The organism is Duncaniella sp. (assembly GCF_029056165.1).
Classification (GTDB): domain Bacteria; phylum Bacteroidota; class Bacteroidia; order Bacteroidales; family Muribaculaceae; genus Duncaniella.
This window is the reverse complement of the sequence record NZ_JAIDBW010000034.1, coordinates 1-48,931: the sequence shown is the minus strand read 5'-3', so window position 1 is coordinate 48,931 and position 48,931 is coordinate 1. Positions and strand designations below refer to the sequence as shown.

Annotated in this window: 40 protein-coding genes; 22 read left to right on the top strand and 18 right to left on the bottom strand. The window is 51.1% G+C overall.

Annotation, left to right across the window (positions count from 1 at the left end; translation table 11 throughout):
• The 3 genes from K2G41_RS07055 to K2G41_RS07045 form a co-directional block, all read right to left on the bottom strand.
• Positions 1-989 (bottom strand): hypothetical protein (locus K2G41_RS07055; RefSeq protein ID WP_300116770.1); only part of this gene is annotated, 989 nt, incomplete at its 3' end.
• A gap of 523 nt (positions 990-1,512) precedes the next feature.
• Positions 1,513-2,781 carry a beta-ketoacyl-ACP synthase II gene (gene fabF / locus K2G41_RS07050; RefSeq protein WP_300116768.1) on the bottom strand — a complete coding sequence of 423 codons (1,269 nt, stop codon included), beginning with the start codon at positions 2,779-2,781 and terminating at the stop codon, positions 1,513-1,515.
• Positions 2,782-2,994: 213 nt separating this feature from the next.
• Positions 2,995-3,234 (bottom strand): acyl carrier protein, encoded by a 240-nt coding sequence (locus tag K2G41_RS07045; RefSeq protein ID WP_123614068.1) that lies wholly within the window; start codon positions 3,232-3,234, stop codon positions 2,995-2,997.
• A 319-nt stretch (positions 3,235-3,553) separates the two neighbouring features.
• Between K2G41_RS07045 and K2G41_RS07040 the strand changes: the two genes are divergently transcribed.
• On the top strand, positions 3,554-4,387 hold the full coding sequence (locus tag K2G41_RS07040; protein ID WP_300116765.1) for a DUF3298 and DUF4163 domain-containing protein: 834 nt from the start codon (positions 3,554-3,556) through the stop codon (positions 4,385-4,387).
• Positions 4,388-4,610: 223 nt separating this feature from the next.
• Positions 4,611-5,909 carry a M18 family aminopeptidase gene (locus K2G41_RS07035; RefSeq protein WP_300116763.1) on the top strand — a complete coding sequence of 433 codons (1,299 nt, stop codon included), beginning with the start codon at positions 4,611-4,613 and terminating at the stop codon, positions 5,907-5,909.
• Between the two features lie 137 nt (positions 5,910-6,046).
• Here the strand turns inward: K2G41_RS07035 and K2G41_RS07030 are convergent, their stop codons facing one another.
• The 3 genes from K2G41_RS07030 to K2G41_RS07020 form a co-directional block, all read right to left on the bottom strand.
• On the bottom strand, positions 6,047-7,171 hold the full coding sequence (locus K2G41_RS07030; RefSeq protein ID WP_300116762.1) for a cytochrome d ubiquinol oxidase subunit II: 1,125 nt from the start codon (positions 7,169-7,171) through the stop codon (positions 6,047-6,049).
• A 59-nt stretch (positions 7,172-7,230) separates the two neighbouring features.
• On the bottom strand, positions 7,231-8,796 hold the full coding sequence (locus tag K2G41_RS07025; protein ID WP_300116760.1) for a cytochrome ubiquinol oxidase subunit I: 1,566 nt from the start codon (positions 8,794-8,796) through the stop codon (positions 7,231-7,233).
• A gap of 71 nt (positions 8,797-8,867) precedes the next feature.
• On the bottom strand, positions 8,868-9,128 hold the full coding sequence (locus K2G41_RS07020; RefSeq protein ID WP_300116758.1) for a DUF4492 domain-containing protein: 261 nt from the start codon (positions 9,126-9,128) through the stop codon (positions 8,868-8,870).
• 272 nt (positions 9,129-9,400) lie between these two features.
• On the opposite strand from K2G41_RS07020, the gene K2G41_RS07015 reads away from it, so the two are divergent.
• Together K2G41_RS07015 and K2G41_RS07010 are read left to right on the top strand one after the other, a co-directional pair.
• Positions 9,401-10,435: a TlpA disulfide reductase family protein gene (locus K2G41_RS07015; RefSeq protein ID WP_300116756.1), complete on the top strand. Its 1,035-nt coding sequence runs from the start codon at positions 9,401-9,403 to the stop codon at positions 10,433-10,435.
• A gap of 381 nt (positions 10,436-10,816) precedes the next feature.
• Positions 10,817-12,568 carry a phospho-sugar mutase gene (locus tag K2G41_RS07010; protein WP_300116754.1) on the top strand — a complete coding sequence of 584 codons (1,752 nt, stop codon included), beginning with the start codon at positions 10,817-10,819 and terminating at the stop codon, positions 12,566-12,568.
• A 605-nt stretch (positions 12,569-13,173) separates the two neighbouring features.
• Here the strand turns inward: K2G41_RS07010 and K2G41_RS07005 are convergent.
• Positions 13,174-13,677, bottom strand: a complete 504-nt coding sequence (locus tag K2G41_RS07005; protein ID WP_300116752.1) for an RNA polymerase sigma factor — start codon at positions 13,675-13,677, stop codon at positions 13,174-13,176.
• Positions 13,678-14,249: 572 nt separating this feature from the next.
• Positions 14,250-15,773 (bottom strand): glutamine-hydrolyzing GMP synthase, encoded by a 1,524-nt coding sequence (gene guaA / locus K2G41_RS07000; RefSeq protein ID WP_300116750.1) that lies wholly within the window; start codon positions 15,771-15,773, stop codon positions 14,250-14,252.
• Between the two features lie 202 nt (positions 15,774-15,975).
• Between guaA and K2G41_RS06995 the strand changes: the two genes are divergently transcribed.
• The 17 genes from K2G41_RS06995 (at position 15,976) to K2G41_RS06915 (ending at position 34,286) form a co-directional block, all read left to right on the top strand.
• Entirely contained in the window at positions 15,976-16,461 is a 486-nt protein-coding gene (locus tag K2G41_RS06995) for an HAD family hydrolase (protein WP_300116748.1), read from the top strand.
• Entirely contained in the window at positions 16,458-17,144 is a 687-nt protein-coding gene (locus K2G41_RS06990) for a queuosine precursor transporter (RefSeq protein WP_300116746.1), read from the top strand. The genes K2G41_RS06995 and K2G41_RS06990 overlap by 4 nt, the downstream gene beginning before the upstream one ends.
• A 62-nt stretch (positions 17,145-17,206) precedes the next feature.
• Positions 17,207-17,926 (top strand): YjjG family noncanonical pyrimidine nucleotidase, encoded by a 720-nt coding sequence (locus tag K2G41_RS06985; RefSeq protein WP_300116744.1) that lies wholly within the window; start codon positions 17,207-17,209, stop codon positions 17,924-17,926.
• A gap of 175 nt (positions 17,927-18,101) precedes the next feature.
• On the top strand, positions 18,102-18,383 hold the full coding sequence (locus K2G41_RS06980) for an HU family DNA-binding protein (protein ID WP_107032403.1): 282 nt from the start codon (positions 18,102-18,104) through the stop codon (positions 18,381-18,383).
• 353 nt (positions 18,384-18,736) lie between these two features.
• On the top strand, positions 18,737-20,359 hold the full coding sequence (locus tag K2G41_RS06975) for an Rne/Rng family ribonuclease (protein ID WP_300116742.1): 1,623 nt from the start codon (positions 18,737-18,739) through the stop codon (positions 20,357-20,359).
• Positions 20,360-20,664: 305 nt separating this feature from the next.
• Positions 20,665-21,777, top strand: a complete 1,113-nt coding sequence (locus K2G41_RS06970; protein WP_300116896.1) for an aldose epimerase family protein — start codon at positions 20,665-20,667, stop codon at positions 21,775-21,777.
• 69 nt (positions 21,778-21,846) lie between these two features.
• Complete coding sequence (locus tag K2G41_RS06965) at positions 21,847-23,550, top strand: sodium:solute symporter (protein WP_300116740.1); 1,704 nt, start codon at positions 21,847-21,849, stop codon at positions 23,548-23,550.
• A 213-nt stretch (positions 23,551-23,763) separates the two neighbouring features.
• The gene (locus K2G41_RS06960) at positions 23,764-24,435 is read left to right on the top strand and encodes an NUDIX domain-containing protein (protein ID WP_300116738.1); all 672 of its coding nucleotides are present in this window, start codon (positions 23,764-23,766) and stop codon (positions 24,433-24,435) included.
• Positions 24,436-24,480: 45 nt separating this feature from the next.
• The gene (araA, locus tag K2G41_RS06955; protein ID WP_300116736.1) at positions 24,481-26,016 is read left to right on the top strand and encodes an L-arabinose isomerase; all 1,536 of its coding nucleotides are present in this window, start codon (positions 24,481-24,483) and stop codon (positions 26,014-26,016) included.
• Between the two features lie 18 nt (positions 26,017-26,034).
• Positions 26,035-27,633 (top strand): FGGY-family carbohydrate kinase, encoded by a 1,599-nt coding sequence (locus tag K2G41_RS06950; RefSeq protein WP_300116734.1) that lies wholly within the window; start codon positions 26,035-26,037, stop codon positions 27,631-27,633.
• Positions 27,634-27,896: 263 nt separating this feature from the next.
• Positions 27,897-28,316, top strand: coding sequence for a methylmalonyl-CoA epimerase (gene mce / locus K2G41_RS06945; protein ID WP_300116732.1), 420 nt, complete (start codon positions 27,897-27,899; stop codon positions 28,314-28,316).
• A gap of 70 nt (positions 28,317-28,386) precedes the next feature.
• Positions 28,387-29,940, top strand: coding sequence for an acyl-CoA carboxylase subunit beta (locus K2G41_RS06940; RefSeq protein WP_300116730.1), 1,554 nt, complete (start codon positions 28,387-28,389; stop codon positions 29,938-29,940).
• Between the two features lie 94 nt (positions 29,941-30,034).
• A complete protein-coding gene (locus K2G41_RS06935) occupies positions 30,035-30,958 on the top strand; it encodes an OadG family transporter subunit (protein WP_300116728.1) in 924 nt (307 codons plus the stop codon).
• Positions 30,959-31,019: 61 nt separating this feature from the next.
• A complete protein-coding gene (locus K2G41_RS06930) occupies positions 31,020-31,454 on the top strand; it encodes a biotin/lipoyl-containing protein (RefSeq protein WP_300116726.1) in 435 nt (144 codons plus the stop codon).
• Between the two features lie 66 nt (positions 31,455-31,520).
• On the top strand, positions 31,521-32,675 hold the full coding sequence (locus tag K2G41_RS06925; RefSeq protein ID WP_300116724.1) for a sodium ion-translocating decarboxylase subunit beta: 1,155 nt from the start codon (positions 31,521-31,523) through the stop codon (positions 32,673-32,675).
• Positions 32,676-33,081: 406 nt separating this feature from the next.
• Entirely contained in the window at positions 33,082-33,444 is a 363-nt protein-coding gene (locus tag K2G41_RS06920; RefSeq protein WP_300116722.1) for a hypothetical protein, read from the top strand.
• A gap of 65 nt (positions 33,445-33,509) precedes the next feature.
• The gene (locus K2G41_RS06915) at positions 33,510-34,286 is read left to right on the top strand and encodes a tRNA threonylcarbamoyladenosine dehydratase (RefSeq protein WP_300116720.1); all 777 of its coding nucleotides are present in this window, start codon (positions 33,510-33,512) and stop codon (positions 34,284-34,286) included.
• A gap of 45 nt (positions 34,287-34,331) precedes the next feature.
• Here K2G41_RS06915 and K2G41_RS06910 read toward each other — a convergent pair whose 3' ends face one another.
• Positions 34,332-34,676, bottom strand: a complete 345-nt coding sequence (locus tag K2G41_RS06910) for a DUF3037 domain-containing protein (RefSeq protein ID WP_300116718.1) — start codon at positions 34,674-34,676, stop codon at positions 34,332-34,334.
• Between the two features lie 10 nt (positions 34,677-34,686).
• A complete protein-coding gene (locus K2G41_RS06905; RefSeq protein ID WP_300116717.1) occupies positions 34,687-35,475 on the bottom strand; it encodes a HipA family kinase in 789 nt (262 codons plus the stop codon).
• 296 nt (positions 35,476-35,771) lie between these two features.
• Here K2G41_RS06905 and nhaD point away from each other — a divergent pair, with 296 nt between their 5' ends.
• Positions 35,772-37,064: a sodium:proton antiporter NhaD gene (gene nhaD, locus K2G41_RS06900; RefSeq protein ID WP_300116716.1), complete on the top strand. Its 1,293-nt coding sequence runs from the start codon at positions 35,772-35,774 to the stop codon at positions 37,062-37,064.
• A gap of 108 nt (positions 37,065-37,172) precedes the next feature.
• Here the strand turns inward: nhaD and K2G41_RS06895 are convergent, their stop codons facing one another.
• The 8 genes from K2G41_RS06895 to K2G41_RS06860 form a co-directional block, all read right to left on the bottom strand.
• Positions 37,173-38,057: a serine hydrolase gene (locus tag K2G41_RS06895; RefSeq protein WP_300116715.1), complete on the bottom strand. Its 885-nt coding sequence runs from the start codon at positions 38,055-38,057 to the stop codon at positions 37,173-37,175.
• Between the two features lie 251 nt (positions 38,058-38,308).
• Positions 38,309-38,890: an electron transport complex protein RnfA gene (locus K2G41_RS06890; RefSeq protein ID WP_300116714.1), complete on the bottom strand. Its 582-nt coding sequence runs from the start codon at positions 38,888-38,890 to the stop codon at positions 38,309-38,311.
• A gap of 52 nt (positions 38,891-38,942) precedes the next feature.
• Positions 38,943-39,536, bottom strand: a complete 594-nt coding sequence (locus tag K2G41_RS06885; RefSeq protein WP_300116713.1) for an electron transport complex subunit E — start codon at positions 39,534-39,536, stop codon at positions 38,943-38,945.
• Between the two features lie 12 nt (positions 39,537-39,548).
• Complete coding sequence (locus K2G41_RS06880; RefSeq protein ID WP_300116712.1) at positions 39,549-40,127, bottom strand: RnfABCDGE type electron transport complex subunit G; 579 nt, start codon at positions 40,125-40,127, stop codon at positions 39,549-39,551.
• Entirely contained in the window at positions 40,124-41,080 is a 957-nt protein-coding gene (locus tag K2G41_RS06875; RefSeq protein WP_300116711.1) for an RnfABCDGE type electron transport complex subunit D, read from the bottom strand. The genes K2G41_RS06880 and K2G41_RS06875 overlap by 4 nt, the downstream gene beginning before the upstream one ends.
• A 321-nt stretch (positions 41,081-41,401) precedes the next feature.
• A complete protein-coding gene (locus K2G41_RS06870) occupies positions 41,402-43,687 on the bottom strand; it encodes a hypothetical protein (protein WP_300116710.1) in 2,286 nt (761 codons plus the stop codon).
• A 29-nt stretch (positions 43,688-43,716) separates the two neighbouring features.
• Complete coding sequence (locus tag K2G41_RS06865) at positions 43,717-45,792, bottom strand: RagB/SusD family nutrient uptake outer membrane protein (protein ID WP_300116709.1); 2,076 nt, start codon at positions 45,790-45,792, stop codon at positions 43,717-43,719.
• Positions 45,793-45,826: 34 nt separating this feature from the next.
• A partial coding sequence (locus K2G41_RS06860; protein WP_300116708.1) for a TonB-dependent receptor occupies positions 45,827-48,931 on the bottom strand: 3,105 nt, incomplete at its 5' end.

Sequence of the window (48,931 nt, the reverse complement as noted above, 5' to 3'; positions counted from 1 at the left end):
GATTGCTCCTCAAGCTCACCTGCCTGATCGCTACCCTCTGATCCGCCATCAACGGCTGTGAAGGCGATGTTGCGGATGTTGGCAGTGAATGTATCCCAGAGAATGCCCTGATGCATTGTGATACGGAGGGTATATTGACCCTTCTCCATCACGGGAGTAGCGGGAAGAGTTGAGTTGACAACATAATTGCCCCAGTCACCGCCTGACTCACCTGTCTTTTCGATGATGGCGTTCTGCTTGTAGATGGAAGCACCTGCTGCATTGAGGATCTCGAAGTCAGCATTGCTCATCTCCTGCGGAGTAGCAGTCTCGAATGTGATCGCATACGCGCTGTTGAGAGTATTGTTGAGTGCAAACACAGCCACATCACCTTCGCCGAAGTAATCGAGGTTACTGAAATCCCCGTTGTCCTTGACGTTGGGTGAGAATGAGCTGTTATTTTCGATCTTCACCTTGCTGAGATCAAACGATGCAGTGGGGATATCGATAGCGTCAGCACCGGTTGATTCATTGGCAGTGAAGGCGATGTTGCGGATATTGGCAGTGTAAGTCTCCCACGTAATACCCTGATGCATTGTGATCTTGAGGGTGTATTGACCCTTTTCCATCACGGGAGTGGCGGGAAGAGTGGAGTTAACGACATAGTTACCCCAGTCACCGCCTGACTCACCTGTCTTTTCGATGAGGGCATTCTGCTTGTAGATGGAAGTACCGTCAGCATTGAGGATCTCGAAATCAGCATTGCTGAGTTCCTGCGGTGTAGCGGTCTCGAATGTGATGGTGTAAGAAGCAGTAAGAGTGTTGTTGATTGCAAACACAGCCACATCGCCTTCGCCGAAGTAATCGAGGTTGCTGAAATCACCGTTGTCCTTGACGTTGGGTGAGAATGAGCTGTTGTTTTCAATGGTTGCGGCTTTAAGATCAAAAGGATTCTCCGCATTGGTCGGAATGTTCACAGAGCCGGCGGCACTGACAGAGAAGGTTGTCATCAACGCACAAACGGCCATACTTAATGTAGAAAACTTCATAAAATTTAATGGTTTTAGATTGGTAAATGCTTGACAAATATAAATATATGCCAATAGCCCCGCAACCCATTAATCATTTTTAACAATTCAAGAATTAGCCTTTCGGCCGCCATTCCCAAGTTGAATCTACAATAAGGCAAATATCGTTCAATCTTAATTTACTAAGATCCACAGCCTAAAGCCAAGATCCAAGCAGGTCATGATCCTACAATATCAGATTTCACTTCCATTCTTCCCTTGACAGCCTGAATAATAGATATTTTCTTGCCTGAAAATGCTCGATCCGACACAAAACCCTCCTTTCCCAAAGCGCCTGAAAAGGGGTAGTAATTGTATCGGACCACTGATGGCCACCAGTCAAAAAAATCAGAGGTGCACATGACTTTCGGTCATATACACCTCTGCTGGCTATGGCTTTTTTATTGAGAAATCCAAGGGGGATTTGTTCTCCTTCCACCGGATCGCAGACCCGGCCGCAAAGAGATTATTCCTCGTACTTCTTGACGATTACAGTCGCGTTATGACCGCCGAATCCGAATGAATTCGAGAGTGCGGCACGGACAGGACGGTTCTCGGCCTTGTTGAATGTGAAGTTGAGGGTGTAGTCGATATTCTCATCCTCGTCGCCTTCCTCGTGGTTGATGGTCGGGGGAACGACGTCGTTCTTGCAGGCGAGGACAGAGAACATGGCTTCGAGCGCGCCGGTAGCACCGAGAAGGTGACCGGTCATCGACTTGGTGGAGCTGATATTGAGCTTATGAGCCTGATCACCGAAGAGCTCTACGATAGCCTTGACCTCAGAGATATCACCAACGGGGGTCGATGTACCGTGTACGTTGATATAGTCAATGTCGGCAGGAGTCATGCCTGCATCCTCAAGAGCATTGCTCATGGCGAGCTTCGCACCGAGGCCGTCGGGGTGAGTGGCTGTGAGGTGATAAGCGTCAGCACTCATGCCGCCGCCGGCAACCTCAGCATAGATCTTCGCGCCGCGGGCTTTGGCGTGTTCGAGTTCCTCAAGGATGAGGACAACTGAACCCTCGCCCATCACGAAACCGTCGCGTGACTTGCTGAACGGACGCGATGCAGTCTCAGGCGAATCGTTGCGGGTTGAAAGCGCGTGCATCGAGTTGAAACCGCCCACACCTGCAGGATAGATTGCGGCTTCTGCACCACCGGTCACGATAGCGTCGGCCTTTCCGAGACGGATGAGGTTGAAGGCATCGATGATGGCGTTGTTGGACGAAGCACATGCCGAAACCACACCGAAGTTAGGACCGTGGAAGTTGTATTCCATTGAGATGTGACCCGAAGCGATGTCGGCGATCATCTTGGGGATGAAGAAGGGATTGTATTTGGGACCCTGCTCAGCGCCGTTGACAGCATAGTAGCCGGCCTCTTCCTCGAAAGTGTGGAGACCACCGATACCTGCGGCGACGATCACGCCTACGCGGTTACGGTCGAGGTTGGGAGCTTCTTCAAGACCTGAATCGGCAACAGCCTGACGGGCTGCGACGATACCATACTGGGCATAGAGGTCGAGCTGACGGAGTTTCTTGCGGTCAAAGTGGTCATTGGCATTGTAACCCTTGACTTCGCAGGCAAACTGAGTCTTGAATTTAGAGGCGTCGAAATGGGTGATGGGAGCGGCACCGCTCTTGCCGGCTACGGCGTTGAGCCATGTGGTCTCAACATCGTTGCCTATGGGGGTGATGGCACCGAGGCCGGTCACCACTACTCTTTTTAATTCCATTGGCAATTAATAGTAGATTCTTGAAAGGAAAATAATGAAAAGAAGCGGGAAAGTCCTTTGACATTCATCGGAGGGATCTTACCCGTAAGGCCCCGACGTAAGAGCATGGGCCTAAAGCGAGAAGAAGGCTCCACCGCGCTGCTGTTTTTCACTGGCGTGGGGAGCCTTTTGTGGCGCGGTCAAAGCGCAGTCGTGCCGACTGCAGGACCGGTTTTACTTCTGAGTGTTAGCCTCGATGTACTCGATAGCGTTCTGTACAGTGCTGATCTTTTCAGCCTGATCATCGGGGATGGTGATGCCAAATTCCTTCTCAAATTCCATGATGAGTTCAACGGTGTCGAGGCTGTCAGCGCCAAGATCCTTAGTGAATTCTGCGGTTTCGGTTACTTCGTTTTCGTCAACACCGAGCTTATCAACGATGATAGCTTTAACTCGAGATGCAATTTCAGACATAGCTTTAGTTGATTGTAAGTTTTTAATGATTAATTTTCGTTTTTAGGGGCAAACGATGAATAATTTCACATTTGCGGTGCAAAGTTAAGTATTTTTTTGACAACTTTCAACCATCCAAACGCATAATTATGTTAATTGGGCTGTTTTTTGGCGCATTTTTAGCCTTTTATACCATCTGAATGTCCTGTTTCACCGATAAAAAATGAATTTCGATTGTTACAAACCTGTTACGTTGATGATTTTTCCCTCTTATATTTGAATTTTTTTACCCAATTTTGCATAAGATATTTTCAAATCAAAACACATCAGCTGAATCATTATGAAATCTAAATATTATCTCCTTGGTCTGCCACTCGTTGCACTTCTCGCTGCGTCATGCGGACAGAGATCATCTTCTCCCGAAAGCATTGATGGAATCGACGAGTTTGAAATCTGTCAGAAACTCATGTCAGGGCAGAAAGATTATAAAGTCGAGACCGACTACGGGACTGTCTATCTCGAACTCATGACCTCTATACAGTGGCCTGAAAAAATGGGATCGGCGAACCTTTCGGTCCTTCAGGACTCGATTAAACGTATAGCGTTCCGTGACCGTACATCGGACGGAATCCGTGAAGTCCTGAAAAACTTTATCGCAAACACCTCCATAGTGGATGGAGCAACTTCCGTCGAGCCTGTCGATTCACTTCCGGCCGACTCAATGACCTATTTCTATAGCGTCACCGCCGACATCACCGATCTTACTGAAGATCTTGTCACCTATCAGGTGATTGCTTCAAGCTTCCTCGGTGGAGCCCACCCGATGACTGCCACACGCCCCTTCACCTATAATCTGAATGAAGGTGTAGTTCTGACCAATGACAATATATATCTCCCCGGTGTGACCAACGACTCGATCATGCCTGTGATCAAGGAAGCACTTGCGCGTCAGTTGTCAGTCCCGGTCCGTTCGCTCGATCGCACCGGAATTTTCGTCAGTCAGTTCACCTATCCCGGCCGTCCCTACATAGTCAACAACACACTCTATTTCCACTATGACCCATACGAGATCGGCCCTTACGCCCTCGGCAACATTGACGTGGCGGTCCACCCCTACTCCATCGACCATTTCCTCAAACCGGAAGTCCGCAAACTTTTCGATCAGGAATTCTAATTCAACGACAGTATCGTATTAAACACCATAAATACGAAATCATTAAAAATATCACGGCGACGGATGTGCCGTGATATTTTTTTACTATCTTTGCGGATGATGCTGTGTCAGGATCAGCTCGGTGATGCTGTGGTAAAATCGGCCCTACAACACGGAATCTATACATTCTGACACGACCATCCGCGAAATCCGATACCAAAAACATAAGCCCACAAAATATATTATGGAAGATGTAAAGATCACAGCCCGCTCCCTAATGGAGTTTCTCGACAAAAGTCCGGTCAATTTTTTGGCGGTTAAAACCGTCAGCACTCAGCTCGATGCAGCCGGTTTCACACGTCTGGATCCGCGCGACGCATGGACTCTCCAACCGGGAGGCAAGTACTATATCACCAAAAATTCAAGCGCGATCTTCGCTTTCGTCACATCGACCGAAGGCCCTGCATCGGGATTCCGCATCATATCCGCCCACTCCGACTCACCCTGTATGCGCGTCAAACCAAACGCCGAGATGATCAGTGACGGTGGAGTTGTCAAACTCAACGTCGAGGTCTATGGCGGCCCGATCCTCTACACATGGTTCGACCGTCCCCTCTCGCTTGCCGGACGCGTAGTGCTCCGTGGCGACGATCCCCTCCGTCCCCGCACGGAGATTGTCAAATTTGACCGTCCGCTGCTCACCATCCCTCATCTCGCCATCCATTTCAACCGCGCAGTCAACGAGGGCAATCCCCTCTCCAAACAGAAAGATATGCTCCCGGTGATAGCCATCGTGAAGGAAGCCGCCGAGAAGGACAATCTGCTCCTGCGCACTATCGCCGATGCTCTGTCGTGCCGCATCGAGGACATCCTCGACTTTGACCTCTCGCTCTATGACACCACTCCAGCCTGTCTCGTCGGTCTAAACGAGGAATTCCTTACCTCCGGACGCCTCGATGACCTCAGCATGGTTCACGGCGCAATGACCGCACTGCTCGAAACCTCATCCACGACCCAGACTCGCGTCATGGCCATCTTCGACAATGAGGAGACCGGCTCAGGCACAAAGCAGGGTGCAGCCTCGCCGGTGCTGATGCAGCTGCTGCGCCGTATAGTCGGCTGTCTCGGTGGAAACGAGGAGGATTATCTGCGTAGTATCGACGCTTCGTTCATGGTATCGGCCGACAATGCACATGCCTTCCATCCAAACTATGCCGAGAAGTATGACCCGACAAACCATCCCGTCGTAGGCGGAGGCCCAGCCATAAAGATCAATGCCAACTGTAAATACATGACCGATGCCGAATCAGCCGCCATTTTCAAGAGCATCTGCGAGAAAGCCGGCGTTCCCTGCCAGTACTTCGTGAACCACAGCGATGTGGCAGGCGGTTCCACACTCGGCAACATCCTCACCTCGCAGATCGACCTGCGCGGAGTCGATATGGGCGAAGCCATCTGGGGCATGCATTCCGTCCGCGAAACAATGGCCACCAAGGATCACGCCTACACCATACGCGCCTTCAAGACATTCTTCGATCTCTAAAGGATCGTAATCGAACAAGCGATAAATTTAGGCGGGTCAAAATTTCTTTTGACCCGCCTAAATCTATTAAACCTGTGCTGTCGCATTAAAATGCGACCCTACAATTTCATGAATTATTATTTTCATGAACTAACAAATCAATGTTTCTTATCCATCGAATACCATGCATACGCGATGTAGGCAAGGACGAATGGAATGATTACCGATACCCAGCTCATGCAGGTAAGCGTGAAAAGGCTCGACGAGCTGTTGAAAATGGTCAGCGACGATGACGGGTCGGTGAGCGACGGATAGTAAGGTGTGTTGTTGTAACCGGCGATCCAGAAAAGTGAGAGCACCACGAGCACCGTGCCGATTCCGCTCCACCATATACCGCAGGTCCAGTGATCAGCGAAAGCCGAGCGGATAATAGCATAGAGAACCATCACCACACCGATCAGGAAAGCGACCAAAGCCCACGGCATATCAAGGAAGTTGAAGAAGTATTTGAACTCGCGCACTGTGAACTGGCTCGCACGTCCGTCGATACTTCCGTCGTAGGCGGTCTCAAGACCCTCAGCAGTAAGGAGAAGCCCGACGAAAAGGAGGAAGAACACGAGGAAGAGCACTGCATTGAAAAGCACCCTGCGGCGATTGGTCCAGAAAAATTTATCGCTCTGCGGATTATTGTTCATAAGGTAGAGCGCAGCCTGTGTACGCGCGAGGAAGAGCACGGCAAAACCGAGCACAAGGTTTTTCCAATAGAAAATCGCCTCAAAGCCATGTGACGGTGCCCACGTCGAGATCACCGGAGCGGATGCATCGAGAAGATTGCCTTTGGCAACCGTGAACTCCGCACCGAAGAAGAACATGGCAACGGCAACTCCGAGCAGCACACATCCCACGCTTCCGTTGATGAAAAGGAATGTATCGTAAGTGCGTGTACCGAATACATTTCCCTTCTTTGAACGAAATTCATAGCTAACAGCCTGAAGGACGAAACTGATGAGTATAAGCATCCACAGCCAGTAAGCTCCGCCGAAACTGGTTGAATAGAACAAGGGGAATGAGGCGAAAAACGCACCGCCGAAAACGACAAGAGTCGTGAACGACAACTCCCATTTATGACCGAAAGAACTTATCATGCGGCGGGATGCCTCCGAATTGTCGCTGACACCTAAAAGGAATGTCTGGCCACCCTGCACGAACAGGAGGAAAACAAGTATGGCACCAAGCACAGAGATCAGGAGCCACCAATATATCTGTAAGGATTCAAGTTCCATAAAATAGTCTTGTTATAGGTATATTATTTAATGTGTATCACGAATATAAGTTACGATGATCAATAATCCTGCTTCTCGTCCGAACCACCATTGCGGATCTGGTTGATCATGATGGTGATTTCAGCCACAAGAAGGGCGGTGAACACAGCAGCAAACATCCAGAATGTCAGCTGCACGGTCGATGCAGAGATGGCCGAGATAGCGGCCTTCGCAGGCATGAGGTTTTCGATAATCCACGGCTGGCGGCCAACCTCGGCAGTAACCCAACCCGCCTCGGAACAGATCCATACGACAGGGATGGTAAGCATGGCCACCCACTGCCACCAGCGTTGCTGCCACAGGCGCGAACGGCGTCCGCCCATAGTGCAGACAGCCACGATAAAGAAGATCAGCAGATAACCGCCTGCCATGACCATGATACGGAACGAATAGAACGTAACCGCCACAGGAGGCACAGCCTCATCGGGACTGTTGAGATAGCCGTAGCCGAAGTAACGGTAATCATCCTTCAGGCGTGAGCGTGCGGCAGCCATAGCAGCCTCGTCGCCATTGGCCATAGCCGCGTCAAAATCGCGCAGAGCCTCGTGGGCACGCTTGCCGATGGCTATACGCTCGGCGTAGGAATCTGTACGGATGGTGTCGCCCTCCGGAGTCAGACGGATACCGTCGATCAGGTCGTTGATGCCGGGGACGAAGGTGTTCGGATCATGATTGGCGAGCACCGACAGCCCGTAAGGTATGGAAATATCAAACAGATAAGGATCGGAATCATCCGTGCGTTCCTTTGAAGGATTGAGCAGGGCCACTCCTATAAGTTCCTGACCGACCTTACCGTTATAGAGACCTTCCATTGCAGCGAGTTTCATTGGCTGCACCTTTGCCACCTGAACGGCCGAGCCGTCACCGGTCCATAAAGTCAGCAATATGCCGACGAGACCGAACCATCCGGCTATACGGATGGAGTCCATCGCAAACTCCCTGCGGCGGTCTTTGAGAAGATACCATGCGCTGACTCCGCAGACAAACACCGCACCGACAACCCAACCGTCAAACACGGCGTGGAAGAACTTGTTGACAGCAACCGGCGAGAGCACTACGTCCCAGAAATTGTCCATGATATTACGCATCTGACCGGGATCAAACTCCATGCCGACAGGATACTGCATCCATGCGTTGGCTATGAGGATCCAAAGGGCTGAAATCGATGCGCCTATGGCAGTCAGCCATGTGGAAGCGAGGTGGAAACCGGGACTGACCTTTTTCCAACCGAAGAACATGACGGCTATGAACGTTGCCTCCATGAAGAAGGCAAGCAGACCCTCGATGGCAAGCGGTGCACCGAAGATGTCGCCGACAAACCAACTATAGTTTGACCAGTTGGTGCCGAACTCAAATTCAAGAATAATACCTGTGGCCACACCCATAGCGAAATTGATTCCGAACAGTGTCATCCAGAATTTAGTGGTGCGAAGCCACTTCTCGCTGCGTGTACGGTAATAGATTGTCTCCATAATCCCGACGATCACGCTCAGTCCGAGCGTCAGGGGTACGAAGAGCCAGTGATACATGGCGGTTAGGGCAAACTGCCAACGCGACCAATCGACTACAGTCATCAAGTCATCCATAAATATAATAAGTAAAAGCGTGAATAATTTATGTTATTATATATATTAATCAGTTATAATCAGTCAAAGGTTCACCGACGGTTGAGCATCGAAGACCTGACCGCTTCCGCCCGTTCGCTGTCCGTGTCATAGTCACGGCTGAGAAGATCCGGAAAGAAAAAGAGCTTGAACACGAAAAACAACACGAAAAGTTTGATCAGTATCAGTATCCACAGTTTCCTCCCGACTGTCATGGAACGGAAACCATCGACATAGAACCTCACCACCTTGCCGGGCCATGCCGGAAAGGCTCTCTGGAATGCTGAAATGTATTTTCCACTCGTTTTATTCATTGTATCTATTTCGGGCCGTGATCACCCATTCAGGGCAGCGCAAGCCGGTGTAGTCGGCAAATATAAGCATTATTTTTTCTCGCTCATTAAAAAATTATGGTGTTCTTTAACACTTATGATAATTTTAAGGTGTGAGGATAAAATGCTATCTTTGCATATCTAAATCAGCTCTTAAAACTATTATAATTATCCTTAACTGTTGAGTACCAACAGCATGACAATAGTTAAGGGTAAATTTATCAATCATCATTATCACAAATTTCTCAACATCGATGAAACAATCATTGTTCTACGCGGCCGGACTTCTCCTGCTCGCTGCATGTTCTCAAACTCCTAAGCAAAACTACGTCGTGACCTTTAATGCCGATCCTCAACTCAACGATCAGACGGCATACATTGTAGATTTCGACACCGAGGATAAGATCGACAGCGCAGTCATCACTGACGGTATCGCAGTGTTCCAAGGCGAACTCACCGCACCCCGCTATGTGACCATCTCCGTTGACGGACGTGGCGCAGGCCGACTCATTCTCGAAGGTGATTCAATCACTGTCAATACCGACGGTTCTGTAATCGGTGGTGAACTCAACGCCAAGAACAGCGAATTCATGGAGAGCTACATGGCTACCATCAAGGAATTCCGCGCACTCCCCGATTCTCTTCAGGAAGCACGTTATCCTGAATATAACGAACGCATAACCAATGCCGAAAACAAACTCATGGAGGAAAACATCGACAATCCCCTCGGTTATGCTGTATTCCTCTCAGGCCCCGGCAGCTCCTACACCCTTACCGAACTTGATTCCGTACTTGCTGCTCATCCCTCACTCGGTGAATACAACCGCGTGCAGAAGCTCCGTCAGTCACTCGTGAACCTCGACGAGACATCTGAAGGAAAGATGTTCAAGGATTTCGAAGTGACCTACAATGATTCCACCTTCCGTCTCAGCGACTATGTAGGCAAGGGCAAATATGTCCTCGTTGACTTCTGGGCAAGCTGGTGTGGTCCCTGCATCCGCCAGACTGCCGTCATCAAGGATCTCTACAAGGAGTACGGCCCCAAGGGTCTCGAAGTGATCGGCGTGGCCGTATGGGACAAACCTGAGGACACCCTCAAAGGCATCGAGGCTCATGAGCTTCCTTGGATGAACGTCATCAATGCTCAGAGCATCCCCACCGATCTCTACGGCATCAAGGGTATCCCCTGCATCATCCTCTTCGGTCCTGACGGTACCATCCTCAGCCGTGGTAAGCAGAGCGATGAACTTCGCGCCGATGTCAGCAAAGCTATGGCTGATGCGAAGTAAACCCTATTTCTTCCACAGAAGATTCCTCCATTAATCACAACGATCTCAGCGCGTTTCCGCCTTGTGTCCACACGGACTGCTTGCGGAAACGCGCTCGATTTTTATACCGTGATTTACCATAGATGAGCCATCCTTCGGAAAGCATATTCTGAATTAACCAAATTTAGGCTCGGATTTAACATTTTTCTTTCGATTTCTTTGTTATTTCCCACAAAAGGCTGTAAATTTGCCTTAATCACAATTCTAAAATCTTGAACTGCTCCGATATCTATTCTCTAAGTCAAATATCGGCAGTCCGCCACCAAATTTCCGACATCATCCTGTCGGCCATTGAAAAACTGAAATCACCTACCTCTAAAATATATTAACCCCCTAAAATATATGGAAAACGAACAGTTATTGAAAGAAGTCACCGAGAAAGCTCAGGTATGGCTCGGCGACGGTTATGACGAAGAAACACGTGTTGAAGTCAAGCGTATGCTCGACGCTGATGACAAGACCGAACTTATCGAAAGTTTCTACAAGGATCTCGAATTCGGAACAGGTGGCCTGCGCGGCATCATGGGAGCAGGTTCAAACCGCATGAACATCTACACAGTCGGCGCAGCTACTCAGGGTCTCGCCAACTACCTCAAGGAAGCGTTCAAGGATCTCCCCGAAATCAGTGTGGCCGTCGGTCATGACGTGCGCAACAATTCGCGCAAATTTGCCGAGATCGTTGCCGACATCTTCTCGGCCAACGGTATCAAGGTCTATCTTTTCGACAGCTTCCGCCCCACTCCCGAACTCTCATTCGCCATCCGCCACTTCGGTTGCCAGAGCGGTGTGAACATTACTGCATCTCACAACCCCAAGATCTATAACGGCTACAAGGCATACTGGGAGGACGGCGCACAGATCATCGCTCCCCACGATGTCAACATCATCGACCATGTCAACCGCATCAAGAGCGTGAAGGATATCAAATTCGAGGGTGACAAGTCAAAGATCCAGATCATCGGTGCAGACGTCGATAAAGTATATCTCGAAAAGATCAAGGGTCTCTCGCTCAGCCCCGAAGCCATCGAGCGCAACAAGGATCTGAAGATCGTCTATACTCCTATCCACGGCACAGGCGTCGAACTGATTCCGGAATCACTCAAGAACTTCGGTTTCGCCAACATCATCCATGTTCCTGAGCAGGATGTCCCCAGCGGCGATTTCCCCACTGTAGAGTCACCCAACCCCGAAGTACCCTCCGCAATGGCTATGGCCATCGCCAAGGCCAAGGAAGTCAATGCTGACATCGTAATGGCATCTGACCCCGACGCTGACCGCGTAGGCTGTGTGATCCGAGACAATAACGGTGAATACGTGCTTCTCAACGGTAACCAGATCGTGATGATCCTCCTCAACTACATCATCACCCGTAACAAGGAACTCGGTCTGCTCAAGGGCAACGAGTTTGCCGTAAAGACCATCGTGACCACCGAGACCATCAAGGCTATCTGCGACGCTATGAACGTGCGTCTCTATGACTGCTACACCGGTTTCAAATGGATCGCAGCCGTGATGCGCGACAATGAGGACGTGCTCCGCTACCTCGGTGGTGGCGAAGAAAGCTACGGCTTCCTCGCCGAGACTTTCGTACGCGACAAGGATGCTGTCTCTGCCTGCTCACTCCTCGCCGAAGCTTGCGCATGGGCCAAGGATAAGGGCATGGACTTCCAAGCAATGCTCGCCGACATCTATCTCAAATATGGTTTCAGCCACGAGGTAGGCGTATCTGTTGTTCGTCCCGGCAAGACCGGTGCAGAAGAAATTCAGGCACTTATGAAGCAGTTCCGCGAGAATCCTCCCAAGTCACTCGCAGGCAGCCCCGTGACCGTCATCAAGGACTACGCTTCGCTCAACCTCACCCACACTGACACCAATACTGTCGAGAAGCTTGACTTCCCCTGCACCTCAAACGTGCTCCAGTACTTCACAGCCGACGGTTCGAAAGTTTCTGTACGTCCTTCAGGCACAGAGCCCAAGATCAAGTTCTACATGGAAGTGAAAGTGCCCATGGAAAAGGTCGAGGACTACGATAAGTGCGGCAAACTCGCCGAAGAGAAAATCGAAGCCCTCAAGAAGGATCTCGGTATCGCATAAGATCACTGAATCTTAATCGCGACAAACACGCTAAAGCATACACATATAGCTCTATACCCGCAGGGATCACGGACAGCCTCCGTGATCCCTGATTTTGTATCACATACTCCAAACTATTTCTACCCATATAATCCTTTGATAACAGAATCTATTGTAGGGACGCGGCGTGCCGCGTATGCCGAATAAAATAGTTGTAGCCTATATTTCAGGCCAATGTATTCTATCCGGCATACGCGGCACGCCGCGTCCCTACAAAAACGGTGTTCAATTATGATTTGATGTTTTAAGATTGTCCCATATATCAGATTGATAGCCATTTTTGCAATAAGAAAAACCGCCGGCGAAATCACATCGCTGGCGGTTTTTATGAGTTATGTGTGCCTTTTATAGAGATAGATCAATACCTTAACATGAAAAATCTTATATCTCTTTCTTATCTTAGAATCAATACCTTGAATGAAAACTTATACCTAAAAAATCAATCTTTTTTTTACCATTAGAACGATACCCGTGGAAACTTTGAAGATCTATAATCAAGGGGAAGAAATTTCCGTTTCAAGCTTATATGGGATCGTGTGTCTTTCCTTTGTATTATGTCTTTTAAATTAGCGGTAGTCGGCAAAGCGCACCTGAAGTTTCTTGCGGGCGAAGAAGATGCGGCTCTTTACAGTACCGAGGGGAAGATTCATCTTCTCAGCGATTTCGTTGTACTTGTAACCGGCAACGTGCATTGAGAAGGGAATGCGGTATTCATCGGGGAATTCGTCGATTGCAGCAGAGATCTCGTTTGCGCCGAAAGAACCTTCGGGAGTCTCAAGACCTGAGTCCTGTGAGAGGTTGAGGTGATAGAGATCCTCGGTCTGATCGATGACGGTAGCCGAGCGGGCAACGCGACGATAGTTGTTGATGAAGATGTTGCGCATGATGGTGAAAACCCAACCCTTGAAGTTGGTGTTGTCAACATACTTGCTTTCGTTATCGAGGGCTTTCAGGGTAGTATCCTGAAGAAGATCGTAAGCGTTATCGCGGTTTGAAGTGAGCATGAACGCGAAGTTGAGGAGGTTGCCCTGAAGGCTCATAAGCTTGTTCTGAAATTCCTGAGTTCCCATAATTGTATATTTTTATGTGTTGAACTTATTATTTTTAGTCTCTCGTAAGATCGACTGTGATGAGTTATTATTTTTGTTTGACACTTCAAAATTACAACCAAAATCGTTGGCGGAGACAAATCTTTTGTAAAAATATGTTAATTTCATGGCAATCTTGTTACAATCTTTATAATATATTGATTTTTAGATTGTTACGCACTATTACAATAATTACAAAAATGTTACAATGTAACGACTATTACAATATTCCCGTTACAAATCTGTTTAAATTCTCTTCGCCATGAATTATTTTTATGACAAAAAACGGCTTTCTGGCACCCTCAGTTGGCGATTTCCCCCATTTTAACTAAACATTCCTTACACAAATGTTACAAATGTTACAGGCATGTTTACAATCATCCTGCAACCACATAAACAAATGTTACAAATCCGTTAAAACAGCAGTCAGCCCCGATCCTTTTATCAGGACCGGGGCTGACTGTTTATATGACATATCATATATACTTATATATGCATATTCTCCACATTACCTCTATATAATATTAGTATATAATATTAGGTACAAAGGGTCACTATTCCCACTCAATTGTGGCCGGTGGTTTTGAGGAGATGTCATAGCATACGCGGTTCACGCCACGCACTTTGTTGATGATATCGTTGCTGACCTTAGCCATGAAGTCGTAAGGCAGATGAGCCCAGTCGGCGGTCATGGCATCGGTGGAGGTTACAGCACGGAGTGCGATGGCACGCTCGTAAGTACGCTCATCACCCATCACGCCTACGCTCTGCACGGGAAGCAGGATAGCACCTGCCTGCCATACCTTGTCGTAGAGATCCCAATCGCGGAGACCTTGGATGAAGATATCATCGGCATCCTGAAGTATGCGTACCTTCTCAGGTGTGATATCACCGAGGATACGGACTGCAAGACCCGGTCCGGGGAAGGGATGACGCTTGATGAGGTGTTCGGGCATACCGAGCTGACGACCTACGGCACGTACCTCGTCCTTGAAAAGGAGACGGAGGGGCTCGCAGAGTTTAAGGTTCATCTTTTCGGGAAGACCACCGACGTTGTGGTGGCTCTTTATTGTTGTGCCGGTGATTGAAAGACTCTCGATGCAGTCAGGATAGATGGTGCCTTGTGCAAGCCATTTCACATCCTTGATCTTATGAGCCTCCTCATCAAAAACATCGATGAAACCCTTGCCGATAATCTTACGCTTACGCTCCGGCTCAGTCACACCTGCGAGTTCGCTGAAGAATTTATCTGAAGCATCCACACCGACCACGTTGAGTCCGAGACATTCGTAATCGTTGAGCACGTTGCGGAACTCATTCTTGCGGAGCATACCATGATCGACGAAGATACATGTAAGATTCTTGCCGATGGCACGGTTGAGAAGCACGGCAGCCACCGACGAATCGACACCGCCGCTCAAGCCAAGCACCACCTTGTCGTCGCCGAGCTGCTCACGAAGCTGCTTGACGGTGCTCTCGATAAACGATTCGGCTGTCCAGTCCTGCTTGCCGCCGCAGATGTCAACGACGAAGTTGCGCAGGAGCTGCGTGCCATGTTCCGAATGATACACTTCCGGATGGAACTGCACACCCCAAGTCTGCTCGCCTTCCACATGGTAGGCAGCGATAGCAACCTTGTCGGTCGAAGCGATGGTCTTGAAACCGTCGGGGATAGAGGTGATGGTGTCGCCGTGGCTCATCCACACCTGCGAACCGACAGGGATATTCTTGAAAAGCGGGCTTGAGGTATCAATCTTTGTCAGGTGCGCACGGCCATATTCGCGTGACGGTGCGGGCTCTACGCTTCCGCCTGAAGTGTAGGCTATGAACTGTGCGCCGTAGCAGATACCGAGCACTGGCAGATGACCACGCAGACGGTCAAGTTCGGTCTTGAAAGCCTTCTCGTCATAGACCGAGAAGGGTGAACCCGACAGGATCACACCGATGACCGAAGGATCATCATAAGGAAACTTGTTGTAAGGCAAAATCTCGCAATACTCTCCGAGCTCGCGGACACGACGGCCGATCAGCTGTGTGGTCTGCGATCCGAAATCGAGAATAATAATCTTTTCCTGCATAATGTGTGGGAAGAGGTATATTAATTGATAATGATTTATTCTGACTGCAAAGTTACGCAGAATTAACCGATTTTTAGAATCGCAATCGAATTTTTTTGAGTAATTTTGCACCCTAAAACCAAGGACGCGACCGCCAGTTCATTTCAGGCCGTCAGCACCGGAGTCCGTCCGGGCTTCCAAGACAATCACACGTATCCGAGCAATGAAAAATATACGCCTTTTCCTCACCGATGTCGATGGCACCCTCACGGACGGAGGTATGTACTACAGTGCCGATGGCGACGTGATGAAAAAATTCAACGCCCGCGATGGCATGGGACTGCAACTTCTGCAGAAAGCAGGCATAAAGGTGGGTATAATCACCAGCGAGACCACTGCCATAGTGAGCCGCCGTGCCGCTAAACTCGGTGTGGATTTCCTCGTTCAGGGCAAGCGCGACGGTGGCAAGCTTGCAGCCTGTACCGAAATCTGTGCGGAAATGGAGATCGGCCTCGAAGATGTGGCCTATATCGGTGACGATGTCAACTGCATCGAAATCCTCCGGGCAGCGGGTCACCGCGCCTGTCCAGCCGATGCCGTGAGCGCGGTCAAAGCTCTCCCCGGTATCCGTGTCATGAACCTGAAGGGTGGCGAAGGATGCGTCCGCGAATTTGCAGAACTTATCCTCAACCAAAAGCAACAACCATGAGCAAAGTCAAGATATCAGTAACATTCATGCTCCTTGCGGTGACATTCTGTGTCTGCCTCATCGTGAGCAACCTCATGGAGATCAAGACGGTCGATCTCGGCCCGCTCACCATCACGGCAGGCGTGATCGTGTTTCCCATCTCCTACATCCTCAATGACTGCATCGTCGAAGTCTATGGCTTCAATAAAGCACGCCTTGTCATCTGGCTCGGCTTCGGCATGAACCTCCTCGTCTCCCTCCTGCTTCAGCTGGGCATCTGGCTTCCCGGATCAGAGTCATGGACAGGACAGGAAGCCATGACCACAATCTTCGGAGCAGTACCACGCATATTCGCTGCAAGCTTCATCGCCTTCCTGTGCGGATCGATGGTCAACGCCTACGTGATGTCGCGGATGAAAGTCGCGTCAGGCGGTCGCCGCTTCTCACTGCGCGCCATAGTCTCCTCGCTTTGGGGCGAAGGAGTCGATTCAGTAATCTTCTTCCCGATAGCCTTCGGCGGCATTCTCGCGTGGAGGGAGATCGGGCTGCTCATCATCACCCAGACCATTCTAAAGACTGCGTATGAGATACTGATCCTCCCTGTCACACTCAGGGCTGTAAAATTCCTGCGTGACCACGAGGGAGGCGATGTGACCGACGCTCCCGGAATGTCCTACAAATGGTGGCGCATAACCGAAATCTGAACATCGGCCATCGAATCGCACACTGATCACCACCCCTGAAAAATCTCCATTCACTCACGGCTATGGCACAGACTAATGACTGGATATGGTTTGACCTCGACGACACTCTCATCGACTTTCATGCCAATTCGCATCTCGCGCTCGCAATCATCTATGACGAGTGTGGACTCGACCGTTTCTACCCTTCCCCCGAAGAGTGGACAAAGGTCTATGAGACTCACAACAAACACCTGTGGGATGCCTACAGCCGTGCGGAGATAACGCAGGACTTTCTGCGCCTCGACCGTTTCGCCACTCCGCTCCGGCCGCACTGGAAAGGATCAGAAAGTGAGCTTGAAGACTTCTCGCGCCGCCTCGACCCTCTCTATCTGACGCGACTGGCCGAGCAGACCCGCATGGTCGATGGAGCGACCGACCTTCTCGCGCACCTGCGCGCACGTAATTATAATATAGGTGTGCTCAGCAATGGTTTCAAGGATGTCCAGCATCGCAAACTCGTCAACACCGGCCTTGACCGCATGGTAGATCTCATGGTGCTCAGCGACGATATCGGCGTCAACAAACCCGACCCGCGCCTCTACTCCCATGCCATGGGACGGGCCGGGATCACCGATCCATCCCGCCACACCATGATCGGAGATAATCCCGCCACCGACATCGCCGGAGCTGTGGCCTCAGGATGGCGCGCCATACTCCTCGACCCGGCTGCCGACGGGCTCTCCGAAGGTCCTGACGGCACTCTCACTACCCCACGTCTCTCCCTGCTAAACGACTTGTTTTAGGTATCTTTAGCCTATTGTTACCGCTAACGTGGTGAAAAAGTGAATTTTAAGTAATTTTTTAAGCCAAACATAGCTGAAAATTCAAAAAAAGTTCCGATATTTGCACTTGCAAAAAAATTGCGTCCCCTCAGGATGCAACATCAAAGATATTAACCAATTATAAATTAATATTGTAATGACTAAAGCTGACATTGTCAACGAGATTTCGAAATCAACCGGCATCGACAAGGCTAACGTACTCGAAACTATCGAAAAGTTCATGGAAACAGTGAAAGAGTCACTCTCTCACGGCGAGAACGTCTATCTCCGTGGCTTCGGTAGCTTCATCACTAAGGTTCGTTCTGAAAAAACAGCACGCAACATCTCTAAGAACACCACCATCATCATCCCCGAACACCGCATCCCCGCTTTCAAGCCTGCAAAGGTGTTCATGGAAGAAGTGAAGGACCTCAAATAATTTAGAACTAACTATTGTCAAACAATAATATAAACCCTTCCTACTATGCCCAGCGGAAAGAAAAGAAAGGGCCACAAGATGGCCACACACAAGCGTAAAAAACGCCTTCGCAAAAACCGTCACAAGAAGAAATAATCAATGCCGGTTTCCGGCAGCTTCTTGCGTAGATGCGTAAATAACACAAAGAACAAACTCTTTAACGGCGCACCACATGAAAGCTCCATAAAGGTTTGTTCTTTGCGTTGTTTGTCACCGCAGCCCTCACGGACTTCACTGTCCGTCACTCCCTCTGCCTCCTCGTCCCCCCAACAATCCCTCCACCAAGAATCTTTCAAAGATCCATCAACCGACTAATGAAAAGTGAACTAATTGTAGATGTACAGCCCGGCGAGGTGTCCATAGCCCTGCTTGAGGACTCGCGCCTCGTCTCCCTTCAGAAGGAGTCGCGCAACATCGCCTACGCGGTCGGTGACATTTACTTGGCAAAGGTCAAAAAACTGATGCCCGGCCTCAACGCCGCCTTCGTCAACGTAGGCTACGAGAAGGACGCTTTTCTTCACTATTTGGATCTCGGTTCACAGTTCTCTACTTACTCGGCTTTCCTCAAAGCCGCCGTCATCGAAAAGAAATCCGACATTTCTGTCCCTAAAATCAAACGTCTCCCCGACATCGACAAGCATGGCTCGATCACCAATGTGCTTGAACCGGGTCAGGAGCTGATGGTACAGATCGTCAAGGAGCCCATATCGTCAAAAGGCCCGCGACTGACCACAGAAATCACCTTCACTGGACGCTACATGGTGCTGATACCTTTCGGTGACAAAATCTCCATCTCGCAGAAAATCAAGACTACGGAGGAAAAACTCCGCCTGCGACAGCTCATCGAGAGCATCAAACCGAAGAACTTCGGAGTAATCATCCGCACCTCAGCCGAAGGCAAGAGTGTCCGCGAGCTCCATCATGAGCTCAAGACCCTCCTCCACTGCTGGGAAGAGACAGTCGCAAAAGCCCGCTCAGCCACTGCGCCGGCCCTCATTTTCGAGGAAGAAAGCCGCATAGTCGGGATGCTGCGCGATGTCTTCAGTCCCAATTTCGAGAGCATCCATGTCAATGACAAGGAAATCTTCAGCCAGATCTCAAAATATGTAAGCCTGATAGCCCCGGAGAGCAAGGATATCGTCAAGCTCTACGAGGACAACGTGCCCATATTTGACCACTTCAACATCACCCGCCAGATCAAGTCATCGTTCGGAAAGACGGTGTCGTTCAAATCGGGTGCCTATGTAATCATCGAACATACTGAAGCCCTCCATGTCATCGATGTCAATTCCGGCAACCGTTCGAAAGCCGCTCCGGATCAGGAAAGCAACGCGCTTGAGGTCAACCTCCGTGCTGCCGACGAGATAGCCCGGCAGTTGCGCCTGCGCGACATGGGTGGCATCATCGTCATCGACTTTATCGACATGAATAAGGCTGAACATCGTCAGAAGCTCTTCGAACACATGCGCGAAGTGATGGCAAATGACCGTGCGCGTCACAACATCCTCCCGCTCAGCAAGTTCGGACTCATGCAGATCACGCGTCAGCGCGTCCGCCCGGCACTTGACATCGACACGACGGAAGAATGTCCCTCATGTCACGGCAAAGGCAAGGTACGTCCGTCGCTCCTTCTGCCCGACACTCTGCACGAAAAACTTGACTATCTTGTGAATACGCTGAAAGTCAAGAATTTCATCCTTTACGTTCATCCTTTCGTGTCTGCCTATCTCAAAAAAGGATTTCCGTCGCTCTACCGTCGCTGGCAGCTTGAATTTGGCTTCAACTTCCGCATCGTCCCCGACGAGTCACTTGCTTACCTTCAGTATAAGGTCGTCGATCGTGAGCATAACGAAATCGACCTTCAGGAAGAGAAGGACATGGATTCCTCCGCAACAAAATCAAAATCCAAAACAAAGAACCGAACCAAAGAAGATTAGCATCCTGTCAACGCTAAAAATCATCTGAAAACATCGGCCTCCGCTACTTTTTGATATGGTAGCGGAGGTTTTTATGTTATACAACATAGATATTTATTTTGCCACATTGTCAATTGATTGTATTTTTGCAATTACAAATAAGTGTAGTTTTTACACTTATTCTGATTTCGTCAATTCTTCAGGCAAACCACACAACCTACCTCTGACAGACTAAGACAAAAAAACAACTTCAACTTAACCAATAACTAACCATGATCACCAAACGGATCTTACCCAATGCAGCTTTCCTCGCCGGAGGAGTCGCCATGATCTTATGTGCATGCAGCCATAGCTCATCTCCGACCCTCACAAAATCAGGAATTGATCCTGCAAACTTCGTCGGCGAATATAACGGCAAACCGACCACACTTTACACTCTCGAAAACGCTAACGGCATGGAAGCTTGCATCACCAACTTCGGTGGCCGCATCGTATCCCTCATGGTCCCTGACCGTGACGGAAAGCTTCAGGATGTCGTCCTCGGCTTTGACAGTATAGCCGCTTACTTTCCTGAAAACAACCAGACAGACTTCAGCGCAGCCATCGGACGCTATGCCAACCGCATCAACCAAGGCCGCTTCGTCATTGACGGTGACACCATCCAGCTTCCAACAAATAACTTCGGACACTGCCTCCACGGTGGGCCTACCGGATGGCAGTATCAGGTCTATGACGGCGAACAGCCCAACGATTCGACCGTGGTTCTCACCATCCAGTCACCCGACGGCGACAACAACTTCCCCGGAAATGTGACAGCCAAAGTCACCTATACCCTCACTTCCGACAACCGTCTCGACATCGCCTATGAGGCCGTTACTGACAAGCCCACGGTCATCAATATGACCAACCACGCCTATTTCAACCTCAACGGCGATCCCTCACAGCCTATCACTGACAATCAGCTCCTCGTCAACGCAGCCACTTACACTCCGGTCGATTCAACCTTCATGACCACCGGCGAGATCCTCCCCGTCAGCGGTACACCGATGGACTTCACCACACTCCGCGTGATCGGCGAACGCATCAACGAGACAGATTTCGAGCAGATCCGCAACGGTAACGGCTATGACCACAACTGGGTGCTCGACACTAAGGGCGACATCACCGTTCCCGCAGCTACCCTCCAGTCACCCTCGACCGGAATCGTACTCGATGTCTATACCGACGAGCCGGGCATACAGGTTTATTCAGGCAACTTCCTCGACGGTACTGTAACCGGTAAGAAAGGCAAAATCTACAACCAGCGTGCCGCTATCTGCCTTGAGACTCAGCACTACCCCGACAGCCCCAACAAACCAGAATGGCCCTCGACAGTCCTCCGCCCCGGCGACACTTACAAGAGCCACACTGTCTTCGCATTCTCTACGGACAAAAACTGACCTGTCATCCAAATCAAACACACCGAGAATCTTCAACTTTAAATTCACAAAATAACACAACAAAACACTATGGCATTACTTGACTGGATTGTCATCGGTATTTTCGCTCTCGCACTCATCGGAGTAATCGTATGGGTGATGCGACAGAAGCAGAACAATGCCGCTGACTACTTCCTCGGAGGCAAAGACGCGACATGGATTGCGATCGGTGCCTCGATTTTCGCTTCAAATATCGGTTCTGAGCACCTCATCGGCCTCGCAGGTTCAGGTGCATCGTCAGGCATGGCGATGGCCCACTGGGAAATCCAAGGCTGGATGATCCTTCTCCTCGGCTGGGTATTCGTACCCTTCTACACCCGCTCTATGGTCTATACCATGCCTGAGTTCCTTGAACGTCGCTTCAATCCTCAGTCGCGCACGATCCTCGCCACCATCTCACTCATCAGCTACGTGCTCACCAAAGTAGCCGTGACTGTCTATGCCGGCGGTCTCGTGTTCCAGCAGGTGTTCGGTATCGAGGAACTCTGGGGCATCGACTTCTTCTGGATCGCCGCTATCGGCCTCGTGCTCATCACCGCACTCTACACCGTGTTCGGCGGTATGAAATCCGTACTCTACACATCTGTGCTCCAGACCCCCATCCTGCTCCTCGGTTCGCTCATCATCCTCGTGCTCGGTCTTAAAGAGCTCGGTGGTTGGGACGAAATGATGCGCATCTGCTCAAGCGTCAAGGTCAACGAGCATGGCGATTCCATGGTAAACCTCATCCGTAGCAACAACGATGCCCAGTATCCTTGGCTCGGCGCACTCATCGGTTCAGCCGTCATCGGTTTCTGGTACTGGTGTACCGACCAGTTCATCGTGCAGCGCGTCCTCTCCGGTAAGGACGAGAAAGAAGCACGCCGAGGCACCATCTTCGGTGCTTATCTCAAGCTCCTCCCCGTGTTCCTCTTCCTTATCCCCGGCATGATCGCGTTTGCCATCCATCAGCAGCAGATCGCAGGTGGCGGTGAAGGCTTCCTCCCCATGCTGGCCAACGGCAACGTCAACTCTGACGCAGCCTTCCCCACCCTCGTGGCTAAACTCCTCCCGGCCGGTGTCAAGGGTCTTATCGTCTGCGGTATCCTCGCAGCCCTTATGTCATCCCTCGCATCACTCTTCAACTCTTCTGCCGCCCTCTTTACCATTGATTTCTATCAGCGTTTCCGTCCCAACACCGACCCGAAGAAACTCGTGCGCATCGGTCAGGCTGCTACCGTGGTCATCGTGATCCTCGGTATCCTCTGGATTCCCGTCATGCGTTCGGTAGGTGATGTCCTCTATCTCTATCTGCAGGATGTGCAGTCAGTCCTCGCCCCCGGTATCGCAGCCGCCTTCCTCATCGGTATCCTCTGGAAGCGCGCATCGGCTCTCGGTGGCATGTGGGCACTCCTCTCAGGTCTCATCATCGGCCTCACCCGTCTCGGTGCAAAGGTATATTACAGCAATGCCGATATCATTCCCGGCAGCGAAGGCTCTTGGTTCCAGTATCTGTTCTATGACTGCAACTGGCTCTTCTTCTGCGGCTGGATGCTCGTGTTCTGTCTCGCAGTGGGTGTCATCGTATCGCTCTGCACCCCCGCACCCGATCCCTCGAAGATTCAGGGTCTGGTGTTCGGAACTTCGACTGCCGAACAGCGTGCGGCAACCCGTGCGAGCTGGAATGCTTGGGATGTGATCAACTCTATCATCATCCTCGGCATCACAGTAGCCTTCTACATATATTTCTGGTAATTACCCCTTACACGGCGGAATTTCCTTGAGTATATGTCTTAAGAGAACTTAAATCGGTTGCAGGGTCTGCGCTCGCGCCGTCCCTGCAACCTGAATTTAAACATCACGGCATATCATTCAGGGTCTTATCTCCGATAAATCCGCCATCCTCAAAGTTTTAAGAGTTATTTAAGCATCTATAACTCTGCTTAAACAACCACAAACTACTCCACGATGTTTTATTCTGAAAATCCGCAGTTTTTCGTCGCGGTTGACTGTATCATCTTCGGTCTGGTCGAAGGAAAACTCTGTCTCCTCCTCTCCAAACGCCTTTTCGAGCCTGAAAAGGGAAAATGGTCGGTCATGGGAGGCTTCGTGCAGACCGATGAGAGCGTCGATGACGCCGCACGCCGCGTTCTCCGCGACCTTACGGGTCTTGAAGATATATACATGGAGCAGGTCCATACTTTCGGAGCCCTACACCGTGATCCCGGCGAACGAGTGATCTCCGTGGCCTACTATGCCCTTCTCGGTCCTGACGAATACAACCTTGAGCTCCTTGAAAAGCATAATGCCGTGTGGATCGATCTGAACGCGCTTCCTCAACTCGGCTTCGATCATCCTGACATGATCAGGAAAGCCCTTGAACTCCTGCGGGCCAAATGCTCGCATGAACCTATCGGCTTCAATCTCCTTCCGGCCATGTTCACACTGTCACAGCTACAGTCACTCTATGAAACGATACTCGGAGAGTCGCTTGACAAACGCAACTTCCGCAAGCGTGTGGCCGAGACGGACTGTATCGAAAAGACCGAGTTCATCGACAAGACCGGATCGCGTCGCGGTGCTTCGCTCTACCGCTTCAATGACCGCGCCTACATGTCGCACCCGAAATTTAAAATCTGAATCAATCCAACCAATAAAACAATTACTTAAAACAATCTAAAGCCTATGTACTCAAACTATGAAATATGGTGGGTAACCGGCGCACAGCTCCTCTACGGAGGTGACGCCGTCGTTAGTGTCGATGCTCATTCAAAAGAGATGGTCGATGGCCTCAATAACTCAGGAATCCTTCCCGTTAAGGTCGTCTATAAAGGCACTGCAAACTCCTCTGCTGAAGTCGAGGATATCATGAAGGCCGCCAACAATGATCCCCGCTGCGCAGGTATCATCACTTGGATGCACACCTTCTCCCCCGCCAAGATGTGGATTCACGGTCTGAAGATTCTCTCCAAGCCCCTCCTCCACTTCCACACCCAGTACAACGCCGAAATTCCTTGGGACACCATGGACATGGACTTCATGAACCTCAACCAGAGTGCCCACGGCGACCGCGAGTTCGGTCACATCTGCGCCCGTATGCGTGTGCGCCGCAAGGTGGTCACCGGCTACTGGAAAGATCCCAAGACTCTCGAACGCATCGCCGTATGGCAGCGCGTCTGCGTGGGTTGGGCCGATTCTCAGGACATGCTCATCATCCGTCTCGGTGACCAGATGAACAACGTCGCCGTTACCGACGGTGATAAGGTAGAAGCTGAAATCCGCCTCGGCTACCACGTTGACTACATGCCCTTCAGCCAGCTCATGAAATACTTCGATCAGGTTCAGGACTCTGAAGTGGATGATCTCGTGCAGGAATACTTCCGCCTCTACGCTCACGATGCCGCTCTTGAGGACAAGAACAACGAAGGCTATACCAAAGTCTGGAACGCAGCCAAGGCTGAGCTTACCCTCCGCCGTATGCTCAAGGACAAGGGCGCGAAGGGATTCACAACCAACTTCGACGATCTCGGCGATTTCAATGTAGATGTAACCGGTCGTGGTTTCGACCAGATCCCCGGTCTCGCATCGCAGCGACTCATGGCCGAAGGCTACGGCTTCGGTGCTGAAGGCGACTGGAAATCCGCTGCCCTCTACCGCACACTTTGGGTGATGACCCGCGGCATGGAAGGTGGCTGCTCATTCCTTGAGGACTACACTCTCAACTTCAACGGCAAGGAAAGCTCCATCCTTCAGGCCCACATGCTTGAAGTATGTCCCCTCATCGCCGAAGAGCGTCCCCGCCTTGAAGTTCACTTCCTCGGTATCGGTGTCCGCAAGACACAGACCGCACGTCTGGTGTTCACATCCAAGCCCGGCGCAGGCGTGACAGCTACAGTTGTCGATATGGGCAACCGTTTCCGCCTCATCGTCAACGATGTTGACTGCATCAAGTCCAAGCCTCTGCCCAAGCTCCCCGTCGCATCGGCCCTCTGGATTCCCCAGCCCGATTTCGAGACCGGAGCTACAGCATGGATTCTCGCCGGTGGAACTCACCACTCCTGCTTCTCATACGACATCACTCCCGAATTCTGGGAAGACTATGCCGAGATCGCAGGCATCGAGATGGTACACATCGACAAAGACACCACCATCGAGAACTTCAAGAACTCTCTCCGTCTCGGTGAGGTCTATTACATGCTCAACAAGTCACTCTATCTCTAAGCCCCGGCAACCTGACCTATGAAACTCGACCCCAAATCAACCATCGAGCAGGGTAAGGCCATCCTCGGTATAGAGTTCGGTTCGACCCGTATCAAGGCTGTCCTGATCGACGAGGAGAACAAACCCATCGCACAAGGCTCGCACGAATGGGAGAACCAGCTTGCCGACGGACTTTGGACTTACAGCACCGAGGCCATCTGGTATGGTCTTCAGGACTGCTACGCCAATCTCCGTGCCAATGTGCGCAAGGAGTTCGACACAGAGATCGAGAGCCTCGCTGCAATCGGTATCAGTGCCATGATGCACGGCTATATGCCATTCGGAAGCAATGAGGAGATCCTCGTGCCCTTCCGCACATGGCGCAATACCAATACCGGTAAGGCTGCAGCCGAACTGTCGGAGCTTTTCGTCTATAACATCCCTCTCCGCTGGAGCATCTCACATCTCTATCAGGCCATCCTCAACGGTGAGCCTCACGTGAAGGACATCAACTATCTCACCACGCTTGCCGGATATATCCACTGGCAGCTCACAGGCGAGAAGGTGCTCGGCATAGGCGATGCCTCCGGCATGATCCCCGTCGATCCTTCAACCAAGGATTACTCCAAAGAGATGGTCGAGAAGTTCGACAAACTCATCGAACCCAACGGCTATCCTTGGAAGTTGCTCGACATCATGCCTAAGGTGCTTGTCGCAGGCCAGAACGCCGGAACACTCACCGCCGAGGGTGCTATGCGTCTCGACGTCTCCGGTCATCTCAAGCCCGGCATTCCCTTCTGTCCTCCTGAAGGTGATGCAGGCACAGGAATGGTGGCCACCAATGCCGTCCTCCAGCGCACGGGCAATGTCTCGGCCGGTACCTCATCCTTCTCGATGATCGTTCTTGAAAAGGAACTCTCCAAGCCTTACGAGATGATCGACATGGTGACCACACCTGACGGCAGCCTCGTAGCGATGGTCCACTGCAACAACTGCACTTCCGACCTCAATGCGTGGGTCAACCTTTTCAAGGAATATCAGCAGCTGCTCGGCATACCTGTCAATATGGATCAGGTGTTCGGACTCCTCTACAACAATGCCCTCAAAGGCGACGCCGACTGCGGCGGACTCATTTCCTACAACTACTATTCCGGCGAACCTATCACCGGACTGGAGGAAGGACGTCCACTCTTCGTGCGTTCGGCCAATGACAAGTTCAACCTCGCCAACTTCATGCGCGCCAACCTCTATGCATCGGTATGCGTGTTGAAAATCGGCAATGACATCCTCTTCAATGAGGAAAAAGTCGAGGTGGATCGCATCACAGGACACGGAGGTCTCTTCAAGACACCCGGCGTAGGTCAGCGCGTCCTTGCCGCTGCCCTCAACTCGCCCATCTCCGTAATGGAGACAGCCGGCGAAGGCGGAGCATGGGGCATAGCACTCCTCGCCGCATATCTTACCCACAACACCAAGGATCAGTCTCTCGCAGGCTTCCTGAACGACAACGTGTTCCTCGGTGATGCCGGAAGTGAGATCGTAGCAACCCCTGAAGAAGTAGAGGGCTTCAACGCCTATCTTGAGAACTACAAGCGCGGCCTCGCCATCGAGCGTGCCGCCACTGAGGCCAAAGCCTAAACCGTCTCGGACGGACATATAAAACCCAATAGAAAAGGCGTGGAAAATACAAGTTTTCCACGCCTTTTCTATTTACGGAGATATTTTCGGCTATAAAATCTCCGTCCGACTGTAATTATTGGGTAATTATAAGTTTGTTATCACCGATTTTTATACTTAAATTTGCATCGTTGAAAGGTCTGTGCCTCATACAAGACATCACACGGACACCTGAAACATACCAATCACTGAAATTAACAACTAACCAAAATCAATCACTTATCATGGATATCTCACACATTGAACATGTGGGCATCGCAGTGCCCGATCTCAAGGCTGCAATCGCTTTTTATGAAAATACTCTCGGTCTCAAGTGCTTCGCTATCGAAGAAGTTGAGGATCAGAAAGTGCGTACCGCTTTCTTCAAGGTAGGTCAGACCAAAATCGAGCTTCTCGAAGGCACATCACCTGACAGCGCGATCTCAAAGTTCATCGAGAAGAACGGTGGCCGTGGCGGCATCCAGCACATCGCTTTCGCTATCGAGGACGGTGTTGCCAACGCTCTCGCTGAAGTATCTGAAAAGGGTTGCGCCCTCATCGACAAAGCTCCCCGCAAGGGTGCCGAAGGTCTCAACATCGCCTTCCTCCACCCCAAATCGACCTGCGGCACGCTCATCGAACTCTGCGAGGATCCCAACAAGTAAGGAGAATCATCCCATAAAGCTACAACAGCATCTAAAAAATACAATCCCAACTCTTACATAATCTCCACAGATGAGTAATCAGCTTGAAAAAGTAAAAGAGCTTATCGCCCTCCGCGAAGAAGCTCGTCTGGGCGGCGGCGAAAAGGCCATCCAGAAACAGCACGAAAGAGGCAAATACACTGCTCGTGAGCGCATTGCCCAGCTTCTCGACGAAGGTTCTTTTGAGGAAATAGACATGTTTGTCCGTCACCGCTGCCACAACTTCGGTCAGGAAAAGAAGAGCTACCTCGGCGACGGTGTGGTTACCGGTTACGGTACGATCGACGGACGTCTCGTATATGTATTCGCTCAGGATTTCACCGTGTTCGGTGGATCACTCAGCGAGACCATGGCCCTCAAGATCTGCAAGATCATGGACATGGCCATGAAGATGGGTGCTCCCGTCATCGGTCTCAACGACTCAGGCGGCGCACGTATTCAGGAAGGCATCAACGCTCTCGCAGGATATGCTGAAATCTTCCAGCGCAACATCCTCGCTTCAGGCGTGATCCCCCAGATCTCCGCGATCCTCGGCCCGTGTGCCGGCGGTGCGGTCTATTCACCCGCCCTCACCGACTTCACCATCATGACCAAGGGCATCAGCTACATGTTCCTCACAGGTCCTAAGGTTGTAAAGACAGTTACCGGCGAGGATGTGAGTCAGGAAGCACTCGGTGGAGCTACAGTTCACTCTCAGAAGAGCGGTGTGGCTCATTTCGCAGCAGAGGACGGAGAGGAGACACTCCGCATCATCCGCAAGCTTTTCGGCTACATTCCCCAGAACAATCTCGAAGAACCCCCGTTGGTTGAATGCACCGATCCCATCGACCGTCTTGAGGACTCGCTCAATGAGATCATCCCTGACTCGGCCAACCGTCCCTACGACATGTATGAGGTCATCAACGCCATCGTCGATAACGGTGAATTCCTTGAGATCCAGCGTGACTATGCAAAGAATATCATCATCGGCTTCGCCCGTTTCAACGGTCAGTCAGTAGGCGTTGTCGCCAACCAGCCCAAATATCTCGCCGGTGTGCTTGACAGCAACGCATCGCGTAAGGGCGCACGTTTCGTCCGCTTCTGCGACGCCTTCAACATTCCTCTGGTGACACTCGTTGATGTCCCCGGCTTCCTTCCCGGCACAGGTCAGGAATACAACGGTGTGATCCTTCACGGTGCCAAGCTCCTCTACGCCTACGGTGAGGCTACGGTGCCCAAGGTGACCGTGACACTCCGCAAGAGCTACGGTGGCTCACACATCGTTATGTCATGCAAGCAGCTCCGCGGCGACATGAACTACGCTTGGCCTACCGCCGAGATCGCAGTTATGGGTGGCGCAGGTGCTGTCGAGGTTCTCTACGCCAAGGAAGCCAAGGCTGCCGAAGATCCCGCCAAGGTGCTCCGCGAGAAGGAGGAAGAGTACAACAAGCTCTTCTGCAATCCTTACAATGCAGCACGCTACGGCTACATCGACGACGTGATCGAACCCCGCAACACCCGTTTCCGCGTAATCCGTGCCCTCCAGCAGCTTGCCACCAAGAAAGTGGTCAACCCTGCCAAGAAACACGGCAACATACCTCTCTAAGAGCGTCACTTCCTCGCCGGAGATCCCGCCAACCAGCGGGAGTCTCCAGCGCGGACAGCATCAAAATCTCATCAATCAATCTCAACACAGATTTATGAAAAAAAGACTTCTAACGCTGCTGATGGTGACTCTCGCATGCGTGATGGCCGTTTCCGCCCAAGGGCGCAGAGGTCTCCGCATCAATGAGGTGATGATCGTCAATGACTCCACAAGTGTGGTTGACGATTTCGGACAGTATCAGGCTTGGATCGAGCTCTTCAACTCGACCTTCGCCCCGCTTGAAATCTCAAGCGTCTATCTCACCAACGATCCCAGCAACAATACGCTTTATCCCGTTCCCTTAGGCGATGTAAACACCGAGATCCCCTCGCGTCAGCACATCATCTTCTGGGCCGACGGAGAGCCCAACAAGGGCACGTTCCACACCAACTTCACCTTCACTCCCGGCGAGGACAACTACATTGCCATCTACGATGCCAACGGTCTTAGCCTCATCGACGAGATCGTGATCCCCGGTTCTCTGCTTCCGGGTCAGTCATACGCCCGCAAGGCTGACGGCGAAGGCGGCATCAACAATCCCGATGACTGGGAAGTGCGCGACGGTTCAGACGCCAAATACATCACACCGTCAAGCAATAACATCATCAAGAGCACAAACAACAAGGTCGATAGCTTCGCCGAACATGATCCTCACGGATTCGCAATGGCCGTCATGGCTATGTGTATCGTGTTCCTCGCACTGCTTGTCCTCTCGATCTGCTTCTACATCATCAACTCAATCGGTGCAAACGTTTCGCGCAAACGCAAGGCAAAAGCACTCGCCGGTGACGAAGAGACCGCAGAGCATCACGATGAGCATGATTCAGGTGAGGTCATCGCTGCAATCGCTGCCGCACTCGCCGAGCATCTCGACGCTCATGACCGCGAAAATACCGTACTCACCATCAACAAGGTACGTCGTGCTTACTCTCCTTGGAGCTCAAAGATCTACAGTCTCCGTGAACTCCCCCGCCACTAAGCACGCATTTCCCCCTCACATTAATTTCCCCCGCTTCAACCATTGAAACACTAAAAAAGAAATGAAAGAGTATAAATATAGAATCAACGGTAACCTCTACACGGTGAAAATCGGTGATATCGACAACAATCTCGCCAAGGTGGAAGTCAACGGCGTGCCTTACAAAGTTGAGCTCCAGAAGACCGAAAAGCCCGTCACCATCGTTTCAGCTCCCCGTCCTTCAGCAGCTCCCCGCACCGAGACCGGAGCAAAGGTTATCAACAAACCTCAAGTCTCTACCGGCGGCTACACAGTCGAGGCTCCCCTGCCCGGCGTGGTCGTATCAGTCAACGTGAAGGTCGGTGACACAGTCAAGGCATCGGACACCGTGGTTGTCCTCGAAGCCATGAAGATGGAAAACGCCATCCATGCCGGCCGCGACGGAAAGGTAGCCGCTATCAACGTAGGCAACGGTGACTCTGTACTTCAGGGCACAGCACTCATAGTTCTCGAATAACCGGAGTGAGCGTCTCCAAAACATTCATTTTTGAAAACCCTCACGTCTAAGTAAACCCAGAGAATTATGTTCAAAGAATTCTTACTGCAAAACCTTCAGGAGTTCTGGCATCTGACAGGTTTTTACAACGCCACATGGGAGCATCTCGTGATGCTGCTTGTCGGCCTGTTCTTCATCTGGCTCGCCATCAAGAAGAATTTCGAACCGATGCTCCTCGTGCCCATCGGCTTCGGTATCCTCATCGGCAACGTCCCCTTCAACACCACCGCCGGTCTTGAGATCGGCATCTATGAGGAGGGCTCTGTGCTCAACATCCTCTACAACGGTGTGAGTGCCGGATGGTATCCCCCGCTCATCTTCCTCGGCATCGGTGCGATGACCGACTTCTCGGCCCTCATCGCCAATCCTAAGCTCATGCTCATCGGTGCAGCCGCCCAGTTCGGTATCTTCGGTGCCTACATGGTGGCCCTCCTGCTCGGCTTCGCGCCTGATCAGGCCGGTGCGATCGCCATCATCGGTGGTGCCGACGGCCCGACTGCAATCTTCCTTTCATCGAAGCTCGCTCCCAACCTCATGGGTGCCATCGCCGTGTCGGCATACTCCTACATGGCTCTCGTCCCCGTGATCCAGCCGCCGCTGATGCGTCTGCTTACCACTAAGAATGAACGCGTCATCAAGATGAAACCCGCACGTGCCGTGTCGCAGAACGAGAAGATCATCTTCCCCATCGTGGGTATGATCCTTACCTGCTTCGTCGTTCCTTCAGGTCTTCCCCTGCTCGGCATGCTCTTCTTCGGTAACCTCCTCCGTGAATGCGGTGTGACTAACCGTCTCGCCAAGACTGCGAGCAACGCACTCACCGACATCGTCACCATCCTCCTCGGTATGACTGTCGGCGCATCCACTCAGGCATCGGAGTTCCTCACCTCAGAGACCATCCGCATCTTCCTTCTCGGATTCATGGCCTTCGTCATCGCATCGGCCAGTGGTGTGCTCTTCGTGAAACTCTTCAACCTCTTCCTTCCGAAGTCCAAGAAGATCAATCCGCTTATCGGTAACGCCGGTGTTTCGGCCGTCCCGATGTCGGCACGTATCTCCAACAACCTCGGCCTTGAGTACGATCCGAGCAACTACCTGCTGATGCACGCCATGGGTCCCAACGTAGCCGGTGTGATCGGTTCAGCCGTAGCGGCCGGTGTGCTCCTCGGCTTCCTTGCCTGATAGTTCCAGCAGCTCCTGCAGGAGCGCGAACATACTGAATCCGTTACGCAGGGACATGAAAAACAATTTTCTCAGAATTGAATTTCTGTCCCTGCGTAATTTTTTTGCCAAAGGACAACGGACCTGAATAAATACCTTCTACAGCCTAAACAACGGGTAATCAGCCCTATAAATCGTTATTATCCGATCCCTGCGTCCTATAGCATCCGATTTTTGCATTTTAACTTAACATAAGGGTCATTTTTTAACAGAAAACTATAAACCCAACGAAAGAAACGATTGTTGTAATAGCAAAGACATACCACACAGTCCGAAATTCATCACCCGTTTTTCCAAACTCGACAGTGTAATAGTCTATCACGCATTTATTCCCATTGTTCTATCGGCACTAAAATCTTTTGAGAATATGGTAACACGCCAGATCATCGATAAGATGTATAAGCAGTACAAGCGTCCGCCGGCCTCGCCTGACGAACTCAATTTCGGTTTACTCTTCGCATACGCCATAGAGAATCATGGTATCGTAATCGATGAGAATGACCTGTACATCGGCAGTATAGATCCCCGTTCACCTTTCGCAACCATCCCCTTGCGTCATATTCACGAAATCGTAGAATTTGAGAATTATCTCGCTATCATCCTCCGGAATTCAATCATCTTCCTTCATAAGACCACATCTGATGTCAACGTCCATCTGCGCATGGATGAACCCTCCGTATGGTCACGTCTGAAAGATTCTCTTTCAAGCAAACGCGTAGCTGCAAACTGAAGCTTCCACGCATCGATCATATCTATACCTTCACCGCACTTGCATCCACATCTCTGCGCTAACAGATGAACCGCGAAGAAGTATTCAACCGCACAGCCCGTCTCACCGGCCGGGCCACCCTCTCCGCTTTCGGCGAAACGAAAGTAATCATATTCGGCATGGGAGGCGTAGGCAGCTGGGCTGCCGAGACTCTCGTCAGAAGCGGATTCACTCAACTTACCATTGTCGATGCCGACTGCATCGCACTCTCCAATATAAACCGCCAACTCCCCGCCACATCCACTACTGTCGGGCAAATAAAGGTCGAGGCCATGAAGGCTCGCCTGCTCGACATAAACCCCGACGCAAACATCGAGGCCATACATGCATTCTACACAGCATCGACACAAGCGGACTATGATCTCCGCAACTATGACATCATTATCGATGCCATCGACTCCCTTTCAGACAAAGCACTCCTGATCCTCAACGCTACCCGTGCGGTCGCCGAGACCGCACACAGCGACCGTCCCTCACGATTCTATTCATCCATGGGAGCAGCCCTTAAATTAGATCCGTCACGCGTGAGCGTGGCCGAGTTCTGGAAAGTGAAGGGCTGTCCGCTTGCGGCGGCACTCCGACGCAAATTCAAGAAAAGCGGTGAGTTTCCTGCCCGGAAATTCAAATGCGTTTATTCCGATGAACTTGTATCCAATCATCCCGATGCGGATGTCATGGCCGACAATTCAGGAGCAATGTCTTTTAACAAAGTTGCGACAAACGGAGCAATGATGCACATCACAGCCATCTTCGGGATTACCCTTGCCTCACTCGCCATACGCGACGTAATGTCGGCCTCTTAGCTTCAGGCTCTGAATAATTTCCCGGTTTTATTTTCATTCATAATTTTACTCCACCAGATCGGTATAGAGACGGGCAAACGTTCCGTCAAGATCATCCGTAAGTCCCGGATGCGGTCGAGAGGTGGATAGACATGCGCTCCTGACAGCCGTGAGCCATCTGAATCTCTCGTGCGGCTCAAGTTCTCCGATAGCTCCACGACAACCGGCAGCTACTCGGCAGAATGCGTCAAGCTGACTGCGGAGTGCTTCAAGATCGGCACACGGGGCGAACGCATGCAATCGCGGTGAATCAACATCGACCTTGACGCGAATCCATCGCCGACGCTTACACATCATGACAAGCCCGATGTTGATAAACTCCTCCCTCTCCACGCGAGGCAGGAAGCGCACAACTGCGTACTCAAATAAGTTTCTGTCGGGATTCGATGGCATGGCGCACAAAAATTTGAGAGTTCGACAATCGAGTTTTAAGAAAATTCCTATAGACCTCACGCTGTTCATCGGCCGTAGCATCTGTGCCGGAAGCCTCTAACCAATCCACTGGAATGGCATCCACCACCGCATCTATGATCTCAGGGGTGATTCTGCGGTGCATAGCCTCATCGGCTTCATCGAGTTTTGTGGCGTGACGGATCACGGCATGATCCTTGACGTATGGGAAGGGACTTAAAGCCGCCTTCTGCCAGTCGGACCACGAATGATGGAAATAGAGCGAAGCACCCTGATCTATTAGCCATAGTTCACGATTCCAGTAGAGCATATTGGTGTTGCGTGCCGTGCGGTCAATATTTGTCAGGAACGCGTCGAGCCAGACGAGACGCGATGCAGTCATTTCATCCATGCGGTTGGCAAGTACATCCCATGTCATGGCTCCGGACAGGAAATGCACACCGAGATTCATTCCCTCGCTACCTTTTAATAAGTCCTGCACCTCCTCGTCAGGCTCAGTCCGTCCGAAATCCTCGGAAAGATCAAGAAATATGAGTTCCGGAACGCGGAAACCGGCAGCCCGTGCAATTTCCGAACCAATGAATTCCGCTATCAGAGCCTTTGTCCCATGACCTGCACCACGGAATTTGGCCACATAACGGAAGCCATCGGAAGCTTCGACCAGTCCCGGAAGCGAACCGCCCTCACGCAACGGCTGCATGTAGAGCGTGGTCTGTTCGTGTCGGATATCGAGTTTCATAATTTATTCTGTCTGTTTTACAAATTTACAACAATTTTTCATAGCGATTTGCAGCTAAGTGGATTAAAGAAATATTTCCTTAATTATTTCCACTCCGATAATTTTGAAGTCAGCGAGATAATTGCGACCTTTGCGCGGAAAGTGCAGTCTATACGGGTCAATCAGCCAACTCTACGATCCACCAAGGGGGCATGGCACTTATACAAGCCCTATGAACAGAATCTAAACCTCCCTCCACCACGTCATTTCGCAATTATCAGAATCTTTAACTATAATCCATGAAATCATTTTAAAAAATGGTAACTGCAATCGTCACATTCTTTATTCTCGGTTATCTGTGCATTGCTCTGGAGAGCGTGCTCAAGATCAACAAGGCAGTACCCGCACTGCTCATGTGTGTGGTCTGCTGGACTCTTTATGCCTGTGGTGTCGGAGGTGAGGCCGAAACATCAAGCCGTTTGCTCCACCACCTCGGTGAAACCTGTGAAATCTTATTCTTCCTCATGGGCGCAATGACCATCGTGGAGATCGTCGATGCTAACGGAGGTTTCTACTTCGTTCACGATGCTCTCGCCACCAAGAGCAAAAAAGCCCTTCTATGGCGTATCACCGCGATGACTTTCATTCTTTCTGCCATCCTTGACAACCTTACAACCTCGATTGTAATGATCATGGTGCTCCGTAAGCTCATCGAGGACCACAAGGATCGCATGATCTACGGCGGTATCATCATCATCGCCGCAAACGCAGGCGGTGCGTTCTCACCCATCGGCGATGTAACCACCATCATGCTTTGGATCAAGGGTATGATCTCCACCGGCGGTGTTATTTCTCAGCTTATCCTTCCGTCCATTATCTCGGTTGTTGTCTCGGCACTGTGCGTATCGCTCTACCTGAAGGGCGAGGTCGTAGCACCCTCCGGTGCAGCAGAATCACTTCCGGCCAACTCTCCGACCGATCGTAAGATCATTCTCTTCTTCGGTGTTGGCGGTCTGATCTTCGTACCGATCTTCCGTATGCTCACCGGCCTCCCTCCCTTTATGGGAATCCTTCTTGCTCTCGGAGTACTTTGGCTCGTCAGTGAATGGCGCACTTCCCGTCTCTCCATTGCAGCTGAGACCAGCCATCTCAAGGTAACGACCCTCCTCTCACGTATCGATCTCGCAACCATCCTCTTCTTCCTCGGTATCCTCCTCGCCGTGGCAACCCTTCAGGAAACAGGTGTTCTCACCGCTTTCGGCCAGTGGCTCAACGAGGTTTCCAACGGCAACCACTATCTCGTGACCGGTGTGATCGGTGTCGTTTCAAGTATTGTCGATAACGTTCCTCTCGTGGCAGGCTGTATGGACATGTATCCCATCGCAGCTACAGGCGACTTCGCATGCGACGGCCTCTTCTGGCAGCTACTCGCCTACTGTGCCGGTGTCGGCGGTTCAATGCTCATCATCGGATCTGCAGCCGGCGTTGTGGTCATGGGACTAGAGAAAATCAGCTTCGGATGGTACCTCAAGAAATTCACATGGATCGCTTTCGTGGGCTACATAGCCGGTATAGCCGTCTATGCTCTCGAAACCCTCTTTATGGGCTAAGCTCCATCTGAAATAAAATTATTAGCGGGAACGCTTTTCCGGATTTCTTTTACCGGAATAGCGTTCCCGCTTGCTTTTTTCGTGCAGGATCGGGTATGCCCGATCAGTTTAACGCTGATCCTCAATATAGGCATAGACCTCTGAGGATATTCGGGCTATCAACCTCTCGGCATCCTCCTGCGTTCCGGAATAATCCTTGACGAGAACAGCAAGCGTGTAGTTCCGGCCATCGGGAAGGATGATATGAGCCACGTCATTGACAGCTACTATCTCATTGTGTTCATTGATGTAGCCACTGCCTGTGCGATGTGCTATCGTCACGCTATCATTATGGGTAAAGGCTGCTGGGATGCGTTCACGGCCCGTCTCGCAACGTTTCAGTGCAGAAATGATAAACTGCTGCTTCGGAGCTGAAAGCAGGCTGTCGGTGAAAAGAGAGGCCATCAGAGCTGCACACGCCTTAGGAGAACTCCAGTTACGATAGGCTTTCGCATGGTCAAGCTGCATCTCGTGTTCAGTGTATGTAAGCTTGAAATCATTGTCGCCCGTCATATTGCGGATTATGCTGTCGGTCATCGCTACGTGGCAGAAGCGGTCAAAAAGTATGTTACTCACATTGTTGTCACTCTGCAGCAGGAGGTAGTCCAGCAGATCTGTCAGCGGTAGGCTTACGTCTCCTTCGGGATGATCGACCAACAGCGGACTCCATGTATCAGGATTAAGCTCTCTACGCGCGATCGTAACGATTGTGTCAAGCCCCACACCGGACTCGTCGAGTACGCGGCCGAGAGCGATGGACTGATGAAGCTTGAAAACGCTCATTAGCGGATAACGGACACTGTCACAACCGATGGTGACAGTATCTCCCATCGGCAGGATCACTGCGATCCCGACTTGTCCGGGGGCACTATCCGTTATCTCACCGAGGCGGGAGGCAAGATCAGGGCTGTTATGCCGTGAACATGCTGTGAACATCACTATGATTAATGACAAGAGCGGGAACAGTCGGAAGGTGGACATCATATTACAAATATAAAATATTAGATATAAAAATTTAAAGCTGCATATATAGAAGCAAATAAATGCTATTGATAAGCGACTGAGAGCCTTCCGTCCCTATATGGAATGGAAGGCTCTCATTATTTCGTCTTTATAGTTTCAGGCGAATATTTATGCGGTGAGGTGGAATGACTCACGCATATCCACCGTCACGGAACATTGACAGATGTAGGGGAATGTTAGGATCAACCGATCTTGATACCGGAGAAACCCATGAAGGCCATGGCGAGAAGACCGGCGCAGATCATTGCGATAGGCACACCACGCATTGCCTTGGGGACGGATGTCCATGCGAGCTGCTCGCGGATACCGGCAAAGATGGCGATAGCCATAGTGAAACCGATCGCGGTTGCGAAAGCATAGACGATGCTCTGGCCGAGATCCATGTTCTTCTGCACAACCGTGATAGCCACACCGAGGACGGCACAGTTAGTGGTGATGAGCGGGAGGAATACACCGAGCGCGCTGTAGAGCACGGGAGCGATCTTCTTGAGGATGATCTCAAGCATCTGCACGAGGGCGGCGATCACGAGGATAAAGACGATGGTCTGCATGAACTCCAGCCCGAAGGGTGTGAGTACGAGATCCTGAAGCAGCCACGTAATGGCGGTGGCGATGATCATTACGAAAGTCACGGCCGCACCCATGCCGACTGCGCTCGAAAGCTTGCGCGACACTCCGATGAACGGACAGATGCCGAGGAACTGGGCGAAGACGATGTTATTGACAAAGATCGCCGTTATGATGATGGAAATATATTCAAGCATGATCTTAATTCTGGTATTAAATGTGACGTATTAAGTATCAGTCAGCTGTTCATCAGCATGATTTTGCGCGGAGCTTAGTGAAAAGAGCGATAAGCAGGCCGAGGGCGATGAACGCGCCGGGGGCGAGGACGAACACGAGCGAACCAAACTGTTCGGGATAGATGGTGAGATCAAAGATCTTGCCAGTTCCAAGGAATTCGCGCACAGCTCCGAGGAGGGTGAGGGCGATGGTGAAGCCGAGACCTATACCGATGCCGTCAAGACAGCTGTCGATAACATTGTGGCGCGAAGCGAAAGCCTCGGCACGTCCGAGCACGATACAGTTGACCACAATAAGGGGGATGAAGATGCCGAGCGTAGCGTAGAGCGAGGGCACGTAGGCCTCCATGACGAGCTGAAGCACGGAAACGAAGGCTGCGATGACCACGATATAGGCGGGGATACGGACCTTCGAAGGCACGAAGTTCTTGATAAGTGAGATAACCACGTTGGAGCAGATAAGCACTGCCATTGTGGCGAGACCCATACTCATACCGTTGAGTGCGCTACCGGTAGTTCCGAGTGTAGGACACATACCGAGCATCAGCACGAATGTCGGGTTTTCGGCTATGATGCCGTTGAAAAGTATCTTGAGTTTATCATTCATGGCGCGGTAAGATTATTGCTGTGCAGCGAATTGTTGTGAGGCTTGGTTAGCAAGGGTGAGCGCGCGGAGGAATGCGCGTGACGAGATGGTGGCTGCTGTGATGGCATCGACATCGCCACCGTCCTTGCTGACGGTGAGGTTGGAAGTAGCGGCATTCAGGCCGATGATGCTGTGGGCGGGATTGCAGAACCATTCGCCCATCTTCGATCCGAGGCCGGGAGTCTCGGCGTGCTGCATCACGGCATAACCGGTGATATCGCCTGCGGGGTTGAAGCCATACATGACGGTGATGAGACCGGAGAAACCGTTGGTGTCGTGGCTCTCTACTGCAAGACCCACGATCTCGCCGTCCTGACGGGCGGGAAAGACGGTGACCGTCTCGCCATCGACGGTCACTTCAGTGGCCTCCTCGGCGGGATTATTGTTGAATTGAATGTCGGGAAGCACCTGACCGATAGCGGCTTTCTGCTTCTCGGCCTTGGCCTGTGCGATAGGCTCTTTTGTGGCTGTATAGACTCCTGCGAGTGCAGCAGCGGCCACGATGGTGATGATGCCAAGCGAGAGCACCATGTTTACGAGTGTCGATTTCATGCGGCTACCCTCCCTTCTCCGAATTTGCGGGGTTTGACATAGCGGTTGATGAGCGGAGTGACACCGTTCATGATAAGGATGGCGAAGGAAACGCCTTCGGGGTATGCGCCCCACTGACGGATGATGACAGTAATTATACCGATCATAACGCCGTAGATGATCATGCCCGCATGGCTCATAGGTGATGTCACATAGTCAGTTGCCATGAAGATCGCGCCGAGCATGAGACCACCTGTGAGGAGCTGCACGCCGACGTTAGCTCCGATGCAGAGCGAGAAAAGGGCTACAGTGCCAAGGATGGCGACAGGAATGTGCCATGTGATCACACGGGTGCAGAGCAGATAGATGAAGCCGATCAGAAGGGCTATAGCACCGATCTCACCCATCGAACCGCCGGTGAAACCGAGAGCCTGATTGAGAAGATCGACGTCCTCACCGTTGATCTGAGCCATCTTGAGCTGACCGAGAGTGGTCGCTCCGGTGGTGGCATCGAGATAGTTGAGACGGTTTTCCATCGGGAGAGGCCATGTGGTCATCTGCACGGGGAATGAGAGGAGAAGGAACACGCGGCCTACGAGTGCGGGATTGAAGATGTTGCATCCGAGACCGCCGAAAGTCATCTTGCCGATGCCTATTGCGATGACGCAACCGATAAGGACTGTCCACACGGGGAGGTTGGACGGGAGGTTGAGAGCAAGGAGAAGTCCGGTAAGGACGGCCGACATATTGCCGATGGAGGGTTGTTCTCCGAGCATGTAACGTGAGATAAGGTATTCAACAGCCACACAACCGACTATGGATGTGACTATTACGATTGCTGCACCGAGACCGAAGCAGTAAAGTGCCAATGCGACAGCCGGAAGAAGGGCAATGATGACATGGGTCATCAGCTTCTTCACCGTGACTGATGTCTGCGCATGAGGCGAAGGTGAAATGGTGATAAGCTGGCTCATTACTAAGTTTTGAAATTGGTATTAGTCGGTGCAAAATTAAGAAAAAATCTTTAAATAATGCATAAAAGAACTTACATAAAGTTTAATTCGGCCTAAAAACAATCATTTTGAATCGGAAACCACACGAGGAGTCAAGGGCGATCAGTGAATCTTAAAAAATGTAATGAATCATACATTGATCTGATCTATTTATGAATTACACTAATAAAAAATGTCAGGCCGATCCATAATGGACCGGCCTGACGGCTATCTGAAGCCTAATGATGTTAAAGACTATCGGTAGAGTTGAACTCTGTGATTAGGACGGATCCTGCACGCAGATCAATACCAACGGGGGTCACCGATCTTCTTCTGATAGATCTCGTGAGACTGAACCTTGGCGTCGTTCTTGACCTTGAGAGCCTCGAAGATGTTGTCGGGAGCGGCATGGTCGTCCTTGTTGGGAGCAGCCTTGTCAAATGCCTTGTTCTTCGGGTTGGGGTTCTGGAAGAATTCATCGGCACGGAGAGCGGGAGTACCGGTCTTCACGATAAGGTCGGAAGAATTGCCTGATACGAGACCCGGCGTCCAGTCCCACTTGTCGCCGATGGCATTCTTATTGGCCGAGAAAGCAGCAGAAGTGAAGATACCGTCATCAACCATGTGGGCATCGCGGCTACCGAGAGAGTAGTTGTCTTTGAGATCCCATGTCACGTTACCGCTACCGGATATATTACGGAAGTCACATGCAGACTGGTTGAGGTCACGGTTGTCGGAAGGATCAGAAGCAAGAACGATAAGGTTGTTCTTGAAGGCGATGTATGAGTTGTCCGGGAGGTAACGGAACTCGAAGAATAGACGGCCTGACGAGCGGGTAGAGAAGTTGATGAACGTACAGTTCTCAATAGTGATATTGAACTTCACGTCGCTACCCCACAGAAGATCCTTGTTATTGTCAGAAAGGAGAGCATGGCGGGGAGAATCGTAGAACGTACAACGGCGCATCTGGAAGTCATTGTAGAGGTTTGACTTCACATGATTACCGTCGCCTGCAAACCATGAGTAACCACGACCGTTGTTGTCATAATAACCCTGATTGTAGAACAGACAGTCTTCGACAAGAATCTTCTTGAAAATCTTGTAGCGCGGACCCTGAACTCGGAAGAAGCCACGGATGAATCCTTGGAACGTACAATTCTTCAGCTGGAATGATTCGAAAGTCACCGCAAGACCACCTGAGTACATATTGGCAAAATAGTTACCGGTTGCACTACCCTGACCAAAGTTGCGGGCGAGAGGACACTGGAAGTCGATGCCCTCGAAGATCACGTCCTCGATCTGGATGGGAGCGTCAACATCGCCAGCCTCCTTGTTCTTACCGAAAACCCAGTTACCTGTCACGGGGCTGCCGCCCTTTTCAGAGATACCGCCGAGGAAGACAACGGCACGCTTGCCCTGCGCAAGGTCATCGGGATGGGTTGCAAGAGTGAAACCCTTCTGTACTAAGGGATTGCCTACGGTGTAATAGTTATGGCCTCCACGGAGATAATACACCTGACCTTCGGCAAGCACATTAGAGTTGACAAAGTTGGTGATGATGGTGTCAATACGGGTAGCATTGTACTCAACCGCACCGGGAATGGTGTCATTGGGATCAACTATAGGCTCGATGATGATCGGAGCTCCGGGATCACCCTTGGTACGGACAAACACTTGATTGTACTCAGCGTCGATGTCGCAAGTCACGGTCTGCCCTGAAAGATTGGTATATGTGAACATACGGGCATCATTACGGATGGTAACGTAGTAACCTGAGTTTTCTGACAGACCAGTGAGACGAATTTCGCCGGCAGCGATTTCTTCGGGAGTGAGGACACGCGTACCGTTCACGAATCCGTCGGGCATACTTGCCTCCGGATTGAATGGAGCAGGCTTGACAACGACAGTTGTAGCGACGAAGTTTCCGTCAGCATCCACTTCAAAATTCTTCTTGATGTAGTCGGGGTTAGGAGAGCCATCATCAAGAGTTTCGCGGAGGTCATTCTTGGAATAGTCAGCCTCGTTGAATGCGAGAGCGTAGGTGAATGTCACCTCGTGGTAGTCCTTATCCTTCGAACCGCAGATATTGGGGGTCGGATAGCGGTCACCGGTCTGGATTCCGAGATAGTCCTCCCATTCGCGTCCACCACCGATACCATACCACTCCGAATGATATTCCTCACCCTTGGGTGAAAGCACGCGGATGATGAAGCGGTAGTCAGTCTTGTAGTTGAGGTTGGAAATCTCGATGTGAGTCACTTCGGGGCCCACGATGAAAGACTCGACAATCTTATCCGGATTATTCCAGTCATCGAGAAGACCGCTGTTGAGATTCTCCGCATAGCGGATCTCATAACCGGCCGCACCTTCCACACCATACCAGTAGAGCTGCACTGTGTTGATCGAGTTGGGAACGACCTTAGATGCATAGTCGTCGTTCTCAGGCTTCACGTTGGTTGAATTTTCGCTGCGGAACATGGTTCGGGGCATACGGTCCAGATCCGCCGGCGAGTAGCTTGTATCGTCGTCCTTACAAGAGGTTGCTCCGACAGCGACGAGAAGCGTAAGGGCATATAGGAATTTTTTCATTTCTGTTTTGTTAGATAATCAGGTTAAAATTACTTGTAGCCGTAATAATTCTGGTAGCGGCCCTCCGAGCGGCTGAGGACAGCGCGGGGGATGGGGAGGATGTAACGGATGACAGGGAGATTCGTACGGTCAGGCTTATTGGCCAGATCCCTTACATCCATAGAATACTTGCCGTTGTTGTTGATCACGACAACACCTCCAGCACCATTCTCGTCACCTTCTTCGGGAGTCATATAGATGTAGCCGCGGAGTGAGAAGCGGATCTCGTTACGGATATTACCCTCCTTTGACCACTCGACAATGTCCTGACGGACGTTGCTGAGACCGAGGCCGTTGACTTCAGCCGACGACATGGTGCGGTAGGGATTGAGGACACGGCACACCTTGACATTCTGGTTGGGGAATACGCTTTCGGGATAGATGGGCATCTCGACACCATCAACGGTCATCTTGTTATCGACGCTACGGATGTTGTGATAAGTGAAGGGGAATTTGTCGTAAGCCTCATCGTCACCGTCGAAATCGTATGCGGCAACATGACCGAGATTGGTCGAAGAACTCTCGGATGCCTCGGCAAGCGAGAGATAGCGGTAGAATGTCCAATAAACATTCTCGGCGAGGAGATCGTGACGCACGAGGTCGCGCCAGCGCATATTTTCACCGGCAAACTCAAACTTACGCTCGTCAAGGACTGCCTTACGGAAATCTTCCTCAGAAGTGCGGGCTGCTATGTAGGGCTCAACGAGCTCAGGATTGTTGGGGAAGGCACGGTGACGTACCTGTGCGAGAGTGCTGACAGCCTCTGCGCCGTTGGGGCCATTCACTCCATGCTCTATTTCATTGACAGCCTCGGCAAACATAAGGAGGACATCGGTATAGCGCATGAATGGGAAGTTGATACCGGTGTTGTCGGTAGTCTGGCTACCAAGACCACCGGGAACCCAGAGTTTGGACCACTTACCGTTTGAAATCGTATAGGTGTTATCAAGTATTGCGTCGCCATTGGGAGCATCGTACTTGGTGAGCTGGTTGACATAGTCACGGCGTGCGTCGTTTTCGTCAAACATGAAGCGGTATGCGGCGTTCAGACGATTGTTTGACTTGGCCTCGCCGTAGTTATGGGGAGTCTCACTCTGATAGGAATCGAGTTTTGGACCGTGGTCATAACCCACGCGGCCATTGGCAGTCTTAGCGAAGGGGATTTCCCATATAATGTCGTCACCGGTAGAGGACATGAAACGGCACTGGTCATAGAATACCTGATAGAACGGCTTTCCGAGGCTGTGTTTCTGAGAGTCCATGACTTTCTTTGCATAGTCGCGGGAAATCGCATAGTAATCGAGGTAATCATCGGGGTTCATGCGCTCCATCTTGCCGTAGGAATCGCCGTCGGGACGAAGAGTATAGCCTGCGGCAGTCTGTGCGATACGGGCAATCATCGCCCAAGCCATCTCCTTAGAGATACGCTCTACACCGTCGCTGAGCTCAGAAGCAAACTTCATGTCCTCCGAAATTTCTTTCAGGTCCTCGATGATCTTGTCGAGAACTTCGGCGCGGTCAGTGATGGGATAGATACGCTCTGTCGTGGTACGCGACGAGTTGAAGGAGAAAGGAACGTCTCCGAACATCCATGTAAGGTCATGGTAAGCGATGGCGCGCATCACCTTGGCCTCACCGATCATCTGACGGATATCGGCATAGTCGGTTTCTTCCTCAGGATCGTAGAGCGATGACGACTCAGCACCCTCGACAAAAAGATTGGCAAGCTCGATGGTGGCATATTGAGCAGCCCAAGTCGAGTTGATCGCACCGCCGTCGGGGTCCGCATCGTAGCGACTCCATGCCGAACCTGAAAGGAAGCGGCTTGAATTGGTCTTGAAATCGACATCGGTGTTCATGACGTAGGTCGAATACATCTTGTCACCGTATGTGTCGCCACTCAACATCGACGTGTAGATGCCGTTGAGAGCATTGTTCATCTCAGTTTTGTCGGAATAGACATATTCCGGGACATTCTGTGAGGGCGCATCGACCTCAAGATAGTCCGAGCAGGAAGCGAGAGACGCAACCGAGAGACCTGCTATGAATATATTGCGAAATTTCATTGTGATTATTCCGTAATTTGGTATTATGATTTAATTAGAATGACAGATTGATACCGAATACATAGCTGCGGCTACGCGGGTAGCGGTTCATGTCGTAGGAAGGAGTAAGGCCGCTCTGGACGTCAACCTCAGGATCGTAACCGGAATATTTGGTGATGATGAAGGGGTTGGTGACAGAAGCATAGAAACGACACTTGCTCATACCGATCTTCTGGAAGATCTTTGAGGGAAGGCTGTAGCCGAGAGTGATGTCGGTACAACGGAGGAACGAACCGTCTTCGACGAAGCGCGAGATAGTATATTCCTTATTGACATCTGCGGGGTTCCACTCGGTGCGGTCACGGTTGATGTACTGATACATTTCATAACCGTCGAGGAGAGCCTTGTCCATTGGCACGCCTGAACCTTCGAAATTAGTCCATGTAGCCTGTGTGTTGCCGAGCATGTGCTCCCAACGATACTCAACATCGGTGTAAGTCCAGCGGTTAGCCTTGTTGAACGAAGAAAGGACGTTGTAGAAGTTGTTCTTATTGTTCTTCGATGATGACAGAGTGTAGGCAGTGGCGTTATATACGTCGAAGTCGAGGAAGAAGGTGAAGTTGGCAGTGAAGTCAAAGCCCTTCCACTGACCGTTGAGACCAAAACCACCCTGAAGTTTGGGAGTCGTACGGCCGATCACGGTCTTGTCATTCTCGTCGATGACACCGTCACCGTTGAGATCCTTGAACTTGGGTTTACCGGGCTGGGTCTGCGTACCCTGATCGTTGGAGTTATACATATTATCCATCTTCACAGTTCCGGAAATGAGCTTGCCGTTTTCATCGAAAACCTGAGGAATGGGATCATAGACTGACGAAGCAGAATTATAGGTGAACTCATCGAAACCGTAGAGACCGTCATAGACATAACCGTAGATGAGACCTACCTCGCCACCGACCTGAAGGCGGTAGTTGTTGCCGGCTTCTGAGTTTGTACGGCCGTGACGGAGTTCGAGGAAGTTTTCGTCGCCTGTCAGTTTATCGACCTTCATCTTGTTTGCACCGATATTGAAGTTGGCCGAGAGGACATAGTCCTTGCCACGGAGGATGTCGCCGTTGATCGAAAGTTCAAAACCGCGGTTGGTCACCTGACCGATGTTGCGATACTGCTTGCTGTAACCGATGGTGGTCAGCACGTCGGCCTCATAGATAAGGTCGGAGGTAGTGTTCCAGTAGTATTCGGGAGTGAGACGGAGACGGCCGTTGAAGAATGCAAGATCAAGAGCGAAGTTACGTGTGAGGGTTGTCTCCCACTTGATGTCGGGGTTGGGGAGATACTTTGAGGTGTCGTAGTACATCTCTCCATCCGGATTGGTTGACGATTCGCCGAAGTTTGGACCGCCTGAACCGTTGGAGGTATAGAGGTAACGCCACATGTCGGCTTTGATACGGTTGTTACCGGCCTTACCGATGGCTGCACGGAGTTTAAGCTCGTCAAGCCAAGTGAGATCCTTCATGAAATCCTCGCTTGAGAGTACCCACGCACCTGAAACCGAGGGGAAGTAACCCCACTGGTGACCGGGAGCGAACATTGTCGAACCGTCAGCACGGAAGGTAGCCGACAGGAGATACTTGTGATCGTAGTTGTAGCTGAGCTGGCCGAAGTAAGAAGTTGTGCGGTCAGCTGTGCCGAGGTTTGATTCGGAAACCCATGCCTTGCCGAGTCCCATATTGTTGAAGGCCTTGTCAGCAGTGATTTCGCGGGGGAAGTAGCGGTTCTTCTGGTCGGTGTTCTGAGCCTGCTTGTGATAGAGTTCGAAACCTACGAGGGCATAGAAGTTGTTCTTCTCCTTGATGCTCCAGTCGTAGGAAGCAGTGGTGGTCCAAGTGTATTGGTTGGTCTGTGTCTTCTTGATCTCGGCTACGGGGAGAGTCTGATACTTCTTGCCTTCCGAGGTAAGGGGACCCCAGAAACGGTTGTCGTCCGCGAATGAGAAGGTGTAGTTGCCTTCGGTGCGGAGAGTCAGACCCTCGATGGGCTTGAATTCAAGAGAAGCCTGATTTGCAATCGTATAAGAGTGTTTCTTACGGACATTGGTTCTGATGTCGTTGACAGGATTGGTATATTCGAAGAGAGCTTCCTGATCGGGGTCGGCTACGCCGGGGGCCCAGAAGATGCCGCCAAGCTCGCGGATACCGTTGGAGGGACGGTAGCGGAGTACGTCGATGATACCGCCTGTACCTACGTTGTCACCGCCTGCACCTTCGTCACGACGATAGGAGATTTTGGGGTTGTACTGTAAAGTAAGGTTGGGGAGGATCTTTGTAGAGAGCTTGGTGTGGATGTTTGTACGGCGCACACCTGAACCCATGATGATACCTCGGTCATCCGACTGGGTGAACGAAATGTTGTAGCGGGTCTTGTCGTTACCGCCGCCGATAGAGAAGTTGGTGGAGTAAGAGAATGGATTGTTGCCCATCACTTCATCCTGCCAGTCGTGAGTTGGGGCTGAACGATAGAGATCAAGGTCGCGGATATTACCGAAGTTGTAACGGAAGAGTTTTGCAGAGGATGATGACTTTGAACGACCTGTTGCGAAGTCCCACTGATAGTCAACGAAGTCGTAGGCATTCATGAGATCGAGTTTCTTCGAGATATGTGAAACCGAACCCTGAAGGTTGAGCGATACCTGAGTCTTGCCCTCAGCGGCTGACTTGGTTGTCACGATGACTACGCCGTTACCACCTTTCGCGCCATATATAGCGGTGAGAGATGCATCCTTGAGGATGTCGATGCTCTGGATGTCGCTCGGCGGGATGTCATTGATGTTTTCAACTTGGAAACCATCGACAATGTAGAGCGGGTCATTTGACTGGGTCACTGATGTCGCACCACGCACGCGGATGTTGATGTCGGCACCCGGCTGACCATCGACTGTAGTCACCTGCACACCTGCCACCTTACCCTGAAGGGCGACGGCTGCGGAAGTGACGGGGACTGCGGCGAGTTTCGCGCCTGAAACCGAACCTACGGAACCGGTGAGGTCGCGGCGTGCGCGTGAACCACCGTAACCGATCACGACAACTTCATCGAGGGCTTCGGAATCCTCGCTGAGTACCACGTTGAAGTGGGTCTGACCGTTGACTGAAATACGCTCGGT

What these genes read in the sequence shown, in the direction of transcription:
- K2G41_RS06890 (WP_300116714.1), bottom strand. Translation starts at nt 38,890, where the DNA reads ATGCTTGAATATATTTCCATCATCATAACGGCGATCTTTGTCAATAAC.
- araA (WP_300116736.1), top strand. Translation starts at nt 24,481, where the DNA reads ATGTACTCAAACTATGAAATATGGTGGGTAACCGGCGCACAGCTCCTC.
- K2G41_RS07015 (WP_300116756.1), top strand. Translation starts at nt 9,401, where the DNA reads ATGAAACAATCATTGTTCTACGCGGCCGGACTTCTCCTGCTCGCTGCA.
- K2G41_RS06995 (WP_300116748.1), top strand. Translation starts at nt 15,976, where the DNA reads ATGAAAAATATACGCCTTTTCCTCACCGATGTCGATGGCACCCTCACG.
- nhaD (WP_300116716.1), top strand. Translation starts at nt 35,772, where the DNA reads ATGGTAACTGCAATCGTCACATTCTTTATTCTCGGTTATCTGTGCATT.
- K2G41_RS06975 (WP_300116742.1), top strand. Translation starts at nt 18,737, where the DNA reads ATGAAAAGTGAACTAATTGTAGATGTACAGCCCGGCGAGGTGTCCATA.
- K2G41_RS06865 (WP_300116709.1), bottom strand. Translation starts at nt 45,792, where the DNA reads ATGAAATTTCGCAATATATTCATAGCAGGTCTCTCGGTTGCGTCTCTC.
- mce (WP_300116732.1), top strand. Translation starts at nt 27,897, where the DNA reads ATGGATATCTCACACATTGAACATGTGGGCATCGCAGTGCCCGATCTC.
- K2G41_RS06970 (WP_300116896.1), top strand. Translation starts at nt 20,665, where the DNA reads ATGATCTTATGTGCATGCAGCCATAGCTCATCTCCGACCCTCACAAAA.
- K2G41_RS06880 (WP_300116712.1), bottom strand. Translation starts at nt 40,127, where the DNA reads ATGAAATCGACACTCGTAAACATGGTGCTCTCGCTTGGCATCATCACC.
- K2G41_RS06940 (WP_300116730.1), top strand. Translation starts at nt 28,387, where the DNA reads ATGAGTAATCAGCTTGAAAAAGTAAAAGAGCTTATCGCCCTCCGCGAA.
- K2G41_RS07045 (WP_123614068.1), bottom strand. Translation starts at nt 3,234, where the DNA reads ATGTCTGAAATTGCATCTCGAGTTAAAGCTATCATCGTTGATAAGCTC.
- guaA (WP_300116750.1), bottom strand. Translation starts at nt 15,773, where the DNA reads ATGCAGGAAAAGATTATTATTCTCGATTTCGGATCGCAGACCACACAG.
- K2G41_RS07030 (WP_300116762.1), bottom strand. Translation starts at nt 7,171, where the DNA reads ATGGAACTTGAATCCTTACAGATATATTGGTGGCTCCTGATCTCTGTG.
- K2G41_RS07035 (WP_300116763.1), top strand. Translation starts at nt 4,611, where the DNA reads ATGGAAGATGTAAAGATCACAGCCCGCTCCCTAATGGAGTTTCTCGAC.
- K2G41_RS07025 (WP_300116760.1), bottom strand. Translation starts at nt 8,796, where the DNA reads ATGGATGACTTGATGACTGTAGTCGATTGGTCGCGTTGGCAGTTTGCC.
- K2G41_RS06870 (WP_300116710.1), bottom strand. Translation starts at nt 43,687, where the DNA reads ATGAAAAAATTCCTATATGCCCTTACGCTTCTCGTCGCTGTCGGAGCA.
- K2G41_RS06885 (WP_300116713.1), bottom strand. Translation starts at nt 39,536, where the DNA reads ATGAATGATAAACTCAAGATACTTTTCAACGGCATCATAGCCGAAAAC.
- K2G41_RS07005 (WP_300116752.1), bottom strand. Translation starts at nt 13,677, where the DNA reads ATGGGAACTCAGGAATTTCAGAACAAGCTTATGAGCCTTCAGGGCAAC.
- K2G41_RS06980 (WP_107032403.1), top strand. Translation starts at nt 18,102, where the DNA reads ATGACTAAAGCTGACATTGTCAACGAGATTTCGAAATCAACCGGCATC.
- fabF (WP_300116768.1), bottom strand. Translation starts at nt 2,781, where the DNA reads ATGGAATTAAAAAGAGTAGTGGTGACCGGCCTCGGTGCCATCACCCCC.
- K2G41_RS06925 (WP_300116724.1), top strand. Translation starts at nt 31,521, where the DNA reads ATGTTCAAAGAATTCTTACTGCAAAACCTTCAGGAGTTCTGGCATCTG.
- K2G41_RS06930 (WP_300116726.1), top strand. Translation starts at nt 31,020, where the DNA reads ATGAAAGAGTATAAATATAGAATCAACGGTAACCTCTACACGGTGAAA.
- K2G41_RS06960 (WP_300116738.1), top strand. Translation starts at nt 23,764, where the DNA reads ATGTTTTATTCTGAAAATCCGCAGTTTTTCGTCGCGGTTGACTGTATC.
- K2G41_RS06915 (WP_300116720.1), top strand. Translation starts at nt 33,510, where the DNA reads ATGAACCGCGAAGAAGTATTCAACCGCACAGCCCGTCTCACCGGCCGG.
- K2G41_RS06950 (WP_300116734.1), top strand. Translation starts at nt 26,035, where the DNA reads ATGAAACTCGACCCCAAATCAACCATCGAGCAGGGTAAGGCCATCCTC.
- K2G41_RS06905 (WP_300116717.1), bottom strand. Translation starts at nt 35,475, where the DNA reads ATGAAACTCGATATCCGACACGAACAGACCACGCTCTACATGCAGCCG.
- K2G41_RS07010 (WP_300116754.1), top strand. Translation starts at nt 10,817, where the DNA reads ATGGAAAACGAACAGTTATTGAAAGAAGTCACCGAGAAAGCTCAGGTA.
- K2G41_RS06875 (WP_300116711.1), bottom strand. Translation starts at nt 41,080, where the DNA reads ATGAGCCAGCTTATCACCATTTCACCTTCGCCTCATGCGCAGACATCA.
- K2G41_RS06965 (WP_300116740.1), top strand. Translation starts at nt 21,847, where the DNA reads ATGGCATTACTTGACTGGATTGTCATCGGTATTTTCGCTCTCGCACTC.
- K2G41_RS07020 (WP_300116758.1), bottom strand. Translation starts at nt 9,128, where the DNA reads ATGAATAAAACGAGTGGAAAATACATTTCAGCATTCCAGAGAGCCTTT.
- K2G41_RS06920 (WP_300116722.1), top strand. Translation starts at nt 33,082, where the DNA reads ATGGTAACACGCCAGATCATCGATAAGATGTATAAGCAGTACAAGCGT.
- K2G41_RS07040 (WP_300116765.1), top strand. Translation starts at nt 3,554, where the DNA reads ATGAAATCTAAATATTATCTCCTTGGTCTGCCACTCGTTGCACTTCTC.
- K2G41_RS06935 (WP_300116728.1), top strand. Translation starts at nt 30,035, where the DNA reads ATGAAAAAAAGACTTCTAACGCTGCTGATGGTGACTCTCGCATGCGTG.
- K2G41_RS06985 (WP_300116744.1), top strand. Translation starts at nt 17,207, where the DNA reads ATGGCACAGACTAATGACTGGATATGGTTTGACCTCGACGACACTCTC.
- K2G41_RS06990 (WP_300116746.1), top strand. Translation starts at nt 16,458, where the DNA reads ATGAGCAAAGTCAAGATATCAGTAACATTCATGCTCCTTGCGGTGACA.